The sequence below is a fragment of the Citrobacter sp. RHBSTW-00671 genome, assembly GCF_014103415.1.
Lineage (GTDB): Bacteria > Pseudomonadota > Gammaproteobacteria > Enterobacterales > Enterobacteriaceae > Citrobacter.
Map to the genome: position 1 here is coordinate 3,509,098 of NZ_JABXPR010000001.1, position 57,671 is coordinate 3,566,768.

The 57,671-nt window shown below is 50.7% G+C and carries 58 protein-coding genes, 1 pseudogene and 1 other annotated feature (2 of these 60 only partly in view); of the genes and pseudogenes, 29 read left to right on the plus strand and 30 right to left on the minus strand.

Annotation, left to right across the window (positions count from 1 at the left end; all coding sequences use genetic code 11):
* From pduC to HV261_RS17005, 19 genes are all read left to right on the plus strand, one after another.
* On the plus strand, nt 1–1,022 hold the 3' portion of the coding sequence (gene pduC, locus HV261_RS16915) for a propanediol dehydratase large subunit PduC (RefSeq protein WP_005128020.1). Its footprint begins 643 nt before the window's first position; the window shows 1,022 of its 1,665 coding nt (coding positions 644–1,665); its start codon lies off the left edge, out of view; the stop codon is at nt 1,020–1,022.
* Between the two features lie 10 nt (nt 1,023–1,032).
* On the plus strand, nt 1,033–1,707 hold the full coding sequence (gene pduD / locus HV261_RS16920; RefSeq protein WP_202038925.1) for a propanediol dehydratase medium subunit PduD: 675 nt from the start codon (nt 1,033–1,035) through the stop codon (nt 1,705–1,707).
* A gap of 14 nt (nt 1,708–1,721) precedes the next feature.
* Nucleotides 1,722–2,240 (plus strand): propanediol dehydratase small subunit PduE, encoded by a 519-nt coding sequence (gene pduE, locus HV261_RS16925; protein WP_137382368.1) that lies wholly within the window; start codon nt 1,722–1,724, stop codon nt 2,238–2,240.
* A 15-nt stretch (nt 2,241–2,255) separates the two neighbouring features.
* Nucleotides 2,256–4,088, plus strand: coding sequence for a diol dehydratase reactivase subunit alpha (locus tag HV261_RS16930; protein ID WP_202038926.1), 1,833 nt, complete (start codon nt 2,256–2,258; stop codon nt 4,086–4,088).
* Complete coding sequence (locus tag HV261_RS16935) at nt 4,078–4,428, plus strand: glycerol dehydratase reactivase beta/small subunit family protein (RefSeq protein WP_202038927.1); 351 nt, start codon at nt 4,078–4,080, stop codon at nt 4,426–4,428. Before HV261_RS16930 ends, HV261_RS16935 begins: the two co-directional genes overlap by 11 nt.
* Nucleotides 4,429–4,447: 19 nt before the next feature.
* Nucleotides 4,448–4,723 carry a propanediol utilization microcompartment protein PduJ gene (gene pduJ, locus HV261_RS16940; RefSeq protein WP_001057752.1) on the plus strand — a complete coding sequence of 92 codons (276 nt, stop codon included), beginning with the start codon at nt 4,448–4,450 and terminating at the stop codon, nt 4,721–4,723.
* A 24-nt stretch (nt 4,724–4,747) separates the two neighbouring features.
* The gene (locus HV261_RS16945) at nt 4,748–5,212 is read left to right on the plus strand and encodes a BMC domain-containing protein (RefSeq protein WP_202038928.1); all 465 of its coding nucleotides are present in this window, start codon (nt 4,748–4,750) and stop codon (nt 5,210–5,212) included.
* Nucleotides 5,212–5,844: a phosphate propanoyltransferase gene (pduL, locus tag HV261_RS16950; protein WP_202038929.1), complete on the plus strand. Its 633-nt coding sequence runs from the start codon at nt 5,212–5,214 to the stop codon at nt 5,842–5,844. Before HV261_RS16945 ends, pduL begins: the two co-directional genes overlap by 1 nt.
* A complete protein-coding gene (pduM, locus tag HV261_RS16955; RefSeq protein ID WP_137382373.1) occupies nt 5,841–6,332 on the plus strand; it encodes a microcompartment protein PduM in 492 nt (163 codons plus the stop codon). The genes pduL and pduM overlap by 4 nt, the downstream gene beginning before the upstream one ends.
* Nucleotides 6,333–6,335: 3 nt before the next feature.
* The gene (locus tag HV261_RS16960) at nt 6,336–6,611 is read left to right on the plus strand and encodes a EutN/CcmL family microcompartment protein (protein ID WP_137382374.1); all 276 of its coding nucleotides are present in this window, start codon (nt 6,336–6,338) and stop codon (nt 6,609–6,611) included.
* An 8-nt stretch (nt 6,612–6,619) separates the two neighbouring features.
* Nucleotides 6,620–7,627 carry a two-domain cob(I)yrinic acid a,c-diamide adenosyltransferase PduO gene (pduO, locus tag HV261_RS16965; RefSeq protein ID WP_202038930.1) on the plus strand — a complete coding sequence of 336 codons (1,008 nt, stop codon included), beginning with the start codon at nt 6,620–6,622 and terminating at the stop codon, nt 7,625–7,627.
* Nucleotides 7,624–9,009, plus strand: a complete 1,386-nt coding sequence (pduP, locus tag HV261_RS16970) for a CoA-acylating propionaldehyde dehydrogenase PduP (RefSeq protein WP_202038931.1) — start codon at nt 7,624–7,626, stop codon at nt 9,007–9,009. Before pduO ends, pduP begins: the two co-directional genes overlap by 4 nt.
* Before the next feature lie 10 nt (nt 9,010–9,019).
* Complete coding sequence (locus HV261_RS16975; protein WP_202038932.1) at nt 9,020–10,132, plus strand: 1-propanol dehydrogenase PduQ; 1,113 nt, start codon at nt 9,020–9,022, stop codon at nt 10,130–10,132.
* On the plus strand, nt 10,129–11,484 hold the full coding sequence (gene pduS / locus HV261_RS16980) for a cobalamin reductase PduS (RefSeq protein WP_202038933.1): 1,356 nt from the start codon (nt 10,129–10,131) through the stop codon (nt 11,482–11,484). The genes HV261_RS16975 and pduS overlap by 4 nt, the downstream gene beginning before the upstream one ends.
* 2 nt (nt 11,485–11,486) lie before the next feature.
* Nucleotides 11,487–12,041 (plus strand): propanediol utilization microcompartment protein PduT, encoded by a 555-nt coding sequence (pduT, locus tag HV261_RS16985; RefSeq protein WP_040231922.1) that lies wholly within the window; start codon nt 11,487–11,489, stop codon nt 12,039–12,041.
* Entirely contained in the window at nt 12,041–12,391 is a 351-nt protein-coding gene (pduU, locus tag HV261_RS16990) for a propanediol utilization microcompartment protein PduU (RefSeq protein ID WP_048212006.1), read from the plus strand. Before pduT ends, pduU begins: the two co-directional genes overlap by 1 nt.
* 4 nt (nt 12,392–12,395) lie before the next feature.
* Nucleotides 12,396–12,848: a propanediol utilization protein PduV gene (pduV, locus tag HV261_RS16995; protein WP_005128040.1), complete on the plus strand. Its 453-nt coding sequence runs from the start codon at nt 12,396–12,398 to the stop codon at nt 12,846–12,848.
* On the plus strand, nt 12,833–14,047 hold the full coding sequence (locus tag HV261_RS17000; protein WP_137382380.1) for an acetate/propionate family kinase: 1,215 nt from the start codon (nt 12,833–12,835) through the stop codon (nt 14,045–14,047). The genes pduV and HV261_RS17000 overlap by 16 nt, the downstream gene beginning before the upstream one ends.
* Nucleotides 14,048–14,139: 92 nt before the next feature.
* Nucleotides 14,140–15,006, plus strand: a complete 867-nt coding sequence (locus HV261_RS17005; protein WP_202038934.1) for a GHMP family kinase ATP-binding protein — start codon at nt 14,140–14,142, stop codon at nt 15,004–15,006.
* Nucleotides 15,007–15,045: 39 nt separating this feature from the next.
* On the opposite strand, the gene HV261_RS17010 is transcribed toward HV261_RS17005, so the two are convergent.
* The 7 genes from HV261_RS17010 to phsA all read right to left on the minus strand — a co-directional run bounded on the left by HV261_RS17010 (nt 15,046) and on the right by phsA (nt 22,332).
* On the minus strand, nt 15,046–15,381 hold the full coding sequence (locus HV261_RS17010; RefSeq protein ID WP_005128046.1) for a DUF496 family protein: 336 nt from the start codon (nt 15,379–15,381) through the stop codon (nt 15,046–15,048).
* Between the two features lie 238 nt (nt 15,382–15,619).
* Nucleotides 15,620–16,678, minus strand: a complete 1,059-nt coding sequence (locus HV261_RS17015; protein WP_137382382.1) for an FUSC family protein — start codon at nt 16,676–16,678, stop codon at nt 15,620–15,622.
* A 107-nt stretch (nt 16,679–16,785) separates the two neighbouring features.
* Nucleotides 16,786–17,253 carry a DNA gyrase inhibitor SbmC gene (gene sbmC, locus HV261_RS17020; protein ID WP_005128054.1) on the minus strand — a complete coding sequence of 156 codons (468 nt, stop codon included), beginning with the start codon at nt 17,251–17,253 and terminating at the stop codon, nt 16,786–16,788.
* Nucleotides 17,254–17,377: 124 nt separating this feature from the next.
* Nucleotides 17,378–18,550: a serine-type D-Ala-D-Ala carboxypeptidase DacD gene (dacD, locus tag HV261_RS17025; protein WP_202038935.1), complete on the minus strand. Its 1,173-nt coding sequence runs from the start codon at nt 18,548–18,550 to the stop codon at nt 17,378–17,380.
* 151 nt (nt 18,551–18,701) lie between these two features.
* Nucleotides 18,702–19,469, minus strand: a complete 768-nt coding sequence (gene phsC / locus HV261_RS17030) for a thiosulfate reductase cytochrome B subunit (RefSeq protein WP_202038936.1) — start codon at nt 19,467–19,469, stop codon at nt 18,702–18,704.
* Nucleotides 19,466–20,044 (minus strand): thiosulfate reductase electron transport protein PhsB, encoded by a 579-nt coding sequence (phsB, locus tag HV261_RS17035; RefSeq protein WP_202038937.1) that lies wholly within the window; start codon nt 20,042–20,044, stop codon nt 19,466–19,468. Before phsB ends, phsC begins: the two co-directional genes overlap by 4 nt.
* 14 nt (nt 20,045–20,058) lie before the next feature.
* Nucleotides 20,059–22,332: a thiosulfate reductase PhsA gene (gene phsA / locus HV261_RS17040; RefSeq protein ID WP_202038938.1), complete on the minus strand. Its 2,274-nt coding sequence runs from the start codon at nt 22,330–22,332 to the stop codon at nt 20,059–20,061.
* Between the two features lie 397 nt (nt 22,333–22,729).
* Between phsA and sbcB the strand changes: the two genes are divergently transcribed.
* Nucleotides 22,730–24,154: an exodeoxyribonuclease I gene (gene sbcB / locus HV261_RS17045; protein WP_202038939.1), complete on the plus strand. Its 1,425-nt coding sequence runs from the start codon at nt 22,730–22,732 to the stop codon at nt 24,152–24,154.
* Nucleotides 24,155–24,193: 39 nt separating this feature from the next.
* On the opposite strand, the gene tsuB is transcribed toward sbcB, so the two are convergent.
* From tsuB to HV261_RS17075, 6 genes and pseudogenes are all read right to left on the minus strand, one after another.
* Nucleotides 24,194–24,421 (minus strand): thiosulfate utilization sulfurtransferase TsuB/YeeD, encoded by a 228-nt coding sequence (gene tsuB, locus HV261_RS17050; RefSeq protein WP_137383002.1) that lies wholly within the window; start codon nt 24,419–24,421, stop codon nt 24,194–24,196.
* Nucleotides 24,422–24,437: 16 nt separating this feature from the next.
* On the minus strand, nt 24,438–25,496 hold the full coding sequence (gene tsuA / locus HV261_RS17055) for a thiosulfate utilization transporter TsuA/YeeE (RefSeq protein WP_202038940.1): 1,059 nt from the start codon (nt 25,494–25,496) through the stop codon (nt 24,438–24,440).
* 176 nt (nt 25,497–25,672) lie between these two features.
* Nucleotides 25,673–27,034 carry a putrescine/proton symporter PlaP gene (gene plaP, locus HV261_RS17060; RefSeq protein WP_040231916.1) on the minus strand — a complete coding sequence of 454 codons (1,362 nt, stop codon included), beginning with the start codon at nt 27,032–27,034 and terminating at the stop codon, nt 25,673–25,675.
* Entirely contained in the window at nt 27,024–27,086 is a 63-nt protein-coding gene (gene yoeI / locus HV261_RS28010; RefSeq protein ID WP_101741514.1) for a membrane protein YoeI, read from the minus strand. Before yoeI ends, plaP begins: the two co-directional genes overlap by 11 nt.
* A 162-nt stretch (nt 27,087–27,248) precedes the next feature.
* Nucleotides 27,249–28,233 (minus strand): annotated as a pseudogene (locus HV261_RS17070) (LysR substrate-binding domain-containing protein).
* A 41-nt stretch (nt 28,234–28,274) separates the two neighbouring features.
* Nucleotides 28,275–29,099, minus strand: coding sequence for an SDR family oxidoreductase (locus tag HV261_RS17075; RefSeq protein WP_040231914.1), 825 nt, complete (start codon nt 29,097–29,099; stop codon nt 28,275–28,277).
* A gap of 174 nt (nt 29,100–29,273) precedes the next feature.
* Between HV261_RS17075 and hisL the strand changes: the two genes are divergently transcribed.
* The 9 genes from hisL to hisIE all read left to right on the plus strand — a co-directional run bounded on the left by hisL (nt 29,274) and on the right by hisIE (nt 36,597).
* Entirely contained in the window at nt 29,274–29,321 is a 48-nt protein-coding gene (hisL, locus tag HV261_RS17080; protein ID WP_101741515.1) for a his operon leader peptide, read from the plus strand.
* Nucleotides 29,297–29,419, plus strand: a sequence feature (His leader region). Its footprint overlaps the gene before it by 25 nt.
* 45 nt (nt 29,420–29,464) lie before the next feature.
* Nucleotides 29,465–30,364, plus strand: coding sequence for an ATP phosphoribosyltransferase (hisG, locus tag HV261_RS17085; RefSeq protein ID WP_202038942.1), 900 nt, complete (start codon nt 29,465–29,467; stop codon nt 30,362–30,364).
* A gap of 98 nt (nt 30,365–30,462) precedes the next feature.
* Nucleotides 30,463–31,767 carry a histidinol dehydrogenase gene (gene hisD / locus HV261_RS17090; RefSeq protein WP_202038943.1) on the plus strand — a complete coding sequence of 435 codons (1,305 nt, stop codon included), beginning with the start codon at nt 30,463–30,465 and terminating at the stop codon, nt 31,765–31,767.
* Nucleotides 31,764–32,843 (plus strand): histidinol-phosphate transaminase, encoded by a 1,080-nt coding sequence (gene hisC / locus HV261_RS17095; RefSeq protein WP_202038944.1) that lies wholly within the window; start codon nt 31,764–31,766, stop codon nt 32,841–32,843. The genes hisD and hisC overlap by 4 nt, the downstream gene beginning before the upstream one ends.
* Nucleotides 32,840–33,907, plus strand: coding sequence for a bifunctional histidinol-phosphatase/imidazoleglycerol-phosphate dehydratase HisB (gene hisB / locus HV261_RS17100; RefSeq protein WP_137382270.1), 1,068 nt, complete (start codon nt 32,840–32,842; stop codon nt 33,905–33,907). Before hisC ends, hisB begins: the two co-directional genes overlap by 4 nt.
* Nucleotides 33,907–34,497, plus strand: coding sequence for an imidazole glycerol phosphate synthase subunit HisH (gene hisH / locus HV261_RS17105; RefSeq protein ID WP_202038945.1), 591 nt, complete (start codon nt 33,907–33,909; stop codon nt 34,495–34,497). Before hisB ends, hisH begins: the two co-directional genes overlap by 1 nt.
* Nucleotides 34,497–35,234 (plus strand): 1-(5-phosphoribosyl)-5-[(5-phosphoribosylamino)methylideneamino]imidazole-4-carboxamide isomerase, encoded by a 738-nt coding sequence (hisA, locus tag HV261_RS17110; protein ID WP_202038946.1) that lies wholly within the window; start codon nt 34,497–34,499, stop codon nt 35,232–35,234. The genes hisH and hisA overlap by 1 nt, the downstream gene beginning before the upstream one ends.
* Entirely contained in the window at nt 35,216–35,992 is a 777-nt protein-coding gene (hisF, locus tag HV261_RS17115; protein WP_202038947.1) for an imidazole glycerol phosphate synthase subunit HisF, read from the plus strand. The genes hisA and hisF overlap by 19 nt, the downstream gene beginning before the upstream one ends.
* Nucleotides 35,986–36,597: a bifunctional phosphoribosyl-AMP cyclohydrolase/phosphoribosyl-ATP diphosphatase HisIE gene (gene hisIE, locus HV261_RS17120; RefSeq protein ID WP_202038948.1), complete on the plus strand. Its 612-nt coding sequence runs from the start codon at nt 35,986–35,988 to the stop codon at nt 36,595–36,597. The genes hisF and hisIE overlap by 7 nt, the downstream gene beginning before the upstream one ends.
* Before the next feature lie 46 nt (nt 36,598–36,643).
* On the opposite strand, the gene ugd is transcribed toward hisIE, so the two are convergent.
* The 17 genes from ugd to wcaF form a co-directional block, all read right to left on the minus strand.
* Nucleotides 36,644–37,810: a UDP-glucose 6-dehydrogenase gene (gene ugd / locus HV261_RS17125; protein WP_202038949.1), complete on the minus strand. Its 1,167-nt coding sequence runs from the start codon at nt 37,808–37,810 to the stop codon at nt 36,644–36,646.
* A 235-nt stretch (nt 37,811–38,045) separates the two neighbouring features.
* A complete protein-coding gene (gene gnd, locus HV261_RS17130; RefSeq protein WP_040231903.1) occupies nt 38,046–39,452 on the minus strand; it encodes an NADP-dependent phosphogluconate dehydrogenase in 1,407 nt (468 codons plus the stop codon).
* A gap of 209 nt (nt 39,453–39,661) precedes the next feature.
* Nucleotides 39,662–40,819, minus strand: a complete 1,158-nt coding sequence (locus HV261_RS17135; RefSeq protein WP_048212025.1) for a glycosyltransferase family 4 protein — start codon at nt 40,817–40,819, stop codon at nt 39,662–39,664.
* 242 nt (nt 40,820–41,061) lie between these two features.
* Nucleotides 41,062–42,078: a UDP-glucose 4-epimerase GalE gene (gene galE / locus HV261_RS17140; protein WP_202038950.1), complete on the minus strand. Its 1,017-nt coding sequence runs from the start codon at nt 42,076–42,078 to the stop codon at nt 41,062–41,064.
* Between the two features lie 385 nt (nt 42,079–42,463).
* Complete coding sequence (galF, locus tag HV261_RS17145) at nt 42,464–43,357, minus strand: UTP--glucose-1-phosphate uridylyltransferase GalF (protein WP_048212027.1); 894 nt, start codon at nt 43,355–43,357, stop codon at nt 42,464–42,466.
* A gap of 165 nt (nt 43,358–43,522) precedes the next feature.
* A complete protein-coding gene (gene wcaM / locus HV261_RS17150; protein WP_202038951.1) occupies nt 43,523–44,911 on the minus strand; it encodes a colanic acid biosynthesis protein WcaM in 1,389 nt (462 codons plus the stop codon).
* 11 nt (nt 44,912–44,922) lie between these two features.
* Nucleotides 44,923–46,143, minus strand: coding sequence for a colanic acid biosynthesis glycosyltransferase WcaL (wcaL, locus tag HV261_RS17155; RefSeq protein ID WP_202038952.1), 1,221 nt, complete (start codon nt 46,141–46,143; stop codon nt 44,923–44,925).
* Nucleotides 46,140–47,420: a colanic acid biosynthesis pyruvyl transferase WcaK gene (gene wcaK, locus HV261_RS17160; protein ID WP_202039716.1), complete on the minus strand. Its 1,281-nt coding sequence runs from the start codon at nt 47,418–47,420 to the stop codon at nt 46,140–46,142. Before wcaK ends, wcaL begins: the two co-directional genes overlap by 4 nt.
* A gap of 63 nt (nt 47,421–47,483) precedes the next feature.
* Nucleotides 47,484–48,962, minus strand: coding sequence for a colanic acid undecaprenyl disphosphate flippase WzxC (gene wzxC, locus HV261_RS17165; RefSeq protein ID WP_137382260.1), 1,479 nt, complete (start codon nt 48,960–48,962; stop codon nt 47,484–47,486).
* Nucleotide 48,963: 1 nt separating this feature from the next.
* Nucleotides 48,964–50,358, minus strand: coding sequence for an undecaprenyl-phosphate glucose phosphotransferase (gene wcaJ, locus HV261_RS17170; RefSeq protein WP_137382259.1), 1,395 nt, complete (start codon nt 50,356–50,358; stop codon nt 48,964–48,966).
* 53 nt (nt 50,359–50,411) lie between these two features.
* A complete protein-coding gene (gene cpsG / locus HV261_RS17175) occupies nt 50,412–51,782 on the minus strand; it encodes a colanic acid biosynthesis phosphomannomutase CpsG (protein WP_048212033.1) in 1,371 nt (456 codons plus the stop codon).
* Nucleotides 51,783–51,892: 110 nt separating this feature from the next.
* Entirely contained in the window at nt 51,893–53,329 is a 1,437-nt protein-coding gene (gene cpsB, locus HV261_RS17180) for a mannose-1-phosphate guanyltransferase (RefSeq protein ID WP_202038953.1), read from the minus strand.
* A gap of 3 nt (nt 53,330–53,332) precedes the next feature.
* Nucleotides 53,333–54,556: a colanic acid biosynthesis fucosyltransferase WcaI gene (gene wcaI, locus HV261_RS17185; RefSeq protein ID WP_202038954.1), complete on the minus strand. Its 1,224-nt coding sequence runs from the start codon at nt 54,554–54,556 to the stop codon at nt 53,333–53,335.
* Nucleotides 54,553–55,032 (minus strand): GDP-mannose mannosyl hydrolase, encoded by a 480-nt coding sequence (locus HV261_RS17190; RefSeq protein ID WP_202038955.1) that lies wholly within the window; start codon nt 55,030–55,032, stop codon nt 54,553–54,555. Before HV261_RS17190 ends, wcaI begins: the two co-directional genes overlap by 4 nt.
* Nucleotides 55,033–55,034: 2 nt before the next feature.
* Nucleotides 55,035–56,000 carry a GDP-L-fucose synthase gene (gene fcl, locus HV261_RS17195; protein WP_048212037.1) on the minus strand — a complete coding sequence of 322 codons (966 nt, stop codon included), beginning with the start codon at nt 55,998–56,000 and terminating at the stop codon, nt 55,035–55,037.
* Between the two features lie 2 nt (nt 56,001–56,002).
* Complete coding sequence (gene gmd / locus HV261_RS17200; RefSeq protein WP_137382254.1) at nt 56,003–57,124, minus strand: GDP-mannose 4,6-dehydratase; 1,122 nt, start codon at nt 57,122–57,124, stop codon at nt 56,003–56,005.
* Between the two features lie 24 nt (nt 57,125–57,148).
* Nucleotides 57,149–57,671 carry the 3' portion of a colanic acid biosynthesis acetyltransferase WcaF gene (gene wcaF / locus HV261_RS17205; RefSeq protein WP_202038956.1) on the minus strand. 32 nt of this gene lie beyond the right edge of the window, so only the last 523 of its 555 coding nucleotides appear in the window; its start codon lies beyond the right edge, outside the window — the gene reads right to left on this strand; its stop codon occupies nt 57,149–57,151.

Below are 57,671 nucleotides of genomic sequence, written 5' to 3' on the forward strand. Positions count from 1 at the left end.
GCCACACCTGTTACGCAGAAACCATCTCCGTCTACGGTACTGAACCCGTCTTTACAGACGGTGACGACACGCCATGGTCAAAAGGTTTTCTGGCCTCTTCTTACGCCTCACGCGGCCTGAAAATGCGCTTCACTTCTGGCTCCGGTTCAGAAGTTCAGATGGGCTACGCCGAAGGCAAATCGATGCTTTATCTGGAAGCGCGCTGCATTTACATCACCAAGGCAGCTGGCGTTCAGGGTTTGCAAAACGGTTCCGTAAGTTGCATTGGCGTACCGTCTGCCGTGCCATCAGGCATTCGCGCGGTACTGGCGGAAAACCTGATCTGCTCGTCACTGGATCTGGAGTGCGCCTCCAGTAATGACCAGACCTTTACCCACTCCGATATGCGTCGTACTGCTCGTCTGCTGATGCAATTCTTACCGGGTACAGATTTCATTTCATCTGGTTATTCCGCTGTTCCGAACTACGACAACATGTTCGCCGGTTCCAACGAGGATGCCGAAGATTTTGACGATTACAACGTCATCCAGCGCGATCTGAAAGTCGACGGTGGTCTGCGTCCGGTGCGTGAAGAAGACGTTATCGCCATTCGTAATAAAGCAGCTCGCGCACTGCAGGCCGTATTCGCCGGGATGGGATTACCGCCAATCACCGACGAAGAAGTCGAGGCCGCGACCTACGCCCACGGTTCAAAAGATATGCCAGAGCGTAACATCGTTGAAGACATCAAATTTGCGCAAGAGATCATCAATAAAAACCGCAACGGCCTGGAAGTGGTGAAAGCCCTTGCTCAGGGTGGGTTTACCGATGTGGCGCAAGACATGCTCAACATCCAAAAAGCCAAGTTAACCGGAGACTATCTGCATACCTCCGCCATTATCGTCGGCGACGGACAAGTGCTTTCCGCAGTGAATGACGTCAACGATTATGCCGGTCCGGCAACAGGTTATCGCCTGCAAGGCGAACGCTGGGAAGAAATTAAAAACATCCCTGGCGCACTTGATCCCAACGAGCTTGGCTAAGGGGTGAACAATGGAAATCAATGAAAAACTGCTGCGTCAGATAATTGAGGATGTGCTGGCTGAAATGCAGACCAGCGATAAACCTGTTTCTTTTCGCGCATCGGCCGCGACCAGCGCGCCACAGGCTGCAACGGTACAGGGTGACAGTTTTCTGACCGAAATTGGCGAAGCCAAACAAGGTCAGCAGCAGGACGAAGTCATTATTGCCGTAGGTCCGGCGTTTGGACTCTCACAAACCGTCAATATCGTCGGTATTCCGCACAAAAATATTTTACGCGAAGTGATAGCCGGTATTGAAGAAGAGGGAATTAAAGCACGCGTAATCCGTTGCTTTAAATCTTCCGATGTTGCGTTTGTGGCTGTGGAAGGTAACCGCCTGAGTGGTTCCGGGATCTCAATTGGCATTCAGTCCAAAGGCACAACGGTTATCCACCAGCAAGGGTTACCGCCGCTTTCTAACCTGGAGTTGTTCCCACAGGCGCCGCTGCTGACGCTGGAAACTTACCGTCAGATTGGTAAGAACGCCGCGCGTTACGCCAAGCGTGAGTCTCCGCAACCGGTCCCGACGCTGAATGACCAAATGGCGCGTCCGAAGTATCAGGCGAAATCAGCCATTTTGCACATTAAAGAGACCAAATACGTCGTGACGGGCAAAAACCCGCAGGAACTGCGCGTGGCGCTTTGATAAAGGATAACTCCATGAATACCGACGCAATTGAATCGATGGTTCGGGATGTGTTGAGCCGGATGAACAGCCTGCAAGGAGAAACAACCTCTCCCGTTACGGCGGCAGCTCCAGCACATACCGCAAAAGTCACGGATTACCCCCTGGCGAATAAGCATCCTGAGTGGGTCAAAACCGCAACCAACAAAACGTTGGATGACTTCACGCTCGAAAATGTTCTGAGCAATAAAGTGACCGCGCAGGATATGCGTATCACGCCTGAAACGCTGCGTATTCAGGCGGACATCGCCAAAGACGCCGGCCGTGACAGACTGGCGATGAACTTCGAACGTGCAGCCGAACTGACTGCTGTACCTGACGACCGCATTCTTGAGATCTACAACGCGCTACGTCCTTATCGCTCAACGAAAGACGAGTTGATGGCCATCGCCGACGATCTGGAGAGTCGCTATCAGGCGAAGATCTGTGCCGCGTTCGTTCGTGAAGCAGCAGCGCTGTATGTAGAGCGTAAGAAACTTAAAGGCGACGACTAACGTCAGGGTGAAACGATGCGATATATAGCTGGCATTGATATAGGAAACTCATCAACGGAAGTCGCACTGGCAACCCTGGATGAGACTGGCGCGCTGAGCATCACCGGCAGCGCACTGGCGGAAACCACCGGGATTAAAGGCACATTACGTAATGTGTTTGGCATTCAGGAGGCACTTACGCTGGCGGCAAAAAACGCCGGTATCAATGTCAGCGATATTTCGCTCATCCGTATTAACGAAGCCACTCCGGTCATTGGTGACGTGGCGATGGAAACGATAACCGAAACCATCATCACAGAATCCACCATGATCGGCCATAACCCTAAAACGCCGGGCGGCGTCGGGTTAGGCGTGGGCGTCACTATTACGCCGGAAGACCTCCTCAGTCGTCCGGCGGATACGCCCTATATTCTGGTCGTATCATCGGCTTTCGATTTTGCCGATGTCGCCACGATGATTAATGCCTCCGTCCGTGCCGGATACCGGTTAACCGGCGTTATTTTGCAGCAGGACGATGGCGTGCTGGTCAGTAATCGTCTGACTCATCCCCTGCCCATCGTCGATGAAGTCCTTCATATCGACCGCATCCCGTTGGGTATGCTGGCTGCCATTGAGGTCGCGGTTCCAGGCAAGGTTATCGAAACCCTTTCTAATCCCTACGGGATTGCAACCGTCTTTGGCCTTAATGCCGACGAGACCAAAAACATTGTCCCCATGGCCCGCGCACTGATTGGCAACCGTTCTGCGGTAGTGGTGAAAACGCCGTCAGGTGATGTGAAGGCTCGTGCAATACCAGCCGGAAACCTGGAACTGCAATCGCAAGGACGAACCGTGCGCGTCGACGTCGCGGCAGGTGCCGACGCAATTATGAAAGCGGTTGGCGAATGCCCGAAACTGGATAACGTCACCGGAGAGGCGGGAACCAATATTGGCGGCATGCTGGAGCACGTTCGCCAGACAATGGCTGAATTAACCAACAAACCCAGTCATGAAATTTTTATTCAGGATCTGTTGGCAGTTGATACTTCAGTTCCAGTCAGCGTGACCGGGGGACTTGCCGGCGAGTTTTCACTGGAACAGGCCGTTGGTATTGCTTCTATGGTGAAATCAGATCGTCTGCAAATGGCGATGATTGCCCAAGAAATCACGCAAAAGCTCAACATTGACGTGCAGGTTGGCGGCGCCGAAGCCGAAGCCGCTATTCTGGGCGCCTTAACCACACCGGGTACCACACGTCCACTGGCTATTCTGGATCTTGGGGCCGGATCTACTGACGCCTCTATCATTAATCCTAAGGGCGACATTATTGCCACACACCTGGCGGGCGCAGGCGATATGGTCACGATGATTATTGCCCGCGAACTGGGTCTGGATGACCGTTATCTGGCGGAAGAGATCAAGAAGTACCCGCTGGCGAAAGTGGAGAGTTTATTCCACCTGCGCCACGAAGATGGCAGCGTCCAGTTCTTCCCAACACCTCTCCCGCCGACCGTCTTCGCTCGCGTATGCGTTGTCAAACCGGATGAACTGGTGCCACTGCCCGGCGATCTGGCGCTGGAAAAAGTGCGTGCCATTCGCCGCAGCGCTAAAGAGCGTGTTTTTGTTACCAACGCGCTGAGAGCGTTGCGACAGGTTAGCCCGACCGGGAATATTCGGGACATTCCTTTTGTCGTTCTGGTTGGAGGTTCCTCGCTGGACTTCGAAGTTCCGCAACTGGTTACTGATGCACTGGCTCATTATCGCCTGGTTGCGGGTCGCGGCAATATTCGGGGCACGGAAGGCCCGCGCAACGCGGTTGCGACGGGGTTAATTCTCTCCTGGTACAAGGCATTCGCTCATGGAAAGTAACCTCACGGCACCCGCTATCGTGATAGTCGCCATGGGCGACTGCGCAAACATCTGGAATGACGTTCTGCTGGGCATTGAAGAAGAAGGTATCCCCTTCGTGATTCAACAGACTCACTCGACTGACATTATCCACAACGCATGGCTGGCCGCCTGTCAGTCACCGTTGCTGGTCGGCATTGGATGCAGCCGGGAAAAGCTGGTTGTGCACTATAAGAATCTACCCACCTCAGCGCCACTTTTTACGCTGATATATCAACAAAATAGCCACGCTCGCCGGAGCATTGGTAATAACGCTGCGCGACTGGTAAAAGGCATCCCCTTCCGGGACTGCCACTCATAATCCACAGGAGAAAAGCAGTATGAATAACGCACTGGGACTGGTTGAAACAAAAGGGCTTGTCGGCGCTATTGAAGCCGCTGATGCCATGGTGAAATCCGCAAATGTGCAGTTGGTTGGCTACGAAAAAATTGGCTCAGGACTTATCACCGTGATGGTCCGCGGGGATGTCGGTGCCGTAAAAGCGGCAGTAGATGCAGGAAGCGCAGCAGCGAGTGCTGTTGGAGAGGTGAAATCCTGTCACGTTATTCCACGTCCACACAGCGACGTTGAAGCCATTTTACCTAAATCCGCATAAATCGCCGTAAACAAGGAGCACAGCGTGAAGCAATCACTGGGATTACTTGAAGTTAGTGGTCTGGCATTAGCCATCAGTTGCGCGGACGTCATGGCGAAAGCCGCTTCCATCACGCTGGTGGGCCTCGAAAAAACCAACGGCTCAGGCTGGACGGTGATCAAAATCATCGGGGATGTGGCCTCCGTTCAGGCGGCTATATCCACCGGTGTTAATTTAGCAGAGCTGCGAAATGGACTGGTCGCGCACAGGGTCATTTCCAGGCCGGGAGAAGGCATTCTTTCCCACAGTGTGCCCGTGCAGCCAGCGCCAGAACCGATACCTGATGTATCGCAAGAGCAAGAAGAGATGGCTACAGAAATTGCATTACCTGAAGCTGCGCAACAGGCAGAGTTGATTAGCTGTAATCTGTGTCTTGACCCTGCTTGCCCTCGCCAGAAAGGCGAGCCACGCGCTCTCTGCCTGCACTCGGGCAAACGAGGTGAAGCGTAATGGATAAACAGCAACTGGAAACAACGGTCAGTAAAATACTGGATGAAATGCGTGAACGCCCTATTCCTCTCGGGATTTCGAACCGCCACATCCACCTCTGCGCCGAGGACTACATTCGCCTGTTCCCTAATCAGCCGATTAGCGAGAAAAAGGGCCTGTTGCAGCCCGGACAATATGCCGCAGATCAGACCGTCACGCTGGTCGGACCGAAAGGTCAGTTAAAGAATGTGCGTTTGCTTGGTCCACTGCGTAGTACTAGCCAGGTGGAGATATCGCGTACCGACGCCCGCACACTAGGCATCGCAGCACCGCTGCGCATGTCAGGTAATATTCAGGGAACACCTGGCATTCGTCTTATCAGCCCCTTTGCTGAACTGGAGTTACCCTCCGGGGTTATTGTTGCCCAGCGACATATCCATATGTCGCCGTTGGACGCGCTGATACTGCGCGTATCTCATGGCGATAAAGTCTCCGTGGCAATCAATGGCGATGAACGCCGACTGATTTTCGATAATGTCGCCGTACGCGTTTCACCGGATATGCGCCTTGAGATGCATATCGATACAGACGAAGCCAATGCCGCAGGCGCTGATAATCCGCAGGCATTTGCCACATTGGTGACTCCACGATGAACAACGAACTGCTGCAACGCATCATTGAGGAAGTTGTTTCCCGGCTCAAAAAACGCGCGGAAAGTACCATCACGCTGAGCGTCGCACAGTTACGGGAAATCGATTCCCGGACATTATGTTGTCAGTACTCGTCACTGCACCTCCTGCAGGCAGACCTGCCCTTGCTGGAGAAAATTGCCGATTGCAGTCCGTCCAGTGTCGCGGTGGTAACAATCCACGAGGCGCTGGCATGCGGGCTTCACGTAAAAATCTCTCTACAGCATCGGCTGCTACCGGCACTCCCCGTGAAAAAGCTCGCGCGACTGCCGCTGGAGTTCAGTAATGAACTGGGGCACATCGTCATGCTGCATCCTGAAACACTCTTAAGTTATGCCGATGTTGCCCAACTTAACGGTGGCATCCTGGTGTTGCGTCGTTGCTGTGTCGTGACGGCACTGGCTCGGGAAGCGATTAGTGCGCGAAATGTTCAATTAATTAAGCAGGAGTGAACCATGTATCTGGCAAGGGTTACAGGCGTTGTAGTTTCTACGCAAAAGTCGCCATCACTGGTGGGGAAAAAACTGTTGCTGGTACGTCGGGTGAGTGCTGACGGAGAGCTTTCCGCGTCCCCGATAAGTGGAGATGAAGTTGCCGTTGATTCTGTCGGCGCAGGAACCGGCGAACTGGTATTACTCAGCAGTGGTTCCAGTGCCAGACACGTTTTTTCCGGTCCCAATGAGGCCATCGATTTGGCGATCGTCGGCATCGTCGACACGCTTTCTCGTTAGGAGGAACTATGGCGATTTATACCCGCACTGGCGATGCCGGCACGACAGCGCTTTTTACCGGACAACGCGTGAGTAAATCGCATCCACGCGTTGAAGCCTACGGTACGTTAGATGAACTCAATGCCGCATTGAGCCTGTGTGCCTGCGCGGTAAAAAGCCAGCAACATCGTCTCTTACTTGAAGATATTCAGCTGCAATTGTTTTGGTTCAGTGCCGAACTGGCCAGCGAAAGCGAACAGCCCTCACCCGATCAGCGATACATCAGCTCCGAAGAAATTGCGGCTCTGGAAGCCGCCATCGATACCGCCATGGGGCGAATTCCTCCACTGCGCAGCTTTATTTTACCTGGCCGCAGCGAAGCCGCCAGCCGACTGCACTTCGCCCGCACGCTGACTCGCCGCGCAGAACGGCGGCTGGTCGAACTCTCGGCCAATGTCTCCATCCGACATGTGTTGATGCGTTATATCAACCGCCTGTCCGACTGTTTATATGCGCTTGCACGCGCCGAAGATCATGACACTCATCAAAACGACATCATTCATAAAGTCGCTGAGCGCTATCTTGCAGCCACGCGCACAGCAGTCACCAGGGAGTCGGCTATGTCTCTGTCTTTTCAGGAGCTCCATCAACTCACTCGCGCTGCGGTAACGAGAGCAGAAGAACTTCAGGTTCCGGTCGTCATCAGCATTGTCGATGCGAACGGGACCCAAACGGTGACCTGGCGCATGCCTGACGCATTACTCGTCAGTAGCGAACTGGCGCCGAAAAAAGCCTGGACCGCCGTGGCGATGAAAACCGCCACGCATGAGCTGGCATCGGTGGTACAACCAGGCGCCGCGCTTTACGGTCTGGAAAGCCATATGCAGGGAAAAGTCGTCACCTTTGGCGGCGGCTACGCATTATGGCGAGAGGGTTTACTCCTTGGGGGTCTTGGCATCAGCGGAGGAAGCGTTGAGCAGGATATGGACATTGCAGAAACGGCCATTGCGGCGATTAACGTGAGAACACATCAATGAATACTTCAGAACTTGAAACCCTTATCCGCAACATTTTGACTGAGCAACTCGCACCGGCAACATCAGACGTTAAAGGAAAGGGTATCTTTCCGTCCGTCGGCGAAGCCATCGATGCTGCTCATCAGGCTTTTCTGCGCTATCAGCAATGTCCGCTAAAAACCCGCAGTGCCATCATTAGCGCCCTTCGGGAAGAGCTGACGCCTCATCTGGCTTCTTTGGCCGCAGAAAGCGCAGCGGAAACGGGAATGGGAAACAAAGAGGATAAGTTCCTTAAAAATAAAGCCGCGCTCGACAACACCCCTGGCATCGAAGACCTCACCACCACTGCACTTACCGGTGACGGTGGCATGGTGTTGTTTGAGTATTCCCCATTTGGGGTGATTGGCTCCGTTGCGCCAAGTACAAACCCCACGGAAACCATCATCAATAACAGCATCAGTATGCTGGCCGCGGGAAACAGCGTTTACTTCAGCCCGCACCCTGGCGCAAAAGCGGTATCACTGAAACTGATTGCCATGATTGAAGATATTGCCTTCCGCTGCTGCGGGATCCGGAATCTTGTCGTCACGGTCACAGAACCTACTTTTGAAGCTACCCAGCAGATGATGGCTCACCCTAAAATCGCAGTTCTGGCGATTACCGGCGGCCCTGGCATTGTTGCTATGGGTATGAAAAGCGGGAAGAAAGTTATTGGTGCTGGCGCAGGAAACCCGCCCTGTATTGTGGATGAAACTGCTGACCTGGTTAAAGCAGCTGAAGATATCATCAACGGTGCATCGTTTGATTACAACCTGCCCTGTATTGCTGAGAAAAGCCTGATTGTTGTCGATGCTGTTGCTGAACGACTGGTCCAACAAATGCAGTCTTTTGGCGCGTTACTTCTGCACAACGAAGACATCAACAAACTGCGCGCCGCCTGTCTGCCTGAAGGCATAGCCAATAAAAAACTGGTTGGAAAGAGTCCAGCAGCCCTGCTTGAAGCTGCGGACATACCGGTTCCGGCAAAAACACCTCGCCTGTTGATTGGCATCGTCAATGCTGACGATCCATGGGTCACCAGCGAACAGTTGATGCCAATGCTGCCCATCGTGAGCGTAAAGGATTTTGACAGTGCACTGGCGTTGGCACTGAAAGTTGAAGAGGGACTGCATCACACTGCCATCATGCATTCACAAAACGTGTCACGTCTGAATCTTGCTGCCCGCACCCTTCAGACCTCTATCTTTGTGAAAAATGGCCCCTCTTACGCCGGTATTGGTGTCGGTGGTGAAGGCTTTACCACCTTTACTATCGCTACCCCTACTGGTGAAGGCACAACGTCAGCGCGAACTTTCGCACGCTCTCGTCGTTGCGTGCTCACCAACGGTTTTTCTATTCGCTAATGAGGCCGTTATGAATAGCTTTTCACTGCAAACACGATTGTTCAGCGGCCAGGGAAGTCTGGATGTGCTTAAGCGTTTCTCCAATAAACATATCTGGATTATTTGCGACGGTTTTCTCGCACGTTCTCCCCTGATTGAAAAGCTGCAAAATACGCTGCCCGCGGATAATCGCATCAGCATTTTCAGTGATATCACCCCCGACCCAACCATTGGTACGGTAGTCCAGGGGATTGCACAAATGCAGTCCCTGCAACCGGATGTGGTGATTGGCTTTGGTGGTGGCTCCGCACTTGACGCCGCCAAAGCTATCGTCTGGTTCAGCCGTCAGTTTGGTATTGAAATTGAAACCTGTGTGGCCATTCCCACCACCAGCGGTACAGGCTCGGAAGTGACCAGCGCCTGCGTGATCAGCGATCCGGAGAAAGGTATTAAATATCCACTATTTAATAACGCCCTTTACCCTGACATGGCCATTCTTGATCCTACGCTGGTTGTCAGCGTCCCTCCTGCCATTACTGCGAATACCGGTATGGATGTCCTGACACATGCGCTGGAAGCCTATGTATCGATAAAAGCCAGTGACTTCACGGATGCGCTGGCGGAAAAAGCCGCGCAAATTGTCTTCCAGTACCTACCTGTTGCAGTTAGCAAAGGCGAGTGCCTGGCAACTCGGGGGAAAATGCACAATGCCTCTACATTGGCAGGGATGGCATTTAGCCAGGCGGGGCTGGGTATCAATCACGCCATTGCCCATCAGCTCGGTGGTCAGTTTCACTTACCCCATGGACTGGCTAACGCACTGTTACTCACTCGTGTCATTCAGTTTAATGCGCGCGACCCACGGGCGGCAAAGCGCTACGCCCGTTTCGCGAAAGCCTGCCATTTATGCCCGGATAGTGCGAATGATACGGCGGCACTCAATGCGCTCATTCATCATATTGAACAACTCAAAAAACAGTGCGCATTACCGGCATTTATTGATGCACTGAAAGACGAGAAGCATACCTGGTCGCAACGTATACCGTCGATGGTTCAGGCCGCGCTGGCTGATGTCACGTTGCAAACCAATCCCCGCGTAGCCGATGCCAGTGCCATTCAGGAACTGCTTGAGGAATTATTATGAATACAGCCATGACGGCAGAACATGTTCTTTATGACGCACAAACGATACGCGATCGCGTGCGTGCAGCAGGCGTGGTTGGGGCCGGTGGTGCAGGGTTTCCTGCACACGTTAAACTCCAGGCGCAGGTTGATACGTTTCTGGTGAACGCTGCAGAATGCGAGCCAATGCTGAAAGTCGATCAACAATTAATGGCAGTTCAGGCGGCGAGGCTGGTACGTGGCGTTCAGTATGCCATGACGGCAACAGGGGCCAATGCCGGCATTATTGCCCTTAAAGAAAAGTATCAGAAGGCCATCAATGCGTTAACACCGCTTTTACCGACCAACATCAGGATACATATTTTACCCGATGTGTATCCGGCAGGTGACGAGGTGCTGACCATCTGGATGGCAACGGGACGGCGGGTTCCTCCAGCCGCGCTGCCCGTTAGCGTAGGCGTGGTGGTCAATAACGTCCAGACCGTGCTCAATATCGCCAGAGCGGTTGAACAGCAGTACCCCGTTACCCGTCGCACGCTGACCGTCAACGGTGCGGTCGCCAGACCGTTAACGCTGAGTGTTCCCATCGGTATGTCTTTACGCGAAGTCCTGGCACTGGCGGGTGGCGCCACCGTTGACGATCCCGGTTTTATCAACGGCGGTCCGATGATGGGTGGCCTGATAACTTCGCTGGATACCCCCGTGAGCAAGACCACCGGGGGGCTACTAGTATTGCCCAAATCCCATGCGCTGATTCAACGACGAATGCAGGACGAACGCACCGTGCTTGCGGTTGCAAAAACCGTTTGCGAGCAATGTCGTCTGTGCACTGATTTATGCCCAAGACACTTAATCGGTCATGAACTATCACCGCATCTGCTGGTTCGCGCAGTAAACTACCAACAGGCAGCCACCCCGCAGTTGCTGCTCACTGCCCTGACCTGTTCAGAATGCAATGTCTGTGAAAGTGTGGCTTGTCCGGTAGGCATTTCGCCGATGCGCATCAACCGTATGCTCAAACGTGAACTACGGGCGCTTAACCATCGTTATGAGGGACCACTAAATCCCGAAGACGAAATGGCGAAGTACCGTTTGATTCCGGTTAAACGACTCATCACCAAACTTGGCCTCAGCGACTGGTACCACGACGCGCCCCTGTCTGAAGCCGATTACGCCACAGACGAAACAACACTGCTGTTACGCCAGCATATTGGCGCCAGCGCTATCCCCTGCGTGCAAAAAGGTGAGCGTGTTGTTCGTGGCCAATGTGTTGCTGATGTACCTGAAGGCGCGTTAGGTGCATCTGTCCACGCCAGTATTGACGGTCTTGTCAGCGAGATAACCGGGCAATCCATCACGGTAATAAGAGGTTAATCATGTCTCAGGCTATAGGGATTTTAGAACTCACCAGCATCGCCAAAGGGATGGAAGCCGGTGATGCGATGCTAAAAAGCGCGAATGTGAATTTGCTGGTCAGCAAAACCATCTGCCCTGGAAAGTTTTTACTGATGCTCGGGGGTGACGTAGGCGCAGTGCAGCAGGCCATTGCAACAGGGACGTCTCTTGCTGGCGATATGCTCGTCGACAGTCTGGTGCTCCCAAATATTCATGCCAGCGTTCTCCCGGCAATTAGCGGTCTTAACAGTGTGGATAAGCATCAGGCCGTCGGGATTGTTGAAACCTGGAGCGTAGCGGCTTGTATCTGTGCCGCCGATCGTGCAGTTAAAGCGTCCAATGTCACGCTGGTACGGGTGCATATGGCATTCGGTATTGGTGGTAAATGCTACATGGTTGTCGCGGGCGATGTTTCCGATGTCAATAACGCCGTGACAGTCGCCAGCGAAAGCGCCGGGGAAAAAGGTCTGCTGGTTTATCGCTCCGTCATACCACGCCCGCATGAAAGCATGTGGCGGCAAATAGTGGAGGGATAATGGACAGACAACCGCCGACGGATCGCATGATCCAGGAATACGTACCCGGCAAGCAGGTCACGCTGGCGCATCTTATTGCTAATCCAGGTAAAGATTTATTCAAAAAACTGGGGTTGCAGGATTCAGTCTCGGCCATTGGTATTTTAACCATTACGCCCAGTGAAGCCTCGATTATCGCCTGTGATATCGCCACGAAATCTGGTGCGGTAGAGATAGGTTTTCTCGATCGTTTTACCGGTGCAGTCGTACTGACGGGCGATGTTTCAGCCGTTGAGTACGCGTTGAAACAGGTAACCAGAACGCTTGGCGAAATGATGCGTTTTACTGCGTGCCCTATTACCCGGACGTAACCACATGAAACGCATCATGCTAATTGGCCCCAGCCAGTGCGGTAAAACCTCACTCACACAATGTCTGCGTGGAGAAGCACTTCATTACCAGAAAACTCAGGCGATTGTCTGGTCGCCAACGACAATAGACACGCCGGGTGAATATCTTGAGAACCGCTGCCTGTACAGTGCGTTGCTGGCCAGCGCCTGTGAAGCTGACATTATCGCTCTGGTACTGAATGCCGACGCCCCATGGTCACCTTTTTCCCCCGGCTTTACTGGCCCAATGAACAGACCTGTTATCGGCCTCGTCACCAAAGCCGATTTAGCTAACCCCCAGAGAATTTCACTCGTAGAAAGCTGGTTGGTGCAGGCAGGAGCGCAGAACGTGTTTATCACCAGCGCGCTGGAGAATACCGGGGTCGATGAGATGTTCATTTTTCTGAATGCAAAGGAACCGTCATGTCTCACAAAATAATGGCCATAAACGCGGGTAGCTCTTCACTTAAGTTTCAGTTACTGGCGATGCCGCAGGGTGAAATGATCTGCCAGGGACTGATTGAACGTATCGGGATGTCTGACGCGCAGGTCACGCTTAAAACACCCGTACAGAAATGGCAGGAGACGTTACCCGTTGCCGATCACCGTGAAGCAGTAACACTGTTACTGGAAAAACTGCTTAGCCTGAACATCATCAAGAGTCTGGAAGAGATCGATGGCGTCGGTCATCGCGTCGCACATGGTGGTGAGTCTTTTAAAGACTCCGCCCTCGTCAACGATGAAACACTGGCCGAAATCGAGCGTCTTGCAGAACTGGCGCCACTGCATAACCCGGTTAATGCGCTGGGGATCGCAGTTTTTCGTCAGTTATTACCCGAGGCACCTGCCGTCGCAGTTTTTGACACTGCTTTTCATCAAACGCTGACTGAGCCGTCTTTTGTTTATCCTCTGCCCTGGCGCTATTACTCAGAGCTGGGAATTCGGCGTTACGGTTTTCATGGTACCAGCCACAAATACGTCAGTACCGCGTTGGCTGAAAAGCTGGGCGTCCCGCTCAGCGCACTGCGCGTCGTATGCTGTCATCTTGGTAATGGCAGCAGCATCTGTGCCATCAAGGGCGGAAAATCGGTGAATACCTCGATGGGCTTTACACCACAGTCTGGCGTGATGATGGGTACGCGCAGCGGAGATATTGACCCGTCTATTTTGCCGTGGATTGCCCTGCGCGAAGGCAAAACACCGCAGCAACTTAACCAACTCCTCAACAATGAATCGGGATTACTTGGGGTTTCCGGTATCTCATCAGACTATCGTGACGTTGAACGCGCCGCAGACGAAGGCAACTCACAGGCTGCTCTCGCACTTACGCTGTTTGCAGAACGAATTCGCGCCACTATAGGCAGTTATATTATGCAGATGGGCGGTCTGGATGCTTTGGTATTTACGGGTGGAATTGGTGAAAACTCAGCCCGAGCACGCGCTGCGATTTGCCACAATCTGAATTTCTTAGGTCTGGCTGTTGATGATGAAAAAAATCGGCGCAACGCAACCTTCATTCAAACTGAAACTGCGCTGGTCAAAGTGGCCGTTATAAATACCAATGAAGAGTTGATGATCGCGCAGGATGTTATGCGTATAGCGATATCAGAAACTGTGACATTGGGCATTCCTGCTTAATCCTGCTGCACCGCAAATTGCGGCAAATCATGGTAATAGCGCGATCGCCATGACACTATGCGCCGAGGATTGCTGATCACAAAGGTGAAGATGTGGCTGTTGCGCAATGTCCCGCATCGTGCGGAGAACTTATCCAGGGCTGGATTCTGGGCAGTGAGAAACTGGTCTCCTGCCCGGTTGAATGGTATAGCACCGTCGAGGTCAGTTCAGGTTCACCACGAGTGGATGAACGCCCACTTTCGCGAGCGATGGTTGACCGGTTATTGCAGCACTGGCACTACCCGGCGCATATCAGTCAGGGTATTCGAATAGATATCCAGTCAACGATTCCCATTGCGAAAGGAATGGCCAGTAGCACCGCGGATATTGCCGCCACCGCGCTAGCCACCGCTCATTTTCTGGGTCATCAGCTAGATGAACCTACTCTGGCGCAGCTTTGCGTTTCTCTTGAACCTACCGACAGCACCGTTTTCCATCAGTTAACCCTTTTCGATCATAACGACGCCTCTACGCAAATTCCCTGTGAAGCGCAGCCCCAGCTTGACCTGTTGGTTCTGGAAAGCCCGGAAACACTACGTACCGCAGATTATCACCGCATTCCGCGCCAACCCGGGCTACAGGCAGGTGCTCCCGCGCTTAAACGCGCATGGGAAAAAGTACAGGAAGCCTGTATTAGTCAAAATCCCTATCGGATGGGAGAGGCAGCCACGCTTAGCGCAATCGCCAGCCAAATGTTGTTGCCAAAACCAGATTTCGATTCGCTATTGGCGCTGGTAGAAGAATGTGATTTATACGGGGTGAACGTTGCGCACAGCGGCAGCGTGGTGGGTCTGATGCTGGACAGAAAACGTCATGATGTTGATTACATCAAATGGATGCTGGCACAGAAAAAACTGACAACTCACTGGCCTGAGCAGCATTTACTGCGGATGGTAACAGGTGGGGTAAAACTACAGTAGGGGCCGCCGCTTAGCAGTGCCCCCTACTGCCATAAAACGTTACTCTGCTTTCGCTTCGCCGTTTTTCACTTCACCCATGGCTTTCAGCTTTTTAGAGATATCACGACGCTCTTTAGAGATCTCTGCATTTTTGATGATGTAATCATCTACACGATCTTCATAGTCGCTTTTCATGCTGGCGATGATACCCTGGATAGCATCAACGCTCATGCCCGGCTTGATGTAGTCGCTCAGGTTGTCCAGCAGCAGGACGCGTTTCTGGTTGTCACGGATCTTTTTCTCAACGTCCTGGATTTCACGTTGCAGTTTGTTTTTACGACGGAACAGACGAACAAATTCCAGCACGTCCTGGAAAGAAGGCTTGGTAGTTTCCATTTTTACACCCCTGATAATGTGAGATTCGGATTCGTTAAAACAACGGCTAAAGTGGGTCAACATTACTTTCATGCCCGCCATACTTCAAGTTGCATCTGCATTGATAATGCATGGCTGAAACCTGAATTATCGAGGGTAAAGCCATTGCAGTTACCAATGGTTTTAGCCTTTTTCAATATCATACCCTTAATCTTTGCTGAATCGAAGCAGCAGTAGAACCAATCCCCTCATCTGCTCTTTATTTGCGCAGCGCGCGACAAATTAAATGTGAGAGCAATTCCAGTTGCCGTGCCATCTCCATATTCAACCAGACATAGCCGTGAATAGGTGTTTCAGCAACATTATCGCCTTTATGCTCAGCGATGAGTTGGCGTAACTCCTCCACGGTGTCGTTGAGTTTTTCCGTATTGGCAAGTATCGGCTGTGGATTACCTTCATATAGCGCATGAGTGATCGTGAGTAACGCCTGTTGCGTTCTGAGCTGAGTTTCACGCAGGGTATGCGCGTTCAGCATCACAAAGTGGCTGGTACGCGTCGCCCACAACGCGTTGATTTGCAGCTCAAGCATGCACACCAGATTGCGGTTAACCGTCTGAATAGCTTCAAAGATTGATTTTTGGATGTGGGTCTCTTTGCTGGCAGGAACAATTAGTCCACGCATTTTGACAACGTCACTCAGTAGTTGTTGTAAATGCTTCTCCAGTCGGGGCTGTTCGAGCAAGTTAGGTGACAACGCAGCCTGATACACCCGGTTATACCCCGTGACACAATGCGCCAGTTGAATACGCCAGTGAATAAATGCCCGCTGCGGCCAGATGCCGGTAAACAGCATCGCCAGTAACGATCCCAGAATCACGTCACCACCGCGCCACAACGCTGTATTCATGTCACCCGCGGGAGCCCCGACGACGACGGCAAGCGTTATGCCAATCAGCAATGCCTGATAGGGTTTTTTACCTAATGCCAGCCAGCCGCAGAGAAACATCGCCACTGCGCACCATATCAGCATAAGCGGAAGTGACAGGAGTTCGAGACGCAGAGCAACCAGCCCAAGTACTGAGCCCAGAATCGTCCCGCCAATGCGTTCAAGCGCTCTTGGGACGACGTTACCCCAGAATGAAATGGGCCCCATAATCACCACCAGCGTGATCAGAGGCCACGTACCTTCAGGAATATCCAACAGGCGAACCAACAGAAAAGTAAGAAGAAACGCCAGCGCAATGCGAATACCGTGCACTACGCGATAATGACGATACAAACGAATTTCAAAAGGACTCAGCGACTTATCGGCACGCACTCATCCACTCCGTCAGGGAATAGCAAAGAACAGAATTGTACCTGCTTTTTTAGTGAAAACATCATCGTTATCACCAGGACTTTCACCCTGATTTACGCAAAAAACAGCTACTTCGGCTGTACTGGCACATACATTTCGATGTCCCAGTAACCGTCTTCCATGCCATTATTCATATAAATCTCAAAACAGGGTTTGGCTGCTATCTGGTATGTTGCGTCCTGCAACAGAAGATTAAAAAATTGATACCATGGCGTCGCAAAGTCATGATTTTCAACACGAGCAACAGCAATAGCATACTCGCCACCGGCCAGCTCAGTCAGTATCACTCCTTCGCTGTTCTCTGGGATCTCGAAATTCTCTGCGACGGAAACCACAGTATCGCAGCGCAGTTTGTCAGCAGGCACAACATCCGGGTTGTCGTAATAAACGGCGATCCATTCCAGCGGCACTATCTGCTTGTCATCCACCCACATGACTAACTGCTCAAAACCCTGCTTTACCGTTTGCTCCCACGGTCCAACCATATGAAAACCGGCAATCCTGCGTTTATCGACCTGCTTTATCTCGTACTCCATATAACCTCCGTTATTACACTGTATTTATATACAGTGTAATTTTTGTATATTACGGCCACAAGGAAATAGTGATTATTATGTGAGCAGTTTCGCACTCTTGCCAGTCAGTAGCATGGGTGAAAAATTACACCTTATGGTGGAAGTAATCGCTCAGACGCGAAAATAGGCCGCCTTTACTGACCGATTCCAGAGTGACCAGTGGCCAATGCGCCACCAGCTTATCCCTGTCATAGAGTTCAATTTCCCCCACGCGTTGATGCGCGGCAATAGGCGCTACCAATTCTTTCTTATCAAGAACATATTTTGCTTTGATATTCTGGACTTCAGCCTTAGGCAGTGCCATCCAGAAATCCTGCTCGGTGCCGAGGCTAATGTTTTCTTTATCGCCATACCAGATTCGTTCGACGCCGACTTGCTTACCGCTACGCAAAACCTGCACCGTATCAAAATTTTGTTGCCCCCACTGCAGCAGTTTGCGTGCCTGATCCTCGCGCCCTTTCGCGCTCTCGGCGCCCATTACCACGGCAATCAAGCGACGCTGTCCGTCAACTGCAGAGGCGATCAGGTTAAATCCGGCCCCGGATGTGTGCCCGGTCTTCAGGCCATCGATGTTCATCGTTTTATCCCACAGCAGTCCGTTACGGTTTTGCTGCGTGATACCGTTCCAGGTAAGACTCTTCTCACTGTACATGTGGTAGAACTCAGGTTCCCCGTGAATAATCGCCCGGGACAACACGGCCAGATCGTAGGCCGAGCTATGCTGGCCTGGCGCGTCCAGCCCATGCACCGTTTCGAAATGTGTATCTTTAAGCTTCAGCTTCTCAACGTAACTGTTCATCATCGCGACAAACTGTGGCTGCCCACCCGCGATGTAATCAGCCAGCGCGACGCATGCGTCATTGCCGGAATCAACAATTAAACCGCGACTTAAATCACGTACTGAAACGCGATCGCCTTCTTTCAGGAACATTAACGATGAGCCAACAAACACCGGATTATCTTTCGCCCATGCGTCACGTCCGACAGTGACGATATCCGTTGGGCTAATGCGATGGCTATCAATCGCACGATCGACAACATAGCCGGTCATTAACTTGGTCAGGCTGGCGGGGTTGCGTTGCTGGTGTTCATTACCGGCGGTCAGGATTTGGCCCGTGGTGTAATCCATAAGCACCCACGCGCCAGCATTAATGGCGGGAGGCCGGGGGGCAAAACTGGCGACATCAGTCGCATAAGCGGACGAAAAGCTAATCGCGAATAGCGAAGCGGCAATAAACAAACGGCGTTTCAACAGCATGTCCTCATAACCAGGAGAAATAGCCGTTCTTTTTACGGAAGTTCTGCCGAACAAACATGGATAAATTGCAAGAAAATGTGACATAAGGCACATTTTCTTGCTATTAAAGAAAGAATGTCAGACGGGCTTCCCCTGCAAAATCCGCGCAGGATTAGCCTTTATGTGATGCGGTTTCTGCATGATGGCTGCGATGACGGTGATAGCCGTCAATCATGCTGCGAAAGATTTGCCCCGGCGTATCACCCAATGTGCACAGGTAAATATGTGCGCAAATGAACAGAATGCCAACAATCGCCAACACCATATGCAGCACCAGTACCACCGGCCCGGCGCCTATAATCTGCGGGTAAAGACAGAGCAACCCGGTAATGATTAACAGCGGAACCAACGCATACATGATGGCCAGATAGGCTAACTGTTGCAGGGGGTTAAATTTATTCTCCGCTGTTGCCGCAAACGGATGTGCCTCACCTTTCATTATCCCATACAGATAAAAACGCGTTTGTAGCAGGCAGCGCTTTATCAACCCGCTGAATTGCACACGATAGTGGCAACCGTTGCCGCTGGTGGCATTGATCATGACGAAGCCAATCCAGAAAGCCAGTAATGCGAATCCACACCAGGTGTGCACCTGCACCATCAGCGCTACCGGTCCGATAGAAAAATGGCCGAACAAACCGCTGAGCAGAAGCAGGATAAAAAGCAGCGCATTTCCCCAGTGCCAACGGCGGACAGCCAATGAGTAAAGATAGTCACGGTGCTCTTCTCCGGCTGCCGTTTTGGGCGCCAGCATTCGACGCAGCAGCGCATGTACCACCAGACCGGCAATCATCAACAGAATGACTACGCCTGCATAAATGAGCCACAGCGGCCAGTAGTCTGGCGCATAGTTAAGCTCTGCTCCCCAGATAGAATTCATACTTTTCCCTCCTGATGGATCTCTTTACGCCGGAAAATACTCACCGCACCGCTGCGCGTATCCTGCTGACGGTAAACCTCTTTTTGATGAATCCAGTGCTGAATTTCAGGGTCATCACGGCGACCAAACTTCAGCGCATCCGTAGGGCATACGGAAACACAGGCAGGCGATTGTCCAGCGTCCAGACGGGTGTCTGCGCAAAAGTTACATTTATCTGCAATTCCTGTTTGTGGGTTCAGGTAGCGCACATGGAACGGACAGGCGGCAACGCAATAATCACAGCCAATACAGCGGGACTTCTCCACCTGCACAATGCCGTTTTCGTCCCGAAACGAAGCGCCAGTCGGACAGACGCTGACACAAGGCGCATCTTCGCAGTGCTGGCAGGAGACGCGGACAAACTGGAAGTGAGACAGCACCTCAGGTTCGTTTTCCGGTGAGCGGATCTGCACCTGCAGCCGGCTAAAACCTTCTGGCACGTCATTCAAAACTTTGCAGGCAACCGTGCACGCCTGACAACCAATACAGCGTTTCTCGTCATGCAGCATGACATACGGATTTGTTGACTGATTCATGATGTTCTCCTTTCTCATGCCCGACGAAGCGTAACGCCAGCGGTATGGACCACCGTGCCGGATACCGGACTGGTCACATGTGGAAGCAAGTTTCCACAGTGAATCCCATGCGTTGTCGCTGCGGTTTTTGCGCCGGCCTTGGCGCCGAATCCCATATAGACGAACAGCGTATCGGGTCGAATACCGGCAGTGACCAACGCTTTACCTTTCTCCTTACCCGTCGCATTTTCAAGCCAGATGTCATCGCCGCTTTTAATCCCTTTTTCTCCAGCCGTTTTCGGGTGGATCCACACCGCGTTATCCCACATCAGCTCGCTGAGTAATGGGACATATTGCGTCGCGCCATTGGTGTGAACCGCGACTTTGCCTTGAATGAAATAGAGTTCATTGTCGGCCTTGAGCGCAAAATTGCGTGCACGCGGAATACCATAGCCCGGCAGGAGTGTCTCCAGTTCTTCGGAATAGAGTTCGATCTTTCCGGATGGGGATTTGAAGCGCAGTTGTTCGCCATACGTACCGTCATTGTCAGCGGCCACTGCTCCCGGATACTGCGCAGTAAACTGGCGTACCGATTCAGGCTCACGGAGTAACAGCGGTACGCCCCACTCCCGATACCCCTTCTGGCGCAGTTCAGCAGATAACGCATGGTCACCATTGAGCTGATACAGCTGGCGTACTTGCATATCTTGCCACGGATAGAACTGCCCAAGACCCAGTTGCTCGCCCAGCTCTTTCCAGATTTGCCAGCTTGGGCGCGCATCACCGATAGGCTCAACGACCTGCTGGCGCAGCGCATAGGCTGGATTCAGCCCCGACATATCAGAGACTTCTTCATCGCGTTCGAGATAGGTGCATTCAGGTAACAGGTAATCGGCATAGGCCGCGCTTTCACTTAAATAGACATCGCAGCTCACCACCAGATCCAACTGCTCAACAGTTTTGACCAGATCCGGCCGACAGGTCACAGTTTGAAAAGGGTTATGCCGGGACATAATCCATCCTTTCACCGGATAAGGCGTCTGGTTTAACACAGCATCGATAATGCTCTGCACCACCCCACCACCCGCAGCGATATATTTGAATTGCGGCGCGACCAGGTCAATACGCTGCGCCGTTGGCTTAGGGAGTTTGGCATCCGGTTTCGCCAGCACCGGGGCCACCTTCTCTCCGGCCAGCTTATTGTAGGTTGCAGCCGCTTTTTTCTGGTACATGCCGCCTTCGCGCTCAATATTTCCCAGCAGCACGTTGAGGGTGAAAATCATGCGCCGCATGTCGATCTCTTCCTGCGAAAAAGTCGCACGGTGACCGGGGCTGACAATCGCATGGGGGGCGCAGGCCGCCATTTCGCGAGTCACCCGGGTAATGACATCCGCAGGTACGTCGGCCAAATTTTGTGCCCATTCCGGCGTGGCCTCTTGTACCGCCTCTGCCAGTTGGTCAAAACCTGTTGTGTAGCGTTCAACGAATCCCGCGTCATACAATTTTTCAGTAATCATGACGTGGCACATCGCCATCAGCACCGGTAAGTCTCCCCCCGGTTTAATCGCATGCCATTCATCCGCCTTACTGGAAAATACCGACAGTCGGGGGTCGAAGCTGACCATCTTCGCGCCCTTCTCTTGTGCGGTCATCAGTTCATGAGTATCGGCAACCTCAATTCCTTCATAGAGGTTATGTCCAAAAGAGACCATATAGCGGGTGTTGGCGATATCCATTGCTAAATCCCCACCCATCATTACTTTGGCGGCTATGGCTTTACCTGCTGGACAAGTTGAAGCGTGCGTGAAGGTATTTGGTGAGCCAAAAGCCGTCGCCAAATGAAATAAATGGCCGGAAAGCGAACCGGATTTAGAGGAGAAGACAACGCCCTGCGGTCCGTATTGATTTTTTATTGCCGTCATCTTTTCGGCAATTTCTTGATATGCCTGTTGCCAGCTAATGACCTGCCATTCGCCACTGCCACGCGGCCCGGTGCGTTTCATCGGTTTCACAATCCGGTGCGGGTCGTTTACCAGGCTAACACCGCTGCCCCCGCGAGCACAAACGCGCGTGCCTTGCTGAGGGGCATTAGGGTTTCCCTGGATAAAAACTGTTTTATTATTAATCACCTGAGCCTGAATTGGACAGCGAAAGGAACACATTTCACACAGACTTGGCGTCAGGGATGTTTTCCCTTTAATGCTCTCTGGCGAATTTCGCGCCAGTGCGCCAGGTGGGAAACTGCCTATTGCACAGGCCGAGCAGCCAATACCCACGCCCCGCAAAAAATTACGCCGACTAATGCTCATATAACCTCCTGTTATTAGATATATCCAATGATTATATGGCCTTTAAATTATTAATTTTTAACCTTACTCACATTTCATTACAATGAAACTCCGTTAACTGGCAAGAATAAAACCCATTGTTTATAAAAGAGTTTTAAAGTTTCCAGAATGCGCTGGCAAACGTAAAAATAACAATAATGGTTCTCAATTAGCTTATTTATAAACTCAGAAGATAACGTTTTCTTATTTCATGAAATATCTTTAAAACCCCAAATCTATTAATTCGTTTTATTTTAATCACGTTTACCGCAATTTTATTGCGGCCACCGCCGAGCATTGATAATCCCGTTGCTGATTACCACGCTATTTTTTGGTATTCTTAGCTAAGCGCTAAATTGATCCCGGACATAACTGAACAATGAATGACGGCAAGCAGCAACCTGGTTTTCTCTTCCACGATTACGAGACCTTTGGTACCCATCCGGCACTGGACAGACCCGCGCAGTTTGCGGCCATCCGCACAGATAGCGATTTCAACATCATTGGCGATCCCGAAGTCTTTTACTGCAAGCCCGCCGACGACTATCTGCCACAACCAGAAGCGGTACTGATAACCGGTATTACGCCGCAAGAAGCACGTGATAAGGGTGAGAACGAAGCCGCTTTTGCTGCCCGCATCCATGCGCTGTTTACCGTGCCGAAAACGTGTATCCTCGGCTATAACAATGTGCGCTTCGATGATGAAGTGACACGTAATATCCTGTATCGCAATTTTTATGATCCCTACGCCTGGAGCTGGCAGAACGACAATTCTCGCTGGGATTTGCTGGATGTGATGCGCGCCTGCTATGCGCTACGACCGGAAGGGATCAACTGGCCAGAAAACGACGACGGTCTACCCAGTTTCCGTCTTGAGCATCTGACCCGCGCCAACGGCATTGAGCATGCTAATGCTCACGATGCGATGGCAGACGTGTATGCCACCATTGCCATGGCGCAACTCGTAAAGTCACGTCAGCCACGTCTTTTTGACTATCTCTACAATCACCGCAATAAACACAAGCTGGCTGCGTTGATTGATGTCCCGCAAATGAAGCCCTTAGTGCATGTATCTGGGATGTTCGGTGCATGGCGAGGTAACACCAGTTGGGTTGCCCCGCTCGCCTGGCATCCGGATAATCGTAATGCGGTTATTATGGTCGACTTAGCCGGTGATATTTCTCCCTTGCTTGAACTGGATAGCGACACCCTGCGCGAGCGTCTTTACACCGCCAAAGCCGATCTGGGAGATAACGCCGCGGTGCCAATTAAACTGGTGCATATCAACAAATGCCCGGTTCTGGCACAGGCTAATACGTTACGTCCGGAAGATGCCGAACGTCTCGGTATTAACCGCCAGCATTGTCTGGATAATCTTAAAGTCCTGCGTGAAAACCCGCAGGTACGCGATAAAGTGGTGGCTATTTTTGCCGAAGCAGAACCCTTTGCGCCATCGGACAACGTAGATGCGCAGTTATACAACGGTTTTTTCAGCGATGCTGACCGTGCCGCAATGAAGATCGTTCTGGAAACCGAACCTCGCAATTTACCCGCACTGGACATCACTTTCGTCGATAAGCGCATTGAAAAACTGCTGTTTAATTATCGCGCGCGCAATTTCCCCGGGACACTGGATGAGGGAGAGCAGCAACGCTGGCTGGATCATCGTCGTCAGGTATTCACACCGGAGTTTTTGCAAAATTACGCGAATGAATTGCAGATGTTGAGTCAGCAATACGCTGACAACAAAGAGAAACTGATGCTACTGAAATCGCTCTGGCAGTATGCGCAAGAGATAGTCTGAAGATGAAATGCCCTCCGCCAGACGGCGGAGGGATCGTGTTTACGCTTTCTGCACCGTAATACTCCAGGCGGCGTCACCCACCTGTTGATAATCAGTAATCACGTGCCCCTCTTCGGCGGCCCATTGCGGGATTGCCTCAGTTGCCTGGGTACAGTCAAACTCGATCACCAGTTCATCACCACTTGCCATTTCTGCCAGTGCCGCTTTTGCTTCAATCAGTGGAAACGGACAAACCTGCGTGACCACATCCAGTTTTTTAATTGCCATCATCAAATCCTTACGCTTAATTTGCCGCAGCAGCGGTTAGTTTTGCCTTACGCTGCGGTCTGATATACACAATCCATGACGCAGTCCAGACGCCGAGAATCATAAAGACCAGGCCAACCCATCCCTGCCAGGTCATCATCGCCGTCATAACCAGACCGTTGCCAATCGAACAACCCCCCGCGATGCTGGCACCAAAGCCCATTAACAGACCGCCAAAACCGCTACGCAGCGTGGTGGGTGCGTCGGCTGCACGAACGCGAAATTCGCGACTGGCTTTCGCTGCAATAAATGAGCCGAGAAAAATGCCCAGCACCAGGAACACTCCCCAGTTAATAAACTTACTGTCGCCTGCGACAAGGAATTGCAAAATATTAGCGGTTGGTGACGTGATACCCAGGCCAAACATTCGTCCGGTTGCTTCGCTCAGCGGCCATGCCAACAGCGCAATTAGCCCGATCAGAACCGCAGTAACAAATGGATGCCAGCGCTTCTCAAACAAAATATGCGCAAGGCCGGTACGACGAGGCGGTAGCGTAGCGACTTTCAATTTTGGTTTTCTCAGCTCTTTCGCCACCACCCACAATGTAACCGCCAGCAGAATAGCGATCAGTGGCCATACGGACAGGTTCAACGTATCGGCAATGGAGTTATACTCAGTACTGTAGGTTTTCAGCGCCTGATTCAGTCCACTCGCATGCGTAGAGCGCATCACCGCACTCATCACCATATAGGTAAATAGCGCAATCCAGCTACCGATAAGCCCCTCTCCTGCACGGTACCAGGTTCCGGTAGCACATCCGCCCGCATAAACAATTCCGATACCAAAAACATAACCACCAACAACGGTTCCCAGCCATGGGAAAGTGCCGGCATCATAGGAGAGCACACCCGCCTGGATCAACGCAAAGACACCCACGCTTTGCACAGAGATGGCTATCAGTAGCGCATAGAACATACGATTGTTTTTCGCAATATACATATCGCGAAAGCCGCCCGTCAGACAGAATCGCCCACGTTGCATGACAAAGCCAAGCAGCGCGCCACAGATGAGCCCGCTTAAGATCATTGAAAACATAAATTAATTAGCCAGAAGTATATTAGTCAGGAAATTATTCATGACTAACTGGTTCAGAACCAATAACCAAATTCTCTAATTTAGAACTAACGGTTATTAATACTGGCTGGAAATAAAGCGCAGGAATAAAAAAACCGGAGAACATGTCTCCGGTTTTTCGATGTCAGATTAGATTATTACGCGATATCTTCATCGTACTGCGGTACCGGGTTGCGGAAACTCTTGGTCACACAAGCCAGGTAGATCAGGCCAATACCAGCCCAGATCAGCCCCAGAACCATAGAGCTCTCTTCCAGGTTCACCCACAGCGCACCCACGGTCAGCGCACCGCACATTGGCAGGAACAGATACTGGAAGTGGTCTTTCAGCGTCTTGTTACGCTTCTCACGGATCCAGAACTGGGAGATTACCGACAGGTTAACGAAGGTAAACGCCACCAGCGCACCAAAGTTAATCAGCGCCGTCGCCATTACCAGGTCGAAGTTGATTGCCAGCAGGGCAATCGCGCCAACCAGGATGATGTTCATGGACGGAGTACGCCATTTCGGGTGCACATAACCGAAGAAACTTTTCGGGAATACACCATCGCGCCCCATCACGTACATCAGACGCGCTACGCCTGCATGCGCCGCCATCCCGGATGCCAATACGGTAATGGTGGAGAAAATCAGCGCGCCGACCTGGAAGAACTTACCGGCTACGTACAGCATGATTTCAGGCTGTGAAGCATCCGGGTCCTTGAAGCGAGAGATATCCGGGAAGTACAGCTGCAACAGATAGGTGGAGACAATAAAGATCAGGCCACCAATCAGCGCGGTCAGGAAAATTGCACGCGGGATCACGCGCTCAGCATCCTTGGTCTCTTCAGAGAGGTTGCTGATACCGTCGAAACCAGTGAATGAGAAGCACAGGATAGTAGCACCCGTGATCATTGGAATCACGTGCGCGTCACCTGACCAGAACGGACGGCTGCTCACCAGCGTACCCGCACCTTCCCCTTCGAACACGCCATAAACGACCATGCCGAGGATCACTGCAATCAACACGACCTGCAACAGCACGATCACGGTGTTGAAGTTCGCGACAGATTTGAGGCTGCGCAGGTTAAAAGCAGTCATAAAAGCCACCAGTGCTACCACGAAAATCCATGACGGTATCGACGGCACCAGGGCTTCAAAATAGATTTTCGCCAACAGAATGTTGATCATTGGTGCGAACAGGTAGTCCAGCAGTGATGACCAACCCACCATAAAGCCAACGGTCGGGCTAATGGATTTCTGGGCGTAAGTGTAGGCAGAGCCTGCAGACGGATAGCGACGCACCAGTTTACCGTAGCTCAGTGCGGTAAAAAGGATGGCGATCAGTGCAAAGGCGTAAGCTGTCGGGACGTGACCATCGGTCATTCCTGATACGATACCGAATGTATCGAACAGCGTCATCGGCTGCATATAGGCAAGGCCCATCATGACAACCGGAACCAGCGTAAGCGTTTTACGTAATTCCACGCGAGAGGTGTTTGGAGTAGCGTTATGCGACATGGTTATCCTCCATTACGGCGGAAACCGTCGCGTAAGCAAAAAATTGCCCCATTTTTTGTTAATCCTCAGCGACAACAACTGTCGATTTTTAAGTAAGTATCTATCCGGTACGAAGCCCGGCCTCTTTTATGAATGATTGGTTTGATGCAAAAAAATAACCGACGCGTATTAAAACGTCGGTTAATCTCATTTTTTGCAAGCGGCGCATTGTGCCCTAAATTAGGGCGAAATGACAAGAGAATGAGAGCCTTGTCAAAAAATATTTTTTCCTAACCGATTGATTTATCGACAACCGTTTTTACATAGACACCCGCGATAGCACTATTTGCTAAAATTTCATCCCGCCACCATGCACTGGCTAATCCCGCGGTCTGCTCGTTCCAGCCAATCCACACGGGTTCAAACAGAATTTGCGCGACAACTTTCTTCTCAATCAGGGCCCCGCTGTCCAGAAATCGTTGTGCCAGATAGCGCGGAATATAACCACATCCCAGACCACTTATCTGCAGTTCCAGTTTGGTTTTGAAGTCAAAAACGGTGATGGCTTCCTGATCGTCAAGAAGCTGAGAAGCCGATACGTTCGCGGGATGCGCATTATCGCCGACCACAATGGCGCGAAAACGTTTGATCGTTCTGCGGCTCAACGGTTCCGGCTCCTGCGCCAATGGATGATGGGGGGCAACAACAAAAGCCTGTTCAAGCACACCCAAGCGCGCAAATCCAAAATCACTTGCTGTGGGTGGGTCACGCATGGCACCCACAATGATATCGGCCCGGCCCTGAATCAGGGCATCCCAAGAGCCGCCCAATACGCCATTGATAAATTTAAGACGCGTCACGCTGTGGTGTTGATAGAAAGATTCGATGAGCGGGGCAAGAAGCGAAAAGGGAAAGGTATCGTCTACGCCGATAACCAGTTCATTCTCCCAGCCTTCATGCAGTTTGATGGCCTGCTTTTCAAGTTCGCGCACGGTATGTAATACCTCGCGTCCCTTTTCCAGCAGCATCTGCCCGGTACGGGTAAATTTGGCCCGGTGTCCACTGCGATCCAACAACTGAATATTGAGATCGCTTTCTAGTTTGTGGACGGTATAACTCAGCGCTGACGGCGTCTTAAACAATTTTGCGGACGCCGCCGCGAAACTCCCCTCTTTCTCTAACGCATCAAGAATGATCAAAACATCCAGCAGTGGTTTCATACTCGCCCCCTGGCGGTATACAGCGGCACTCTGCTGATCTGTCACTCCATCGGCATCACCAGCGGATCGGGATACTGGTACTCAAATCCAAGCTCATTACAAATTCGGTTGCCATCAATGACTTTACCTTTACCGTTATCCACTCCGTCCCGGAAATCCGGTGGTTCCATCCCCAACAGACGAGCCATCTGAGGGTAGAACACATTGCGCGCCGGATGCATAGGCGCACATATATTATAGATGTGTCCCCCTTTAGGCGCTTGCAGCAGCAACGTGATAGCAGAAACCACGTCATCCAGATGCACCAGATTGACGCCATGCTGGCCATCAGGTGCAGTTTTACCCGCAAAAAAGCGACCGGGATGTCTGCCCGGTCCCACCAGGCCTGCCAGGCGCAGGATATCCACCGACGTTCCCGGCAAATTGTGCAGCCAGTCTTCGAGTTCTTTCAGGACTCGACCACTTGCCGTGACCGGATTGCGTGGTGTGCCCTCTTTCACTGTCCCCTGCACATCACCATAAACCGAGGTAGAGCTGGTAAAAATAATCCGTGGAATACGATACGCCAGCGCACTGTCGACCAGTTCCTGCATTGCCTGTAAATAAAACGTCTCACCCGGGCCACTACGGCGTGCAGGCAGGGTAATGACCAGCGCATCCGCATCCATTAGCGCATCGAGATCGTCAGGTTCACAGACCAGTTCAGGCTCCAGGCGCAGCGAGTAGCTTTCAATACCGCTCATTCGGGCCGCTTCCACCCCATCCAATGTGGTTTTGCTGCCGGTTACCTGCCAGCCCCTGGCCGCCAGAGACATGGCTAACGGCATGCCTAACCAACCTAATCCGACAATTGCGACCTTTTTCATGCCTTTTCTCCTGACGTTTGGCCTATAACCCAAGGCTACGCCAGCCCACGGTGGCTGACAATTCATAGTATCAATATGAAATGAATTAATGATCAAAAAAAGCCCTTGCTTTCCGTGGCTAAAGTGGTTTAGGTTAAAAGACATCAAATGAATAAGCATTCATCGAGAAAATTTATGACACGCGCTCAATTTAATCACCATCATCACCATCATCCTGACTAGTCTTTCAGGCGATGCGTGCTGGGAGACATTTAAATCTTCCAGCGGTGCATGAGCGTATGAGAAAGCCCCCGGAAGATTTCTTCCGGGGGCTTTTTTTTGTGCGTGACCCAAACCGATTCAGACAGGATAACGAGGAATAGAGAATGTTAGACAACACCCGCTTACGCATAGCTATGCAGAAATCAGGCCGTTTAAGCGATGACTCACGCGAATTGCTGGCCCGCTGTGGCATTAAAATTAATCTTCACACCCAGCGCCTGATTGCGATGGCAGAGAATATGCCTATCGATATTCTCCGCGTACGCGATGACGATATCCCGGGTCTGGTCATGGATGGCGTCGTTGATCTCGGCATCATCGGCGAAAACGTGCTGGAAGAAGAACTGCTCAACCGACGGGCACAGGGTGAAGATCCTCGTTACTTTACGTTACGTCGTCTGGACTTCGGCGGCTGTCGCCTTTCGCTGGCGACCCCGGTTGACGAAGCCTGGGACGGTCCGTCTGCACTGAACGGCAAACGTATCGCCACCTCTTATCCGCACCTGCTCAAACGCTATCTCGACCAGAAAGGGGTTTCGTTCAAATCCTGTTTGTTAAATGGGTCTGTCGAAGTTGCTCCCCGTGCGGGACTTGCAGATGCAATCTGCGATCTGGTCTCCACCGGTGCAACGCTTGAAGCCAACGGCCTGCGTGAAGTGGAAGTCATTTACCGTTCCAAAGCCTGCCTGATTCAGCGTGACGGAGAAATGCCGGCAGCTAAACAACAACTGATTGATAAGCTGCTGACCCGTATTCAGGGGGTTATTCAGGCTCGCGAATCTAAATACATCATGATGCACGCGCCAAGTGAACGTCTGGACGACGTTATCGCCTTGCTGCCAGGCGCTGAACGCCCAACGATTTTGCCACTGGCCGGCGATCAGCAGCGCGTGGCAATGCACATGGTTAGCAGCGAAACCCTGTTCTGGGAAACGATGGAAAAACTGAAAGCGCTTGGCGCCAGCTCCATCCTGGTGCTGCCTATTGAGAAGATGATGGAGTAATTCCACTTATGCTGCCCGGTGGCGCTTCGCTTGCCGGGCCTACAAGACCCGTAGGCCGGATAAACAACGAGCCATCCGGCAAAAAAAGGAAGACGATTATGAGCTTTAATACCATCATCGACTGGAATAGCTGTACTGAAGAGCAGCAAAGTGAATTACTGATGCGCCCGGCAATCTCGGCGTCAGAGAGCATCACCCGTACCGTGAGCGAAATTCTGCATAACGTAAAGTCGCGCGGTGACGCAGCGCTACGTGAATACAGCGCAAAGTTTGATAAAACTAACGTGAGTGCGCTGAAAGTCAGTGCTGAAGAGATTGCCGCCGCTGGCGCACGTCTTGGCGATGACCTTAAACAGGCCATGGCAGTCGCCGTGAAAAACATCGAGACGTTTCATAACGCGCAACAACTGCCGGTCGTCGATATTGAAACGCAGCCCGGTGTACGCTGCCAACAGGTTACCCGCCCGGTAAATTCTGTTGGACTGTACATTCCTGGGGGCTCCGCGCCGCTCTTCTCAACGGTGTTAATGCTCGCCACCCCGGCCCGCATTGCAGGCTGTAAAAAAGTGGTGTTGTGTTCTCCCCCACCTATCGCCGATGAAATTCTGTATGCCGCGCAGCTCTGCGGCGTACAGGACGTGTTTAACGTTGGGGGCGCACAAGCGATTGCCGCGCTGGCATTTGGCAGCGAATCCGTGCCGAAAGTGGACAAAATTTTCGGCCCCGGTAATGCCTTTGTGACCGAAGCCAAGCGTCAGGTTAGTCAGCGTCTGGACGGTGCCGCCATCGATATGCCAGCAGGCCCGTCTGAAGTACTGGTGATTGCCGACAGCGGCGCCACGGCGGATTTCGTTGCCTCTGACTTACTCTCACAGGCCGAACACGGCCCCGATTCCCAAGTGATCCTGTTGACGCCGGATGCCGGTATGGCCAGCCAGGTTGCTGAAGCAGTAGAACGCCAGCTTGCCGCGCTGCCACGCGCTGAAACCGCGCGGCAGGCGTTAAGCGCCAGTCGTCTGATTGTCACCCGCTCTCTCGCGCAATGCGTAGCGATTTCTAATGCGTACGGCCCGGAGCACCTGATCATTCAGACCCGCAATGCTCGCGAACTGGTCGATGACATCACCAGTGCGGGCTCTGTCTTTCTCGGTGACTGGTCACCGGAATCTGCCGGTGACTATGCCTCCGGGACTAACCACGTGCTGCCTACCTACGGCTATACCGCAACCTGCTCAAGTCTTGGACTGGCCGATTTCCAAAAGCGGATGACCGTACAGGAATTATCGCCGCAAGGTTTCTCTGCCCTGGCCGCAACCATCGAAAGGCTGGCCGCCGCAGAACGACTGACAGCCCACAAAAATGCCGTTACCCTGCGCGTTAACGCCCTGAAGGAGCAAGCATGAGCACTGACAACATTCTCAGCGTTACTGATTTAGCCCGTAAAAATGTCCGTGAGCTAACACCGTATCAGTCTGCCCGCCGTCTGGGCGGAAATGGCGACGTCTGGCTCAATGCCAATGAGTTCCCCACCGCCGTTGAATTCCAACTGACTCAGCAAACACTGAACCGTTATCCGGAGTGTCAGCCGAAGGCAGTGATCGAGAACTACGCGCAGTATGCAGGCGTTAAGCCAGAGCAGGTACTGGTCAGCCGCGGTGCTGATGAAGGTATCGAGTTGCTGGTACGTGCTTTTTGCGAGCCGGGTAAAGATGCGATTCTCTACTGCCCGCCAACCTATGGCATGTATAGCGTCAGTGCTGAAACCATTGGCGTTGAATGTCGCACCGTACCAACTCTTGCCGACTGGCAACTGGATTTACAGGGTATCGCTGACAAGCTTGATGGCGTGAAAGTGGTTTACGTATGCAGTCCCAATAACCCGACGGGCCAGTTAATTAACCCGCAGGATCTGCGTTCACTGCTCGACATGACGCAGGGCAAAGCCATCGTGGTCGCCGATGAAGCGTACATCGAGTTTTGCCCGCAGGCCACACTGGCGGGCTGGTTATCGGAGTACCCAAACCTGGTGGTACTGCGCACCCTGTCTAAGGCGTTTGCCCTTGCCGGTTTGCGCTGCGGATTTACGCTAGCTAATGAAGACGTTATCAACCTGTTGTTGAAAGTGATCGCGCCTTACCCGCTCTCTACACCGGTGGCAGATATCGCCGCTCAGGCGCTAACGCCGCAAGGCATTTCCGCTATGCGCGAGCGCGTGGCGCAGATTCTGCAAGAGCGTCAATACCTGGTTGATAACCTGAAAACCATCCGCTGTGTCGAACAAGTTTTCGACTCTGAAACCAACTATGTTCTGGCGCGCTTCACCGCATCAAGCAGCGTATTTAAATCTTTGTGGGATCAGGGCATTATCTTACGAGACCAGAACAAACAACCTTCATTGAGCGGCTGCCTGCGTATTACTGTCGGAACCCGTGAAGAGAGCCAGCGCGTCATTGACGCCTTACGTGCGGAGCAAGTATGAGCCAGAAGTATCTTTTTATTGACCGTGATGGAACCCTGATTTCCGAGCCGCCCAGTGACTTTCAGGTTGATCGCTTCGACAAGCTTGCCTTTGAGCCGGAGGTGGTCCCGGTCTTGCTAAAACTGCAAAAAGCAGGTTTTAAGCTGGTGATGATCACCAACCAGGATGGACTGGGAACACAAAGCTTCCCGCAGGCGGATTTTGACGGTCCGCACAACCTGATGATGCAAATTTTCACCTCGCAGGGCGTCATTTTTGATGAAGTACTGATCTGTCCGCACCTGCCGGCAGACGCGTGTGATTGTCGTAAACCCAAAGTGAAGCTGGTCGAGCAATACCTGATTGAACAGGTGCTGGATACCGAGAACAGCTACGTGATCGGCGATCGCGCAACCGACATTCAACTGGCGGAAAACATGGGCATCACCGGGTTACGCTATCACCGCGACACGCTGAACTGGGCAATGATCGGTGAGCAGCTAACCAAACGGGATCGCTACGCCCACGTTGAACGTAATACAAAAGAAACGCAGATTGACGTTAAAGTCTGGCTGGACCGCGAAGGCCGCAGCAAAATTAATACCGGCGTCGGCTTCTTTGACCACATGCTGGATCAAATCTCGACCCACGGTGGTTTTCGCATGGAGATAGCCGTCAAAGGCGATCTGTATATTGACGATCACCACACCGTTGAGGATACCGGGCTGGCTCTGGGCGAAGCCTTAAAACTGGCGTTGGGCGATAAACGAGGCATCAACCGTTTTGGTTTTGTGCTGCCGATGGACGAGTGCCTCGCACGCTGCGCCCTGGATATCTCCGGACGTCCACACCTGGAGTACCGGGCTGAGTTTACCTATCAGCGCGTCGGCGATCTGAGTACGGAGATGATCGAACACTTCTTCCGTTCGCTCTCTTACACCATGGGTGTCACGTTACACCTTAAAACCAAAGGTAAAAATGACCACCACCGCGTGGAAAGTCTGTTCAAAGCCTTTGGCCGCACGCTGCGCCAGGCTATTCGCGTAGAAGGCGACACGCTTCCTTCTTCAAAAGGAGTGCTGTGATGAACGTGGTGATCCTCGACACCGGCTGTGCCAACCTGAACTCGGTGAAATCCGCCGTCGCACGCCACGGCTATGATCCGGTGGTTAGCCGCGATGCGGATGTTGTGCTGCGTGCCGATAAACTGTTTCTGCCTGGTGTGGGTACCGCACAGGCGGCAATGGATCAGCTACACGAGCGTGAGCTGATTGAACTGATTAAAGCCTGCACACAACCTGTACTGGGGATTTGCTTAGGTATGCAGCTGCTTGGTCGGCGCAGTGAAGAAAGCAACGGTGTCTCCCTGCTGGGGATTATTGATCAAGACGTACCCAAAATGACCGATTTTGGTCTGCCGTTGCCACATATGGGTTGGAACCGTGTCTATCCACAGGCCGGAAACCGCCTTTTCCAGGGTATTGAGGATGGGGCGTATTTCTATTTTGTACACAGCTACGCGATGCCGGTGAACCCATGGACTATTGCGCAATGCAACTACGGTGAGCCCTTCACCGCAGCGATACAAAAGGATAATTTCTTTGGCGTGCAGTTCCACCCGGAGCGTTCAGGTGCCGCTGGCGCGAAGTTGCTGAAAAACTTTCTGGAGATGTAATGATAATTCCGGCATTAGATTTAATCGACGGCACGGTTGTGCGTCTTCATCAGGGCGATTACGCAACGCAGCGTGATTACGGTAACGATCCCCTGCCCCGTTTACAGGGCTATGCCGCACAAGGCGCAAAGGTGCTGCACCTGGTGGATCTGACCGGTGCAAAAGATCCGCAGAAACGGCAAATACCGCTGATTAAAACACTGGTGGCTGGCGTAAACGTACCGGTGCAGGTAGGGGGTGGCGTACGTACTGAAGAAGACGTCGCCGCGCTGCTGGATGCGGGCGTTGCACGTGTGGTTGTCGGCTCGACGGCGGTAAAATCGCCCGAACGTGTTAAAACCTGGTTCACGCGTTTCGGCGCTGATGCGCTGGTGCTGGCGCTGGATGTGCGGATTGACGAGCTCGGGAATAAACAGGTTGCGGTCAGCGGCTGGCAGGAAGACTCCGGCGTTTCACTGGAAGAACTGGTTGAGGCCTATTTACCCGTTGGGCTGAAGCATGTGCTGTGCACCGATATCTCTCGCGACGGCACGCTGGCTGGCTCAAACGTTGCACTGTACGAAGAAGTGTGTGCGAAATACCCCCAAGTGGCATTTCAGTCATCCGGCGGGATTGGTGGGATTGAAGATGTCGCCGCCCTGCGCGGAACCGGCGTTGGCGGCGTCATTGTGGGTCGTGCTTTGCTGGAAGGTAAATTCACCGTTGAGGAGGCCATCCAATGCTGGCAAAACGCATAATCCCTTGCCTTGATGTTCGTGACGGGCAGGTTGTCAAAGGTGTTCAGTTCCGCAATCACGAGATTATTGGCGATATCGTTCCGCTGGCAAAACGCTATGCCGAAGAAGGCGCAGATGAGCTGGTTTTTTACGATATCACCGCATCGAGCGATGGTCGCGTGGTGGACAAAAGCTGGGTATCACGCGTTGCAGAAGTGATCGACATTCCGTTCTGTGTCGCCGGTGGAATTAAATCCCCCGAGGATGCCGCAAAGATACTGTCTTTCGGCGCAGATAAAATTTCTATCAACTCCCCTGCTCTGGCTGACCCAACGTTGATCACCCGCCTGGCGGATCGCTTTGGCGTGCAATGCATCGTGGTGGGTATCGACACCTGGCATGATGCACAAACCGGGAAGTATCACGTCAATCAGTACACCGGAGATGAAAACCGTACGCGCGTTACACAGTGGGAAACGATCGACTGGGTAACAGAGGTGCAAAAACTGGGCGCGGGTGAAATCGTTCTTAATATGATGAATCAGGACGGCGTGCGTAACGGCTACGATCTTGAGCAATTGAAAAAAGTGCGCGAAGTTTGCCATGTTCCACTGATCGCTTCTGGCGGTGCCGGAACGATGGAGCACTTCCTCGAAGCCTTCAGGGATGCGGATGTCGATGGCGCGCTTGCCGCCTCGGTCTTCCACAAGCAAATTATCAATATTGGCGAATTAAAAGCGTACCTGGCAACACAGGGCGTGGAGATCAGGATATGTTAACCAAGCAACAATGCCGCGAGCTGGACTGGGAAAAAACCGATGGGATGATGCCGGTCGTCGTGCAGCATGCGATTTCCGGTGAAGTGCTGATGCTCGGGTATATGAACCCGGAGGCGCTGGATAAAACGATTGAAAGCGGGAAAGTGACCTTTTTCTCGCGGACCAAGCAACGTCTGTGGACCAAAGGAGAAACATCCGGTCACTTCCTGAATGTGGTGAGCATTGCACCTGACTGTGACAACGACACCCTGCTGGCGCTGGTTAACCCGATAGGGCCAACCTGTCACAAAGGCACCAGCAGCTGTTTTGGTGAGTCCAGCCACCAATGGCTGTTCCTGTATCAACTGGAGCAACTGCTGGCTGAGCGCAAAACGGCAGATCCCGCCAGCTCCTATACCGCAAAATTGTACGCCAGCGGTACGAAGCGAATTGCCCAGAAAGTTGGAGAAGAAGGTGTTGAAACAGCACTGGCCGCGACCGTGCATGACCGTTTCGAGTTGACCAATGAGGCATCGGACCTGATGTATCACCTGCTGGTTCTGCTGCAGGACCAGGATCTCGATCTGACGACGGTGATTGAGAATTTACGCAAACGTCATCAGTAATAGAACGATACCGGCATGATGCCGGTATCATTATTTAGCAAAACCTTTAATCGTTACCGAATAAATCGCGGGTATACACTTTATCAGCGACATCCAGCAGTTCTTCTGCCATGCGGTTAGAGATAATCACATCGGCCTCACTTTTGAATTTAGCCAAATCACGTTCAACCCGTGAATGGAAAAAACTCTCTTCTGCTATTACCGGTTCATAAATAATGACCGGGATACCTTTCGCTTTAATGCGTTTCATAATACCCTGAATAGACGATGCTCTGAAATTATCCGAGCCGCTTTTCATAATCAGGCGATAGATACCGACAACTTTGGGTTTACGCGAAAGAATAGCATCAGCAATAAAATCTTTTCGTGTGCGGTTAGCATCAACGATGGCTGAAATAATATTATTAGGTACAGATTGATAGTTGGCGAGTAATTGCTTTGTGTCTTTTGGCAGACAGTATCCACCATAACCGAATGAAGGGTTGTTGTAATGGTTACCAATGCGCGGGTCCAGACAAACCCCTTCGATGATCTGTCGTGCATTAAGCCCCAGGCTTTCTGCATAGCTATCAAGTTCGTTAAAATAGGCAACACGCATTGCCAGATAGGTGTTTGCAAAAAGCTTAATAGCTTCAGCTTCAGTAGAATCAGTGAACAGCACCGGGATATCCTGCTTTATTGCCCCTTCCTGCAACAAGGCAGCAAAACGCTCTGCACGAGCAGACCGTTCACCGATAACAATTCGTGATGGGTACAAGTTATCATACAGTGCCTTCCCTTCGCGCAGGAACTCAGGAGAAAAGATAATATTATCCGAGTTAAACTTCTGTCGCATAGTCTGCGTAAAACCAACGGGCACTGTTGATTTAATCACCATGAGTGCATCAGGATTTATTGCAATCACATCGCTGATAACTGATTCAACGCTGGAAGTATCAAAATAGTTTGTTTTCGGGTCGTAATCTGTCGGCGTTGCAATAATAACAAAATCTGCATTCTGGTAGGCGTCGTACTTGTCCAACGTGGCGTTGAAATTTATCTCACTTGATTGTAGATACTGTTCAATTTCTTTATCGACTATCGGAGATATCCGATTATTTAGCATCTCGACACGTGATGGGACAATGTCCAGAGCAATGACCTGATGATGTTGGGCGATAAGAAGACCATTTGACAGGCCAACATATCCGGTACCAGAAATGGTAATTTTCATTTCATGCTCTCAGTATTAACTTAATATTTAATCATGATGTCGTACATCCTGATAAGAGAATAATGTTTTAACGTTTTGTCGAATATTGTGTCAACGAAGGTTAAAACAATTCAGATTTTCTTGATCAGGGTACGCCAGAAATATTAAGTAAAGATTAAGCAATCAACGTAAATCAATCAGATTTAAGATAAAAAAAAGCCCGGTTAGAGAACCGGGCCAGTGACTATCAGAAGACTTATTCCATCCATTCGGTATGGAAAACACCTTCTTTATCAGTACGTTTGTAGGTATGCGCACCGAAGTAATCACGCTGTGCCTGAATCAGGTTAGCGGGCAATACTTCTGCACGATAGCTGTCGTAATAAGCGACAGCAGCAGAGAATGTCGGAACCGGGATACCATTCTGCACGGCATACGCTACGACATCACGCAGTGCCTGTTGGTATTCATCGGCAATGTTCTTGAAGTACGGGTCGAGCAGCAGGTTCGCGATACCCGGATTTTTAGCGTAGGCATCGGTGATTTTCTGCAGGAACTGCGCACGAATAATACAGCCCGCACGGAAGATTTTTGCAATCTCGCCGTAATTCAGATCCCAGTTATGCTCGTCGGACGCGGCACGCAGTTGTGAGAAGCCCTGAGCATAAGAAACGATCTTACCGAGGTACAGTGCACGACGTACTTTCTCAATAAATTCTGCTTTATCACCCGCAAGCTGAGCTTTAGGTCCTGACAGGACTTTAGAGGCAGCGACACGCTGATCTTTCAGCGAAGAGATATAGCGAGCAAACACTGATTCAGTGATCAGAGACAGCGGTTCACCAAGATCCAGAGAACTTTGGCTGGTCCATTTACCGGTACCTTTGTTTGCCGCTTCATCCAGAATGAAATCCACCAAATATTTACCATCTTCGTCTTTTTTGGTGAAGATATCTTTGGTGATGTCGATCAGATAGCTGCTCAGTTCACCGTTATTCCACTCGGTAAAGGTGCTGGCCAGTTCTTCGTTGCTCAGGTTCAAACCACCTTTCAACAATGAATAGGCTTCGGCAATCAGCTGCATGTCACCGTATTCAATGCCGTTGTGCACCATCTTCACGTAGTGACCTGCACCGTCGGCACCAATATACGTCACACACGGCTCACCATCTTCAGCAACCGCTGCGATTTTGGTCAGGATTGGCGCGACCAGTTCATAAGCTTCTTTCTGGCCACCCGGCATGATGGATGGGCCTTTCAGCGCACCTTCTTCACCACCAGAGACGCCGGTTCCGATGAAGTTAAAACCTTCAGCGGAGAGCTCACGGTTACGACGGATAGTGTCCTGGAAGAACGTATTACCGCCATCAATGATGATGTCACCTTTATCCAGATAAGGTTTCAGGGAGTCGATAGCTGCATCAGTGCCAGCACCCGCTTTCACCATTAACAGGATACGACGAGGTGTTTCAAGGGATTCAACAAACTCTTTTACCGTATAGTAAGGAACCAGTTTTTTCCCCGGATTTTCGGCGATAACCTCTTCCGTTTTTTCACGTGAGCGGTTGAAAACGGACACGGTGTAACCACGGCTTTCGATGTTGAGCGCCAGGTTGCGCCCCATCACAGCCATACCAACGACGCCGATTTGTTGCTTAGACATTATGTACTCCTGTCAGGTGTGAGTATCACGAGTTAATTTTCTCGCACTCTTGATGAAAGTATATTAACTCAAATGTAGCATTGTTCAGTAAACTGTCACAGCCCCATATTTACCTCAGTATGTCTCTTATATAAGAGCTACTTGCCAGGAATGGATTGGGGAATTGTTGGAGTTAACATATGTATTCAATTTTGCCATCCTGGAATATATTATTCTTTCTCGGGCGTTTTCAAGCATTCAATTTCCAGCTGGAGTATCTTCATCAACTTAGCATTTACTATGCTCGAATCAAATTTTTGTTGGGCAATTTGATAACTTGCATTTCCCATCTGGGGAATCAACTCAGGGTTATATAAAAAGCAAAGCATTTTTTCAGCCAATGCTACTGGTGACCGAGGCTCAATTAAAAAACCATTAACACCATCAACAACGGTCTCCCGACACCCGGGTACGTCGCTGGTTATTACAGCACGTCCCATGGCCATCGCTTCCTGAGTACTGCGAGGAAACCCCTCACGCCATGAAGGCAAAACAAAAACACTCGCTTTAGCGAGCCAATCCTGAACATTATCCACATGACCAGGTAACTCAATGATGTTATTACTTTTTAATTCGTTGAGCCTCTCTATCGTGAGGCTACCAGGATTATGCAGATCAAGACTTCCCAGCATACAAAATTGTGTTTGTGGAAACTGATGTTTGACTATCCTTGCTGCTTCTATAAATTCGTAGACACCTTTTTCTTGTAAAAATCTGGCAACAAATATAAAAGAGACTGGATCAACTGGCGGAGGACAATACGGATAGTCCGACATATTTAAACCAATGCCGCCTAATACATGAACGTCTTTAACATAAATATTTTCATTTACTAAAAGATCTCTTTTATCATCGACATTCAATAACACTAAGCTATCAATATGTTTAAAACTAATTTTGTATAACGAAACAAGTAATTTCTTTAGTAACTTTTTGCGTACAGAGACATGCCCTCCAGAATTGGTAAAAAAGAAACCAAGACCTTCAAGCATTGCATAACGCTTCTGTATTTTTGCAAACTTTGCTGCCAGTGTACCAAAAATGGCTGGCTTTGAAAAATATGAAAACACTAAATCCAAATTTAATGATTTCAGAGTTTTATATAACTTGTAAGTATTAACAACATCGGTAAATGGATTTAAACCAGTACGACTAAAAGAATAACAAACAGGAATAGCGCCAAATGATTTTACTTTTTCTTTAGTGCTATTATCATAGTCAATTGCAAATGCATAGACCACATGCCCATTCTTACACAATGAATTAATCAGTTCTTTTCTGAATTGGATTAGACTTTCTGCTGTAGTACCGATTAATGCTATTTTCATAGTCAATTTCTAAACTCTATTTCTGCATGTACTTTCAGATAATATCCTATCAGGAAATTATTTTAAGTTAGAATTTTACAAACAACACTATCCTATATGTAATAGTTATTTATTGTAATGACCTAAAAGACTGGTTTTATCAAAATAATAACGAGATAATCGTCGCAACTCACTCAGGAGGACAATAGTAATCAAATTAAAACGGGGGTAATATAAGACACAGTTTCATGATTTTAGATCTATCATGCCTTATAACCATTAGGATTTTTCTTTTGCCAGTTCCATGTATGATACATCATATCATCAATGTTAAATCTAGCTTTCCAGTTTAATATTTTCTCTGCTTTTGAAACATCAGCCCATGAAGCTGCGATGTCGCCAGGTCTCCTGGCTACAATCTCATAATTTATTTTTAGGTTACTTGCTTTTTCAAATGCTTTAATGACTTGTAAAACTGATACACCTTGTCCAGTTCCAAGATTGAATACTTCATATCCTTCAACATGATCAAGATGGCGTAATGCACTTACGTGTCCAGCGGCAAGGTCTACAACATGGATAAAATCCCGAACTCCCGTACCATCTACTGTGTCATAATCACCGCCGTAGACGAACAATTTTTCTAGCTTACCAATTGCGACCTGCGAAATATACGGCACAAGATTATTTGGGATGCCATTAGGATCCTCACCAATCAAACCACTTGGATGTGCACCAGCGGGATTAAAATATCGTAACGCAATAATTTTTAATTTATTATTTGATTTTGCATAATCTGATAATATCTCCTCTAGCACCACCTTTGTCGTTCCATATGGACAAGATGCATTACCAACAGGAGAATCTTCCAGATTTGGTACTGGCGAACAATTTCCATAAACAGTTGCAGACGAGCTAAAGATAAACTTGTAAACGTTCGCTTCCTTCATCGCCTCAAGTAACGCAAGTGAACCGCTGACATTATTAATATAATACTCTAATGGTTTATCAACAGACTCGCCTACTGACTTCAGCCCCGCAAAATGAAGAACGGCCTCAATATTATAGCTCGTTAGGATTTTTTTGAGCTCATCTTTATCATTGATGTCTGCTTTGACGAATGGAATATTTTTTGCAACTAATAATTCAACGCGACGAAGCGATTCAATAGATGAATTGCTCAGATTGTCGAGCACCACAACTTCATACCCGCCCTCAATTAACTGTAAAACAGTATGTGAGCCAATATAACCTGTACCACCAGTCACGAGTAGAGTCATGCCATTTCCATAAGATGAATTTATTTTATTCTAACTGCAAATCTATTTGTTTAAATATGTGCGTGTTCTTGTCAACTATTGTCAGAATAAACGAACCTACTTCAACACAATTACCTGCATGTTTTTTAAACACGCTACCGCCCTAGGCTCAACAGCTACCAATGCACTGCACACTTAAATTTTGGAGATCCTGAACAGCAGGATCTCCTCAATATTGTCGTATTAATTGTAGAAAGAAACAAGGAAAAAAGATGCGGTTAAACACCAATCGATACTTGTTGTTACTCATAAAAAAGCCAAGAGAAGCATCAACCAGCTAAGATATCACCCAGAATCTTCCATGCTTTTTAAAACAACTAAACCTAATTAATATCGACCAAGACAGCTAAACACCAAGCAATTTCTCGATGCTCTTACGGAACTTCGGTCCCTCTTTCAGGTTACGCAGCCCGTACTTCACAAATGCCTGCATATAACCCATTTTTTTACCGCAGTCGTAACTGTCGCCCGTCATCAACATGGCATCAACAGACTGTTTTTTCGCCATCTCAGCAATGGCATCCGTAAGCTGGATACGTCCCCATGCGCCAGGTTGCGTGCGCTCAATTTCCGCCCAAATATCAGCAGAAAGCACATAGCGCCCTACAGCCATCAGGTCTGAATCAAGGGTTTGCGGCTGATCGGGTTTTTCAATGAATTCAACGATGCGGCTGACTTTACCTTCGTTATCTAAAGGCTCTTTGGTCTGAATAACGGAATACTCGGAAAGATCGCCTGCCATACGTTTTGCCAGCACCTGACTACGCCCGGTCTCATTAAAGCGGGCCACCATTGCAGCCAGGTTGTAGCGCAGTGGATCCGCACTCGCCGTATCCAGCACGACGTCAGGTAACACCACCACAAAAGGGTTGTCGCCGATAATTGGGCGGGCACAAAGAATAGAGTGGCCCAGACCAAGTAATTGTGCCTGACGAACGTTCATGATAGTCACACCAGGAGGGCAGATGGACTGCACTTCAGCCAGTAACTGGCGCTTAACACGCTGTTCAAGCAGCGATTCAAGTTCATAAGAGGTGTCGAAGTGGTTCTCAACCGCGTTCTTAGACGCATGTGTTACAAGAACGATTTCTTTGATACCTGCAGCTACAATCTCGTCGACAATGTATTGAATCATCGGCTTATCAACGATCGGTAGCATCTCTTTTGGGATGGCCTTTGTGGCAGGCAACATGTGCATCCCGAGGCCCGCTACCGGAATAACTGCTTTTAAATTAATCATTAAGTCATTCACCTATTCAATAATTGCTGAATTATAGCTTTTTAGCTTGTTTTAGCCAGTATGAATTACATCACTCTGTTGGGACGCATGTTACGCCGCTTGCCGGCAGAATGCAGTAATCATATTCTTAGCCGGGTAGGTTTTTAGCCAGGAATGGTCGTAAAATTACCAGCCCGGTAATCGAAAATTCACTGCCGCGACATTCACGACCTGCTGGTTTACGCTGTCAATATCAACCGAGCTTTGTCCTGCTTCATTAACGGCATGAACGTTGGCCAGCGAGAGCAAGGTACCCTGTTTGGCCATAAACTTACCGCGGACATCTTTGCGTAGATCAAAGTGCATCTTTAGCGCTGGTCCTGTTGTGGATTGCTGCATCACCTTGATATTTCGCAAGAAAAGATGCTGAGGTTTGTTGTGCAGCTCCAGCGTCGCGCGCTTCATCTCAACGTTGGTAATGGCCACAAATGAAGTTGCATTCCCTGAGGAAATCTGAATACCACGTAATTTATAATCGAGATGTGTGTTATCCAGTTGAATATTATTTAACTTAAAGTTTTGTGGGATGGACAAATATCGTCCTTTGATCACACCGTAACCAATCAACATCCCTGCGCTATTTTTCATATTGATATTATCAATGACGAAATTATCACATCCATAAATAGCGACTGTAGCATTATCGATACCCGCTTTCTTGCTGAAATCCGGGGTGATATTTTGCGCGGTAATATTACGAATGATAAAATGTTTGCCGTTCTCGACATGGACTAACTGCCGACAATCCGAGCCCGTTATATTTGCTACCACAAATCTTTTCACCGCCAGTTCGTCTGGATAGGTGTTGTCGTACGTACTACCTGCCAGCCCAATACCGATACCCCAGTTAACATTGCCGTTCGTACAATTAATACGCTCTATAACATGGTCTGAAATCACGATGTCACTGTCGTTTATCGCGACGTTCCACTCGATGGCGTCACCTTGTAAATCACTAAAACGGCTGTTGGTTATCTGTACCCCATCCATCTGGTTATGAAACCCCTGACGCAGGATCCCATAATTCGCATGAGTGACGGTAATGTCATCAATGGTGAGGTTACGCATCGCTCGCGGCGTTTTCCCCCCGATATAAATTTGCGCCACGGGGGCGAAACCGCTCATAGCTATGCCTTTTATCACACAGTCGGAGCCCCGAACATCAAGGGTAATATTTCGCAAGCGCCCCCCCTGCCCCCCTGTCACGCTACAGCCATCCTGCAGAATAAATCGCCCACGACTGCTGCTACTGACCCCGCCTTGCAGATGCAACGTTTTACCTGGCGGGATCACGATTGCGGTATTGATATTCTTGCACTCCAGACCAGCAGGCACGACGACGGTTTGCGCATCTCTAAATGCCTGCCGGAAGGAAGCCACCCAATCCTCGGGACTGTATTCCTGAATGTTGACGCTACCCGGTGATTTAAGCGCCCGGGCAACGGGAGAATGGAGAACGACAAGCGCAGAACCTGCCGTCAGAAAAGTACGTCGGGAGAGTTTTTTCTCTGGCATACAACCTCGATTTACATCGTTTGCAGCAGGCTGGCTAGCTGTTTGTTTATCACCAACTGGTTAAATTCAGCGGCTATTTTTTCGCGGGCGCACGCCACCACCGGCTTCACTTGCTCACAGTCGAGCATACTGACCGTCGCTAATCGCTCCGCGAGGGCCTGAGCATCATTTTCTGGTGCCAGCCAGCCTGACTTTCCAGAGTCCACCAGCTCAGGGATCCCACTGTGCACGGTAGAAACGACCGGTATCCCTACGGCCATGGCTTCCATCAACGCCACTGGGATCCCTTCCATGTCACCATCAATTCCCGTGACAGAAGGCAACAGGAAGACATCCGCCTGCTCAAGCATCGCCTTAACCTGATGGCTGGGTTTAAATCCTGACATTTCAATCACGTCATCCAGTTGATATTGCTCGATAAGCGTACGTAACCGACGCTCCCAAGGGCCAATTCCCAGAATGCGATAACGAAATGAGATACCTCGCGCCTTCAACTGGCGGCACGCTTCAATAGCGACATGCAGCCCTTTTTTCTCGGTTAACCGCGCAACGGAGAGAATTTCCAGCGGCGTGCCCGGCGCTTTCACCTCACGAGGTGTAAAACGCGTCATATCAATCCCCATACGCGATACCGCTATTTTATGCGGTGGGCATCCCATATTCCGCAAACGTCCGGCCCAGAGATTGCTGATGGGCAACATCAAATCACCGCGCTGAAACAGCTTCTGATATTCGGGGGTATAGCGGGCAAGGATGTCACGATGTGAAACATCAATACCATGGAAGACAGTGGCTATTTTGCCGCGGATCACGTCGAGTTCACGTAGTTTGGCCGCCGTTACCCCTGCGGGTCCAAAGTGCGCAATAAAGACATCGGCCTGGAATGCTCGCGGGGTAAGCGCACAGATGGACGCTAAAATCAGATTACGCGCCTCATCGCCATAGCGTGGGACATTGAGCGCTTTCCAGGTCGCTGTCCGGGTAATGCCCTGTAACATCGTCGTGGTGCGATATTTCAGCTTTGCCAACCTGCCAGCCGGTTCTTTCAATAACCATCGTGTTTTTTCGCCCAGACGGTAGTCCACATAGGAAGTATGGGTGTTATCAAGATCGCCCTGATATAACGCGATAATTTCAACATCATGTCCCATGTCGATAAACGCGGTGATCTGATTCAGTACAAAGGTTTCAGAGGACAGCGGAAATTTAAGCAGGAAAAAGCTGACTTTCATTTCCCCTCCTGAATACGCGTTAATACCGATTGCACCATACGCCTACCGTGTTCACGTTCACGCTTAACGGCCTCCGCCACTCTGACGTTAAGTTCAACCAACTGTCCCAGGGTATCGGCAACCTTGCCTTCAAGGCTACCGTCCAGCAGATGGCGGATATCAACCGCCATTTCCGCTAACCCCAGTTGCTGCATAATCCCCGCCGATTTGTGCTCATAATTAATGGCTATCGCCGGCGTCATAAAGTTCATCGAGATGATGGCAGAGTGCAGGCGTGTGCCCACCGTCAGGTCACATGCGCCCAATATTTTTCCCATTTCGAGATCGTTTAGTTCATCCATGACCACGTGATAACGGGCCGGATCGTTAACGTACTGACGCAGGTTCAGTGCAACCATGCGATCATCTTTGTTGTAACTATCAATACCGGTACAGGTTGAGAGCGCTATCACCTGGTAACCTTCATCAAGGATCCGATTAACCACGCCGGCAAAGGCTCGCTCATAGAGCTGTTGTGTGGTTCCAAGACGCTTATCAAACGGCGCCAGTTCACGTAGTGTAATGGCGACAGTCTTCTGCTTTGCTGCCGTTTGTAGCCAGTGCTGTACGGCATAACCCGGTTCAAAGTCATCGTGATGGTTGTCGACCAGCCAGGCGGTATCCACACCCGACTCGACGTTCTCTGTCGTTATTTCACTGCGTTTCATCAGTTCCAGACTGACCGACTCTCGTAAAATTAACGCATTGCAGTGCCCAAAAGCGTAGTTCGCCAGCTGATTGAACTGTTCATCCTGAAATGGCCCTACGCTGTGACCAATCATGTACAGCGGTTTTTTAGCCATAAACGAACACAAGGCATGTTCAAACTGCGGCACGCCATACAGATCGACAAAAAACGATCCGCCGACCTGGATAATGGCGTCATAACGCGACAACAGGCGGACAAAGTCAGTAAATCCCTGAGCAATAGCGATATTGCGCAGATTTCCGGAATCGGTGACGCGCGAGAGCAGCACCTGATGCTGATAGCGACGACGCAGCACTTTCTTTACACGGCCCATGACGCCTGCAGCACTGTTATGCTGCTTCATTTGTGAATACAGTGGATCGCCCATCACCGGTCGGTTTAGTAACCAGGAGGAACTCACCGGGTAGCGGCTCATCACATCCACTTCCGTCTCTGGCTGGATCGTATTAATGGCATCCAGCAAACCGCGCAAAATGGCGCTGTCCCCGCGATTCCCGCAGGTGTGGTTGCCCAGAATCAGTAACTTCATCATGACCTCTTAAAATCAGTGCGGATGACGGTTTCGCCGTCCCCGGACGACAACACATGCAATTCACCCTGCACGGAGCAAGGCTTTCATTTTTTCACCACGGCAGAACTGGCGTTTGATTTCCACCACCAGCGGATCACGTGACAGCACAATCATCACGACAAACGCCAGCGCGCCAGCGGCTATCTGCAGGCTCAGCAACACACTTAACGGCAACTTGTTTTGCAATGTCATTCCCAGCGCGTAGCTCACCACCAGCGTGGGTAGGGAGAGCCAGAACGGTAGCCACAGGCTGAGCATGTACTGCCGATAGCTCGGTCCCAGTACCGGTTTGATCATCACGAAATAGCTCAGGATGGTGTTTATGATCTGTACCAGTAAAAAACCCAGCGTGACGCCAATCACACCCGCCATATTTCCGCCAACCAGGATGGCGGGGATAAACAAAAAGGTTTTGAAAATGTTGAATTTGAAACTGATATCAACCCGTGCTTTGGCCATCAGCAGAGAGCCTATCGGATTTCCGACTGAGCGCAGCAGACCTACAACACACAGCAGTTGCAGCACCGGAACAATACTGTTCCACTTTTCACCAAACACCAGCGGTACGACGTTATTCGATACCACCATTAATCCCAGTAGGGCCGGGAAATTGATAATGCCAACAACGGATAGCAGCTTGTAAAAATTGACCCGTAGTTTTTCGGTATCGTCCTGAATTTTGGCAAACGCAGGAAACAGTACTCGGGTAATTATCGGATTCAGTTTGATGGGCGGTACAACTGCCACGTTCCAGGCAAGATTGAAGCCTCCCGCCACGCCAGCCCCCAGGGTTCTGGCCAGCACCAGCGTTGAAAGGTTGGTGTTCACGTAATTGATAATGCTGTCCGCCGTCAGCCACGCCCCAAAGCGCAGATTTTGCGACACGGATGAAAGTGAAAAACACAGCCCTGGTCGATATATTTTGCGGCCAAAATAGCCAAACAACAGCGTGCGTAGCGTACTGTTCACCAGATACCCAACAATGGCCGTCATGGCGATCGGCCAAAAATGCGCGCTAACCACGGTAAAAGTAAAACCGGCCAGTACTGAACTGGTTTCAATCATGCCAATTTTGTTGAACGCCAGTTCTTTTTGCATCAGCGCACGGAACTGCTGCCCATGCGGGATCACCACAAACGCCAGCGCTAAGGCTTTAATCAGTGGTGCCAGCCCAGGGTTATTAAGCACATCGGCAATGGTTTCGCTGAGCGAAAACATAGCAATACAGACGACTATCCCCAGCCCAACGTTTAACCAATACAAGGTGGTTAGTTCAAGATAACCTATCTCTTTGCGCTGAATAATCGAGTTGGCGATTCCAAAATCAGACAGCGTGTCGGCCAGCGCGATAATCACCAGCGACACCGTTAATAACCCGAACTGATGATTATCAATAATCCGCGCCAGAACCGTCATCTGAATGAGCCCCAGACCGATGATGATTACCGTAGCAATGGCGGACCATTTGGCGCCGTTGAGGGTTTTTTCTCGTAAACTCATCTTAATATGCCGCTTTATTGACGAAGCCTTTAAACACCGTCAGAAAAACGATTTTGATATCGAACCACACGCTCCATTCGCGAATGTATTCGAGGTCAAACTCTACCCGTTTTTCCATTTTTTCCAGCGTATCGGTTTCACCACGCCAGCCGTTGATTTGCGCCCAGCCGGTAATGCCTGGCTTCACCTTATGGCGCAACATGTACCCTTCTATCAGCTGACGATACTGTTCGTTATGCGCCACCGCATGTGGGCGCGGCCCGACAATAGACATCCCTCCTGTCAGCACATTGATAAACTGTGGTAATTCATCCAGAGACGTCCGCCGCAGGAAATTACCCACGCGGGTCACACGCGGATCGTTCTGGGTGGCCTGGGTAACTACCGCATCGTTTTCCATCACCTTCATGGAACGAAACTTCCAGACTTTGATCGGTTTCCCGTCCATCCCATAGCGGGTCTGACGAAAAATTACCGGCCCCTTTGAGGTCAGCTTCACCATCAGCGCAATGGCGCATAGCACAGGAGAAATAAGCAGCAGGATTAACGATGCCAGGACGATATCCTCCGCGCGCTTCAGCAGACGATTAATGCCTGAAAGCGGTGTGTCATACAGCGGTACCACCGGAACGCCGTTCATCTCTTCAATCCGCGAGTGCAGAATATTGAAGGTAAAGACATCAGGGATCAGGAGCACCGAACAGGTGGTATCAGCCAGTTCGCGTACCAGTTTTTTTACGCGCGCCCCATCGCTCATCGACATAGCGATATAGACGTTATGAATACGCGAAGCTTTGGCATCATCCACCAGCTGCTGCAGATTTCCCGCCCAATCCCGGGCGTTTTTCCCCGGTATGGGGTCGTGATAAACACCCGCGACCTCAAATCCTAACCACGGCTCATGGCGAAAGCTGTCCAGCAGCATCTGTCCAGCAGGAAGGTTCCCTGCTACCGCTACCCGTCGCGTGTTATAACCACGATTTCGCAACCATCCCGCCCCGTAGCGAATAAACGCACGACACAGCACCAGACCAATACTTGACAGCAGATACCATGCCAGCCAGAGCGCAAACCGATTATCAAAATCGTTATTAAAGGCAATCAGACCCGCGCAAAAAATCAGACTCAGCGTCCAGTTTTGCAGCAGCAGCACCAACTCAGTTGAAATTTTCACCCCGCGCCAGGAGCGGTAAAAATCCGTTATCCCGCCCAGCATTTGAAAAACGACCAGCGTGATTAACGCTACCAGCAGGTGCATATACAGGAAAGGCAAACCGCTCAGTTCGCAGACTATCCATAATCCACCAAACATGATGGTGATATCTGAAAAGCGTTGCACCATCGATATTAACGACGCATTGGTTTTGGCTCGTTCGCGCTTTTTTAGATGTGTCATCGTGGTTCCTGTTAGTCACCACTTGCCCTTATCGGGCAAGGGAAATACCAGCATTACTGATTTAGCAATGCCAGGAGAGTGCGCGTTCGCGCTTCCATCAGCGGAATGTCTCCGCGCGATTCCACGTTCAGGCGCACTACCGGTTCGGTATTGGAGGAACGTAAATTAAAGCGCCAGTCTACAAACGACATGCTGATACCGTCCGTTCTGTCCACCGCCAGCGCCTCACGCGAAAAGTGCTGTTCTACCCGTGCAATAGCCGCCGCAGGTTCTGCCAACATGCTGTTAATTTCCCCACTCGCCGGGTACGCCGCCATTCTGTCCCGCACCAGTTCGCCCAAAGATAGCCCTTTCAGACAAACCAGTTCCGCAACCAGCAACCACGGGATCATCCCGCTGTCGCAGTATGCAAAATCACGAAAATAGTGATGGGCACTCATTTCGCCACCGTAGATTGCATCTTCAAGACGCATGCGCTCTTTGATAAATGCATGTCCTGTTTTAGACATCACTGGCGTACCGCCCGCAGCAACCACTCTGTCCACCGTGTTCCAGGACAAACGTGGATCGTGAATGATTTTCGCTCCTGGATGTTTCTCCAGAAACGCTTCTGCCAACAGACCAACGATGTAGTACCCCTCAATAAACCGCCCCTTTTCATCAAACAGGAAGCAGCGGTCAAAATCTCCATCGAAAGCAATCCCCATATCAGCACCGTGCTCAAGTACCGCATTACATGTATCCGCGCGGCACTCCGGCAGAAGAGGATTAGGGATACCATTAGGAAAATTGCCATCCGGGGTGTTGTGAATTTTGATAAACTCGACCGGCACCCCCATCAACCTGAAGCGTGCTTCGATGGCATCCACTACCGGGCCTGCTGCACCATTACCGGAATTCAACACCAACTTCATTGGCTTAAGATTGCTGGTGTTGATGTACCCCAACAGGTGGTTGATATAGGCATCACGCAGATTGAGAAGGGTAAAACTGCCACGATTTGCCTGATTGACGGGCGGGAATTCATTCGCTTCTGCCAGGCGTTGCACGTCACGTAGGCCGCTATCACCACTGATCGGCCGCGCACCTTCACGTACCAATTTCATGCCGTTGTAATCCATTGGATTATGGCTGGCGGTCACTTCAATACCGCCGTCAACACCAAGATGAAATGTGGCAAAATAAATCTCTTCGGTGCCTGACATACCAATATCCAGCACATCCACACCTGCATCCTGCAATCCTTTTGCCAGCGCCAGCTTGAGCGACTCACTGCTCAGACGCACATCACCGCCCAGTACTACCGTTTTCGGTTTCAGCAATTCACCGAAGGCACGACCAATTCGCCATGCAATATTCTCATTCAGTTCTTCACCCAACCTGCCGCGAATATCGTAGGCTTTGAAACAGGTTAATTCCGTCATGATTTACCCTTCTTCAGGCAACAGTTAGCCCTGACCCTATAAATGGCCAAAAATAGTGTTGTCGTAATTTGCCGGATGACGCAGCGCTTACCCGGCGGATTTAATAACCGTTAGACCCGCCCGTAGCGATCTTCAAAACGCACCACATCATCTTCTTCAAGATAAGAACCAGAGCGTACTTCAATCAGATCGAGCGGAATTTTCCCGGGATTCTCCAGGCAATGGGTTGCTCCCAACGGAATATAGACTGACTCATTTTCCGCGATCATTTTGATATCATCATTGATTGTGACTTTCGCAGTTCCTGCCACTACAACCCAGTGTTCGGCGCGGTGCAAGTGCATCTGCATCGATAATCCCTCACCAGGCTTAACGGTAATACGCTTAACCTGATAACGATCGCCTGCGTCAATAGAGTCGTATTTGCCCCACGGACGATAGACTTCACGGTGGTTATGATGCTCATGCCGGCCATCAGCCTTAATTCTCTCCACCACTTTCTTCACATCCTGTACCGCGTTGCGATCGGCAATCAGCACTGCATCTTTGGTCTGCACCACTACCAGGTCCTTCACGCCAACGGTAGTCACCAGGCCAGATTCCGCATATACATAGCTGTTTTCTGTTTCGTGGCTAATCACGTCACCGTGATGCACATTGCCTTCAGCAGTATGCGCACTGATTTCCCACAGTGATGACCACGAACCTACATCGTTCCAGCCAGCATTCATCGGCATAACTACCGCGTCTGCAGTACGCTCCATAACCGCATAGTCCACAGACTCTTCCGGACAGGCGAGAAAGGCCTCTTCACCTACACGAATAAAATCGAGATCGGGATCAACCAAGCTCATAGCTTTCTTGCAAGCTTCTAGAATATCGGGCCGGAATTTATTCAGCTCTTCCAGGTAGCGGCTAGCGCGGAACAGAAACATACCGCTGTTCCAGTAATAGTCACCGCTTGCGACATAAGCCTGAGCGGTTTCCAGGTTCGGTTTTTCAACAAACTGCGCAACATCAAAAGCAACCGCATCGGTATTGGCGGGGGAAATATCTCCACGTCGAATATAACCATAGCCAGTTTCAGCCTGATCCGGCACGATACCAAATGTGACCAGCTTTCCCGACTCGGCATAGGGCATAGCATTGAGAACCGCCTTGCGGAACGCCTCTTCATCAGCAATCATGTGATCCGCTGCCAGCACCAGCAGCAGCGGATCGCCCTGCGGGTTATGGCGTGTTGCCGCCAATGCAGCCAATGCAATAGCCGGAGCCGTATTGCGCCCAGCGGGTTCGAGGATAATATTATCGGTTAACTTGTGCAGTTGCCGTAGTTGTTCCGCCACAATGAAACGGTGTTGCTCATTGCAGATAACGACCGGGCTTTCACACTCCACACCCTTTAGACGGCAAATTGTCGTCTGTAACATTGTGAGGTCGCCCTTAAGGCACAGGAACTGCTTTGGATACAACACACGGGACAATGGCCATAAACGACTACCCGAGCCACCAGCCATCACAACCGGAAAGAGTTTGGACTGACTCATCTTTTATCCCCGTATATCTGCAATAAATTGACCAAGCACGTTTTCTTTATCCAGCGTGCGTTCGGCATAGTGACGAGCCACTATGTTGACTTTCGGCATCAATAACGTCTGTTCAATACCACTTACAAGTGCGTTCACCGATTCCGGCTCCACGCAAACAGCAATACCAGGAAAGGTGTCACATAGCTGGCCCAGTTCGGTATCAGGCTCAGCGGTAATCACTGCATTACCACCAACAGCCAGGATATTGGTCAGTTTGGAGGGAAGAACGGCATCTGCTGCACCACGCTTTTGTACGACTAAATGGCAGTCCCCCATCTTCAGTAGCGCAGGTAGCACCTCATAGCGTTGCAACGGGAGAAATGTCACGTTACTCAGGCTCCGCCCGCTGACCATGTTTTCCAGCCTCGCTTTACCGCCTCCCTGCCCAACGATCACAAAATGCCATGGCTGATTACTGAGCCAGGCTGCCGCATCTATCACACTATCAAGTCCCTGCTTTTCACCGATGTTGCCTGAGTACAGAATAATTTTTTTATCCTTAGGCAACCCCAGTTCATGGCGCAGCGCCCAAGCTTCAGCGTCAGTTACATCACGAAAACGAGCCACTTCCGACCAATTTGGAAAGAAAATAACTTTCTCTGCTGACACGCCTTTATCCAGAGCTTTGTGCATCATTGAGCGAGAGATCGTTGAAACAAGATCCATGCGCTGCAGACCATTGCGTTCGAAGACGCTAGCCAACTTTGCCACTGTTCCGAATTTACCTTTACCAGCCATCCCAAGGCCAAGCATGGCGTCAACTTCATAATCCTGAATGTGCAACAGCGTACGCGCGCCAGACAGCTTCGCCAGCAGGCGCATACCAGGTGTACAGAACAGTGTCGGCACAACGCCAATTATGCGATCCGGCTTCCAACGACGCTGTGCCATCAGAGGGAAAAAACTGCTCAGGGCAAAACTGCCTAAATGCAGCAGACGTTTGATCGTTGACGGTTGTTTCGGCACATATAGCGGACAGCGCCAGACGATCGCATCCCCCTCTTCACGGCGATAACGCCATGATGAATAGCAGTCATTGACTTTCCACTGGGGATAATAAGGCGGCGCGGTAATCACCCTAACGTCATGCCCCTGACGCGCCATCCATTCCACCATTTCACCGGTGTACTTGCCGATGCCTGTAAGCTCAGGAGAATAATTAATGCCATACACCAGGATCTTCATAAACCAGGCACCTCAGCCTGATGTTCCGACATAAAGTATGCCCGACTGTTTTCATGCACGTTGTCAGTCGCTAACAGCGACTGCGGCATCATCCAACGCCAGGTCTCGTGCTGCTCTCCGGGAAGTTGTAACTCTTTTTCCAACACCCTCAGACGAAAACCCAGCACGATGTAATGTGTCGAAAAATCCTGACCAGAAAAGTTATCGTCATAGAAGTGCTGCCAGACACCATAAAACTCAGCGGAGGACAGCGGTAAACGCACCCCCAACTCGGCTGTAGTTAACCGCTCAAAGGCCGTATGTAGCGACTCATCTTTTCGCACCCTACCGCCAGGTACAAACCAGTAGCCCTGTGCCGGTCGGTTAAGGCGTTTACCGAGCAAAAACTCCCCCTGAGCATTCTCCACAATCAAATCGATAGAAATCAGCGGAGTAGAACGTACAATGGAGGCAAAGTCTTCATGACGTAAAAACATCGCTACCCCCGGTACCGTTGCTGATTCACAAGGAACCACTGATACGTACTGGCAAGCCCCGCTTCCAGGGGTATCTCGTGATACCAACCAAGCTGGTGTAACCGTGTCACATCCAGTAGTTTGCGTGGTGTTCCGTCCGGTTTGCTGGCGTCAAACACTACACGTCCTTTATAACCGACAACCTGCGCGATCGTTTGTGCCAGCTCACGGATAGTGCAATCCACGCCAGTGCCCACATTGATATGTGATAGCATCGGCTGGGTATACTCCTGCCAAACTTCTCGATCTAACTCCATCACGTGGATGCTGGCTGCCGCCATATCGTCCACATGCAGAAACTCACGCATCGGCGTGCCACTGCCCCACACCACCACATCCGGCGCATTCTGCTCACAGGCTTCATGAAAGCGACGCAGTAACGCCGGGATAACATGCGAATTGCTGGGATGAAAATTGTCGTGAGGTCCGTACAAATTTGTCGGCATCACTGAACGGTAATCACGGTCATACTGACGGTTATATGACTCACAAAGCTTAATTCCGGCAATTTTGGCTATCGCATACGGTTCGTTAGTGGGTTCCAGCAACCCCTGCAGCAGTTCACTTTCAGCTATTGGCTGCCTGGCCAACTGCGGATAAATGCAGGATGAACCGAGAAACAGCAGTTTATTCACGCTATGCAAATGAGCCGCATGAATTACGTTGCTCTCAATAACCATATTTTCGTAAATAAAATCAGCAGGATAAGTATTATTAGCCACAATCCCGCCCACTTTGGCTGCCGCCATATAAACCTGGTCAATACGTTCAGTGGCAAAAAACGCCTGCACAGCACTGGCGTCCAGCAGGTTAAGTTGATTGCGAGTACGCAGCACCAGTTCCACGTTTTCTCGCTGTGCGAGTTGCCTTACGATGGCGGCCCCCACCATCCCAGAATGGCCCGCCACAAAAATTCGTTGTTTCATCATCCTCAATGCTCCAGCGCAATGGCGACATCGTAACCATGAGATTTCAGCAGTGAATGTTTCTTCGCGGCATCCAGATCGTGAGCAACCATTTCAGAAACCATCTGGCGCAGTGTGATCTCCGGTTTCCAGCCCAGTTTTTCGTGTGCCTTTGTCGGATCGCCCAATAGTGTTTCCACCTCTGCAGGACGGAAATAGCGCGGGTCGACGGCGATCATCACATCCCCCGGTTTCACCCCTGGCGCATCATGCCCAGTCACCGAAACCACAATGCCTTTTTCATTCACGCCCTCACCTTCAAAGCGCAACGTAATACCGAGTTGGGCAGCGGCCATTTTCACAAACTGACGGACGGAATACTGTACGCCAGTGGCGATCACGAAATCTTCCGGCTGTTCCTGCTGCAGCATCATCCACTGCATCCTGACGTAATCTTTGGCATGTCCCCAGTCACGCAGCGAATCCATATTGCCGAGGTACAGACAGGACTCCAGCCCCTGGGCGATGTTGGCAATTGCGCGGGTAATTTTGCGTGTGACGAAGGTTTCGCCACGACGCGGAGATTCATGGTTAAACAGAATGCCGTTACAGGCATATATGCCATAGGATTCTCGGTAATTGACGGTGATCCAGTAGGCATACAGTTTGGCGACGGCATAGGGCGATCGCGGGTAGAACGGCGTCGTTTCTTTCTGTGGGATCTCCTGAACCAGACCGTACAGTTCAGAGGTGGAGGCCTGATAGAAACGGGTTTTCTTTTCCAGCCCCAGGAAGCGAATCGCTTCCAGCAAACGCAGCGTGCCGATCCCATCAACATCCGCAGTATATTCTGGCGAATCAAACGACACCGCCACGTGGCTCATTGCGCCCAGGTTATAGACTTCATCCGGCTGAACCTCTTGCAAAATGCGGGTCAGATTAGAGGAGTCCGTCAAATCGCCATAATGCAGATGGAATTTGGGATTACCCGCATGCGGGTCCTGGTAAATATGGTCTACCCGTTCGGTATTAAATGACGAGGCCCGGCGCTTAATGCCATGAACTTCATAACCTTTTTCCAGCAGAAACTCTGCCAGGTAAGAACCATCCTGCCCGGTTACGCCAGTAATGAGAGCGACTTTTGACATGTTATTACCTCTTAAAATTTCCCTTCAGGGAGTAACGTTCTCGACGCGTTTACGAGTAACTACTGCGGGGTTACCCCGACATATGGCATTGGCCGGCAACGATTTAAAAACGCTGCTGCGTGCACCCACGACGGTGCAGTCGCCAATCGTCACGCCAGGCGCGACAAAAACATCTGTCGCCAGCCAGCATTTCTCGCCAATCACAATTGGCGAGGCGCTAATATCAAAGTGTTGACTGGCATAATCATGGCTTCCGGTGCATAAATAGCTTTTCTGCGAAATAACCGCATGAGCCCCAATCGTAATATTACCCAACGTATATAGAACCGCGTCATCCCCCACCCAGACGTAATCACCCAGTGTCAATTTCCACGGATAAGTAATTTTTACTGAGGGCCGAATAACTACGTTTTTTCCTATTTTTGCGCCAAATATCCTTAATAAAAATGCACGCCAGCGGTACATAACTTGTGGTGACCAATGAAATAATGTTGCTTGTACCGCCCACCATAATTGCACTTTAATTGCACCGCCGCCGCGAAAACCT

Coding starts and splice junctions, on each gene's coding strand:
- pduD (WP_202038925.1), top strand. CDS start 1,033: ATGGAAATCAATGAAAAACTGCTGCGTCAGATAATTGAGGATGTGCTG.
- pduE (WP_137382368.1), top strand. CDS start 1,722: ATGAATACCGACGCAATTGAATCGATGGTTCGGGATGTGTTGAGCCGG.
- HV261_RS16930 (WP_202038926.1), top strand. CDS start 2,256: ATGCGATATATAGCTGGCATTGATATAGGAAACTCATCAACGGAAGTC.
- HV261_RS16935 (WP_202038927.1), top strand. CDS start 4,078: ATGGAAAGTAACCTCACGGCACCCGCTATCGTGATAGTCGCCATGGGC.
- pduJ (WP_001057752.1), top strand. CDS start 4,448: ATGAATAACGCACTGGGACTGGTTGAAACAAAAGGGCTTGTCGGCGCT.
- pduL (WP_202038929.1), top strand. CDS start 5,212: ATGGATAAACAGCAACTGGAAACAACGGTCAGTAAAATACTGGATGAA.
- pduM (WP_137382373.1), top strand. CDS start 5,841: ATGAACAACGAACTGCTGCAACGCATCATTGAGGAAGTTGTTTCCCGG.
- HV261_RS16960 (WP_137382374.1), top strand. CDS start 6,336: ATGTATCTGGCAAGGGTTACAGGCGTTGTAGTTTCTACGCAAAAGTCG.
- pduO (WP_202038930.1), top strand. CDS start 6,620: ATGGCGATTTATACCCGCACTGGCGATGCCGGCACGACAGCGCTTTTT.
- pduP (WP_202038931.1), top strand. CDS start 7,624: ATGAATACTTCAGAACTTGAAACCCTTATCCGCAACATTTTGACTGAG.
- HV261_RS16975 (WP_202038932.1), top strand. CDS start 9,020: ATGAATAGCTTTTCACTGCAAACACGATTGTTCAGCGGCCAGGGAAGT.
- pduS (WP_202038933.1), top strand. CDS start 10,129: ATGAATACAGCCATGACGGCAGAACATGTTCTTTATGACGCACAAACG.
- pduT (WP_040231922.1), top strand. CDS start 11,487: ATGTCTCAGGCTATAGGGATTTTAGAACTCACCAGCATCGCCAAAGGG.
- pduU (WP_048212006.1), top strand. CDS start 12,041: ATGGACAGACAACCGCCGACGGATCGCATGATCCAGGAATACGTACCC.
- pduV (WP_005128040.1), top strand. CDS start 12,396: ATGAAACGCATCATGCTAATTGGCCCCAGCCAGTGCGGTAAAACCTCA.
- HV261_RS17000 (WP_137382380.1), top strand. CDS start 12,833: ATGTCTCACAAAATAATGGCCATAAACGCGGGTAGCTCTTCACTTAAG.
- HV261_RS17010 (WP_005128046.1), bottom strand. CDS start 15,381: ATGGAAACTACCAAGCCTTCTTTCCAGGACGTGCTGGAATTTGTTCGT.
- sbmC (WP_005128054.1), bottom strand. CDS start 17,253: ATGGAGTACGAGATAAAGCAGGTCGATAAACGCAGGATTGCCGGTTTT.
- dacD (WP_202038935.1), bottom strand. CDS start 18,550: ATGCTGTTGAAACGCCGTTTGTTTATTGCCGCTTCGCTATTCGCGATT.
- phsC (WP_202038936.1), bottom strand. CDS start 19,469: ATGAATTCTATCTGGGGAGCAGAGCTTAACTATGCGCCAGACTACTGG.
- phsB (WP_202038937.1), bottom strand. CDS start 20,044: ATGAATCAGTCAACAAATCCGTATGTCATGCTGCATGACGAGAAACGC.
- phsA (WP_202038938.1), bottom strand. CDS start 22,332: ATGAGCATTAGTCGGCGTAATTTTTTGCGGGGCGTGGGTATTGGCTGC.
- sbcB (WP_202038939.1), top strand. CDS start 22,730: ATGAATGACGGCAAGCAGCAACCTGGTTTTCTCTTCCACGATTACGAG.
- tsuB (WP_137383002.1), bottom strand. CDS start 24,421: ATGGCAATTAAAAAACTGGATGTGGTCACGCAGGTTTGTCCGTTTCCA.
- tsuA (WP_202038940.1), bottom strand. CDS start 25,496: ATGTTTTCAATGATCTTAAGCGGGCTCATCTGTGGCGCGCTGCTTGGC.
- plaP (WP_040231916.1), bottom strand. CDS start 27,034: ATGTCGCATAACGCTACTCCAAACACCTCTCGCGTGGAATTACGTAAA.
- HV261_RS17075 (WP_040231914.1), bottom strand. CDS start 29,099: ATGAAAAAGGTCGCAATTGTCGGATTAGGTTGGTTAGGCATGCCGTTA.
- hisG (WP_202038942.1), top strand. CDS start 29,465: ATGTTAGACAACACCCGCTTACGCATAGCTATGCAGAAATCAGGCCGT.
- hisD (WP_202038943.1), top strand. CDS start 30,463: ATGAGCTTTAATACCATCATCGACTGGAATAGCTGTACTGAAGAGCAG.
- hisC (WP_202038944.1), top strand. CDS start 31,764: ATGAGCACTGACAACATTCTCAGCGTTACTGATTTAGCCCGTAAAAAT.
- hisB (WP_137382270.1), top strand. CDS start 32,840: ATGAGCCAGAAGTATCTTTTTATTGACCGTGATGGAACCCTGATTTCC.
- hisH (WP_202038945.1), top strand. CDS start 33,907: ATGAACGTGGTGATCCTCGACACCGGCTGTGCCAACCTGAACTCGGTG.
- hisA (WP_202038946.1), top strand. CDS start 34,497: ATGATAATTCCGGCATTAGATTTAATCGACGGCACGGTTGTGCGTCTT.
- hisF (WP_202038947.1), top strand. CDS start 35,216: ATGCTGGCAAAACGCATAATCCCTTGCCTTGATGTTCGTGACGGGCAG.
- hisIE (WP_202038948.1), top strand. CDS start 35,986: ATGTTAACCAAGCAACAATGCCGCGAGCTGGACTGGGAAAAAACCGAT.
- ugd (WP_202038949.1), bottom strand. CDS start 37,810: ATGAAAATTACCATTTCTGGTACCGGATATGTTGGCCTGTCAAATGGT.
- gnd (WP_040231903.1), bottom strand. CDS start 39,452: ATGTCTAAGCAACAAATCGGCGTCGTTGGTATGGCTGTGATGGGGCGC.
- HV261_RS17135 (WP_048212025.1), bottom strand. CDS start 40,819: ATGAAAATAGCATTAATCGGTACTACAGCAGAAAGTCTAATCCAATTC.
- galE (WP_202038950.1), bottom strand. CDS start 42,078: ATGACTCTACTCGTGACTGGTGGTACAGGTTATATTGGCTCACATACT.
- galF (WP_048212027.1), bottom strand. CDS start 43,357: ATGATTAATTTAAAAGCAGTTATTCCGGTAGCGGGCCTCGGGATGCAC.
- wcaM (WP_202038951.1), bottom strand. CDS start 44,911: ATGCCAGAGAAAAAACTCTCCCGACGTACTTTTCTGACGGCAGGTTCT.
- wcaL (WP_202038952.1), bottom strand. CDS start 46,143: ATGAAAGTCAGCTTTTTCCTGCTTAAATTTCCGCTGTCCTCTGAAACC.
- wcaK (WP_202039716.1), bottom strand. CDS start 47,420: ATGAAGTTACTGATTCTGGGCAACCACACCTGCGGGAATCGCGGGGAC.
- wzxC (WP_137382260.1), bottom strand. CDS start 48,962: ATGAGTTTACGAGAAAAAACCCTCAACGGCGCCAAATGGTCCGCCATT.
- wcaJ (WP_137382259.1), bottom strand. CDS start 50,358: ATGACACATCTAAAAAAGCGCGAACGAGCCAAAACCAATGCGTCGTTA.
- cpsG (WP_048212033.1), bottom strand. CDS start 51,782: ATGACGGAATTAACCTGTTTCAAAGCCTACGATATTCGCGGCAGGTTG.
- cpsB (WP_202038953.1), bottom strand. CDS start 53,329: ATGAGTCAGTCCAAACTCTTTCCGGTTGTGATGGCTGGTGGCTCGGGT.
- wcaI (WP_202038954.1), bottom strand. CDS start 54,556: ATGAAGATCCTGGTGTATGGCATTAATTATTCTCCTGAGCTTACAGGC.
- HV261_RS17190 (WP_202038955.1), bottom strand. CDS start 55,032: ATGTTTTTACGTCATGAAGACTTTGCCTCCATTGTACGTTCTACTCCG.
- fcl (WP_048212037.1), bottom strand. CDS start 56,000: ATGATGAAACAACGAATTTTTGTGGCGGGCCATTCTGGGATGGTGGGG.
- gmd (WP_137382254.1), bottom strand. CDS start 57,124: ATGTCAAAAGTCGCTCTCATTACTGGCGTAACCGGGCAGGATGGTTCT.